Here is a 56,923-nt window from a genome sequence, read left to right as displayed (position 1 = left end):
CAGAGCATCCGGACGGCACTGATTGGCGCCGGTCCCCGGGGTACCAGCGCGCTGGAGCGGTTGCTCGCCAACTGGGCCCCGACCACCCCTGAAGCCTGCCTGCACATCGATGTGATCGACCCTTATCCCGCGGGCCCCGGCCACGTCTGGCAGCCCGGACAGTCCCGTCTTTACCTGATGAACACCCAGTCCTTCTATCCCACGGTGGTCCCGGAGGATCCGGAGCTCGCGGCGCCGCTGGCCGGGGGCACCTTTGACCAGTGGCGGGAACTGCAGCGGAAGGATCCGGACCCGGCACTGTCGGCCGATGAACGCACCGAGTTGTCCGGCCTGGGTTCCGCAGACTTCCCCAGCCGTGCGCTGTACGGCCGCTACCTGAGGTCCACGCTCGAGGAGTTGCTGGAGAAGCTGCCCGCCGGGGTCACCGTGGATTTCCATCAGACCACCGCGACCTCGGTCCGACCGGCCGCGGGCCCCGGGAACGCGGGGTTCGACGTCGCACTCGCCGACGGTACCGAGCTCACCGTCGGGTCCGTGGTGCTGGCGCTCGGCCACCTGGACTCCCGTCTCAACCCGGAGCAGCGTGAGCTCCAGGCAGCGGCGGACGAACTCGGGCTGAAGTACCTGCCGCCGGCCGCCCCGGCCGACGTTGACTGGTCCGGTATTCCCGCCGTCCAGCCGGTGCTGGTGCGGGGCATGGGCCTGAACTTCTTCGACGTGATGGGCCAGCTGACCGAGGGCCGCGGCGGCAAATTCCTGCCCGCACCGGACGGGGCGGGGCTGACGTACCTGCCGTCCGGCCGGGAACCGTCCATCATCGCCGCCTCGCGCCGCGGAACCCCGTACCGGGCGAAGGCGACCCTGGCCGGCTACTACCCGGCAGCGGTGTCGCTGAGGTACTGCACCGAGCATGCGCTCGCCAAGTTCGCCGCCGCCGGTATCCTGCCCGCTTTCGACCACGACCTGTGGCCGCTGCTGCACCGGGATGTCGTGTGGGCCTACTACTCCACCCTGGCGCGCACGCACCCGGACGCCATGGGCGCGGACCCGGCCGGCTTCCTGGCCGGACTGGAGGAGGCGCTCCAGCCGCACGCCCACTCCACCGTGAAGTGGGAAGAGGCCGCCGGCGCGGTGATCGACGCCCACGTCCGCCCTGCCTACCGGCTGGACCTGCTGGGACTTGCCGCGCCGCTGGCGGGCCGCAGCTTCGCGTCCCGGGCGGAACTGGATGCCGCCGTCGTCGACTATCTGCTCGACGACGCGAGGCGCTCCGCGCTCGGTGAGGACGATCCGGTGAAGATGGCGATCGGCGCCCTGCATCACGGCCGGGCAGTGCTGAAGACGGCCGTGGCCGACGGCGGCATCACCGAACAGTCCTGGGTCGCCGGCCTGCGCGGCTGGTTTGAGTCCTTCGTGGAAGGGCTCGCGAGCGGCCCGCCGGCCCTCCGTGCCGAGCAGCTTGCGGCCCTGGCCCGCGCCGGCGTGGTCAGCTTCGTGGGACCGGACCCCAAGTTCGGCGTCGACCGCAAGGCCAGGGCGTTCACGGCCGCCTCCCCATGGGTGGCCGGGCGGGACGGCGGCGGCGGTGAGGCAGTACAGGCCGCGGTGCTGATTGAGGCGCTGGCCCCTGCCAACCGGGTGGCGATCAACGCGTCGCCGCTGCTGGAGCAGTTGCTCGCGGACGGCCTGGTGCGCCCGCGCCTCACGATGAGCGTGGAAGGCACGCCCGTGCAGAGTTCCGGGCTGGAGGTGCTCCCGCATCCCTACCGGCCCGTCGGTGCGAACGGATCGGTCACGGAGGGGATCTACGTGCTGGGCCTGCAGCTCTCCGCCGCGCAATGGGGCACCGCCATCGCCGCGGAGGCGCGGCAGCAGCAGGGGCCGGTCTACCGCAGCGGACAGCGCACGCTGCGCGACGCTGACGAGATTGCCCGGGACATCCTCGCCCGGTAGCGCCCTGGTTCTCGGCGCCGGGGTGGATGCCGCGGGTTTCGGAGCGTTCGTCCGGGTCCGGATCCAGTCCGAGGGATGGTGCCTCATCCGCCACAGCAGCCCCGCCCGGGTTAGTGGAGTGGCCGACCCCAGGGCCAACGAAAAATGAGCATGTCCCCTCCCCGGGCCGGGCGGTGGACACTTGCACAATATGTCCACCGCTCCGGCCGGGGGAGGGGCATGCTCACTGAGGCTGGGCTACGGAACTAGCCCTTCAGGCATTTCCGGTACGCGGCCATTGCCGTGCCGTAGTTGGCCTGACCCACGAGGTCCGCGGGCCGCTTCGGCTTGACCGGCGCGGTGCACTGCGGCGGGACCGGCACGCTGGCCGCGACCAGCACGTCCGCCTTCACCACAGTGCCGGACTCGACGGCGGTGAGCACCAGGGTGCCCGTGCCCGCAACAGCGCCGGCCGGCACCAGCACGCTCACGGTGGCCGCGCCGGCGGAAACCGGCACCGTCCCGAGCGCGGTCACGGTGCCCGCGGCGTCGGCGAACTCGGCCCGCAGCGAGGTGTTGGCCGGGCTGCCGAGCGAGGTGAGGTCCAGCTTGGAGACCGCCAGGGTGATCGGCTCCCCGCTCTTGACCTCGGCCGCGGTGGTGTTCACCACGGCCACGGAACGGCGCGCGAAGTCCGGCGAGACGGGCGTGTGCGTCTGCAGGTACTTGATCCACGCGTCGCGGTCTACCAGCCCTGAGTCCTTGGTGCCGGTGCCGGACTTGAAGATGCGGAAGTTGTCGCCGCCGGTGGCCAGGAAGCTGAACGTGCCGATCCGGTAGGACTTCGCCGGATCGATCAGCGCACCGTTGACCCGGATCGCGGTGATCCGGTCACCCGCGGCGCGGGCTGCGTCGTAGGTGTAGTTGACGTTCTTGGACAGGCCCAGCTGCTGGTAGGCGCGGCTGGGGACCGTGCCGTCCGGGTTGGTCTGCCACTGCTGCTCCAGCAACGTCTTGAACTGCGCGCCCGTGAGCGTGGTGGTCCAAAGGTTGTTCACGAACGGCAGGACCGCGTTGGCCTCGGCGTAGGTGATGGTGCCGTCCGGTGCGTAGTAGAGCTCGTTGCGCAGGCCGCCCGGGTTGACGACGCCGATTTCTGCGGCGCCGAGCTCCGGCGCCTTGAGCGCGTCCACGAGCGAGTCCGCCACGAGGTTGCCCAGCGTGGATTCGCTCGCGCGGTCGTCACGCACGGCGGGGGTTCCGCCGAACGCCGTCGTGATGTCCGCGGTGACCGTGCCGACGGGCTGGTTGCCGATCACGGCGGCGTCGGCGACGGCCTTGTCCACGATGGTCTTGACCGCAGCCACCCGCGGGTACGCGGCGACCAGGTCGGCCGCCGGGTCCGTGGTGCGCTTGACGTTGGCCGCCTTGTAGCCGGTGACGGACATGGTCTTGGTGTCGATGGTGAGCTGGATCTGTCCGATGAACTCGCCGTAGTTGCCGGTCTGGACGATCGGACGGGTCTTGCCCGTGGGCTGCCCGGCAGAATCCAGCACGGGTGCGTCCCAGGCGTACTGCTTGTGGGTGTGGCCGTTGAAGATCGCGGCGACATCCGGGGTGACTTCCTTGACCATCTTGGCGAAGGGGCCGCCCGCGGCGACCTCCTGCTCCAGGGTGGCGCCCTCGGGAGTGCCGGAACCGGCGCCGTCGTGGTTCTCCACGATGATCACGTCGGCGAGCTTGCCCGCCTTGATCTTGGCGGCGACCCGGTTGATGGCATCGACGGGATCGCCGAACTCAAGGTCCGCGATCCCGGCAGGGGTGACCAGGGACGGCACTTCCTGCGTGACGGTGCCGATCACGGCGACCTTGATCCCGTTCATGTCCAGAACGGTGTATTCGGGCAGCGCCGGCTCGGTGGTGCCCTTCTGGTAGACGTTGGCGCCGAGGTACGGGAACTTTGCGTTGCCGCCGCCGGCGATGACCCGGTCGCGCAGGTCGGCCCAGCCGCCGTCGAACTCGTGGTTGCCCACGGCCGAGGTGCGGAGGTCCAGGGCGTTAAGGACATCGATGGTCGGCTGGTCCTTGGCGACGGCCGAGGCGAACAGCGAGGCGCCGATGTTGTCGCCGGCGGAGAGGAACGCGGTGGCGCCGGGGGCCGCGGCGGCCCGGAGCTTCTCGATCGTTCCGGCGAACAGCACCGTGTTGGAATCGATGCGGCCGTGGAAATCGTTGATGCCCAGGAAGTTCAGGTCAACGCTGGCCGGGGTGGTGGGCAGGTCCAGTCCGACGACGACCGGATCGTGGTCGCTGGCGCGGAACTGGTTCGGAGCGTAGTAGTCGGTGACGTTGTTGTTGTGGCGGCTGTATTCCAGCGCCACGGACTCCACCGAGTTGATGTTCCAGATGTCCGCGCCGGTGACGACGGCGTTGGCCGCCGGCGAGGCGAGGATGTGGTCCAGTGAGCCCACCAGGCCGCCGAAGAGGTAGGAGTGCTTGGCGCTGCCGTCGGCGTTCTTGGCCTTTTCGTCCTGGTTGACGTACCCGGCCGCCGTGAGGACGTTGATCGGGTCCTCCTTGGCGTAGGAGTTGAAGTCGCCGATTAGGAAGACCTTGTTGGTGCCCTTGGACTTCTGCAGCTCGTCGGAGAAGGCCAGCAGGGACTGCGCCTGGGCGGTGCGGGCGAGGTTCGAGGCGCCCTGGCCCTTGTCGGTGTCGTCCGGCGTTGCAGCCGAGCCCTTGGACTTGAAGTGGTTGGCGATCGCGATGAACTTCTTGTCATCGGCCGCGCCGACCGGCTTGAAGACCTGGGCCAGCGGCTTGCGGGCACTGGCGAAGGCAGCTGTGTCGTTGTGGATGATGGATTCGCCCAGCGGCTCCGCCGCGGCCTTCTTGTAAATGAAGGCGGTGCGGATCATGTCCTCATCGGCCAGCGGGGGTGCGTTGGCGGGGGTGCGGACGTAGTCCCAGATGCCGGGGGTTGCGACGTTCAGGGCGTCGACCAGCTTCGCCAGGGCGTCGTCCCGGTTCTTGCCGAACTGGGCCGAGTTCTCGACCTCCATCAGGGTGACGACGTCGGCGCCGGACTTGGAGATGGCGGCAACAATCTTGTCCTGCTGGCGCTTGAGGTTTTCGGCGTTCGAGGCGCCGCGGACGTTGCAGCCGCCGCTGACGGTGATGGGGTTGCCCGCCCGGTCCGTGTAGAACTTGCAGCCGGCGACCTGGTCGCCGGTGGTGGGGAAGTAGTTGAGCACGTTGAACGAGGCAAGCTTGAGGTTGCCGCCCACCGCCGTCGGGGCCTCGGCGCGGGTGGCGCCGAAGCCGGCCGGCTGGACCGTGTCCGCGTTGGCGGCGGTCAGCTGGGTCAGCGGCTGGAACTTCCAGGCGCTGTTGGCGTAGCTGAGCACCACGTTGGTCTTGAACGTCACCGGCGCGCCCACCCGGACGTGATCCGCGGTGGTCAGGTACGGCAGCGTCAGTGCCTTGTTGGTGGCGTCCTTGAGGAAGTTGGTGCTGGCGCCGTCGTCGAGCTTGATGCCGCGGGCGGCGTTGGCCGCGACGGTGGCGGTGTATTCGGCGGAGCCGTAGGGGGCGACGGCGGTGGGCTGCTCCAGCGGGGTGGTGCCGCCGGCCAGGCCGATTTCGCCGTACTGGTTCAGCGAGTAGTTGTCCGCAACAGTGACCGGCCCCTGCGGCGTCAGCAGCATGGCCTCGAGGGATTCGCGGAACGCCTCGTCGGCCGGAAGGGCGAAGCCGGTGGCCTTGACCTCGGGGGCGGCGTCCGTCAGCTTAGTGACTCCGGCGGCGCCGGCGACGTTGAGCTGGGTCATGCCGTAGTACTCGGCAACGTCGCCGGTGACCTCGACGTAATCGCCGATCTGCACTCCGGCGACGGCGGACGGCGCGTAGACGAAGATGGCGTCCGACGCCGTGTGGTTGGCCGGGGTCAGATCGCCGCCGGTTCCGGGCGTCTGGATGTAGAAGCCTGCGAAGCCGCCTGTCGGGAAGGTCGCCGTGACCTTTCCGCGGGTGGTGACGGAGGTGCCGGCGAGCGGGCTGGCCGCGCCGGTGCCCTGGATCTCCGCGATGCTCTTGGCCGTCGGGGGAGTGACCGGTCCCGGATCAACCGGGGCGGTTTCACCGTTGGCCGCCTTAGGCGTGATGGCGCCGTTAAGCGTGAAGTCAGCGGCGTTGTTGTTGCTGTCCGCACCGCCGCTGCGGTTCATGCTCTTGACATCGGTGTTGCCCGACGGCGCCGTTGCCGCCTGGGTTTCGAAGGTGTTGGAGCTGCCGTAGCCGAGCAGGTCGGCGACGTTCGTGGGTTCGACGACGGAGCCGGTGGCCAGCGTAGTCAGGGCGGTGGCCTGCTTGGCCAGGACGATCGTTCCGCCGGCGCCGGCCGGGTTGAAGCCGGTGGCGGTGACGTCCGCGGCGGGCAGATCAAGTCCGGCGGTGCCGTTGCTGCCACCCTTTAGCAGGTAGTACCCCTTGGCGGCGACGGTGCCGGACAGGGGCACCGTGGTGCTCGGGGCGGTGGTGCCCGTGGCGGAGCGGTACTGGATGGACCAGCCGTCCAGCGCGACCGGGGCGTCCGAGGTGTTGTACAGCTCCACGAACTTGTTCTTGTAGGCCGCTCCGGCGCTGCCGCCGCTGAGGTAGGCCTCGTTGACGATGACCGGCGAAGTTCCGGCGGCTGCCGGTGAGACCTCCAGTGCGGCGGCGGGCAAAGCGGTCAGCGGCGCTGCGATGAGCCCCGCGGACAGTGCTGTGCCCAGCGCTGTTTTCCAAGGTGTGATTTTCATCCGCTCTAACTCTCATTAGGGTGCCCGGGTAAGGGCTGGGTGCGATGTCCGGGTAGGTGGCCCGCGGACCGGCCGGTCTGCTCCTGGTCAAGCAGATCCCGGCACAGCAAAACAGGGGTGAATGAACACAGGGTGGATTGAGTGTGCATTCGGCGAGACGGCCCCCAGCGGAACGCCTCACAGCCGGCACGGAACCCCAACAAGGTGCCCCAGCGACGGTGTTGGTAGAGCTTTTTTGACTGCCCGGCCGTCCCCCTGGCCCGGGCACTCAAAAGAATACCGGCCAGTAGGCGCTTGGGAAGCGGCTGGCCGGTATTTCTTGTGGCAATTTTTCCAAAGGATTTAGTTGGCGCCCTGGCTCAGGCGTTAGGGGCGGCGGAAAGGCTCCGCCCGGAGCGCCGGTTCAGGCCTGGTTGAAGCGGACCATGTTGCCGGACGGGTCGCGGAAGGCGCAGTCCCGCGGTCCCCACGGTTGCACGATGGGTTCCTGGAGGACTTCCGCGCCGGCGCCGCGGACAGCCTCGAAGGTGGCATCGAGATCGTCCGTGCGGAACACGATCACGGGCAGGACGCCCTTGGTGAGCAGTTGCTGGAGCGCGTCGCCGTCGTCCTTGGAACGGCCGGCGTGCGGGGGAGAGAGCACGATCTCCAGATCAGGCTGTGCGGCGCTGCCGAGGGTGACCCAGCGGTGGCCGTCCGAGCCGACGTCGTTGCGCACCTCCAGGCCCAGCACGTCGCGGTAGAAGGCGAGCGACTCGTCGACGTCGTTGACGGTGATTTGTGCGTACTGCAGTGAAATGTTCATGACTCACACGCTACGACGGCGGGAGCGGGGGCGCTTCTTCAATCCTGCTCGGCTTCCGCGACGGCCGCGTGTGCTGCCGGGCGACGCAGGACGGCATGGCCTTCACCGCACGGTGTTCCCGGTCGCGGTACGCGCTGGGGGCCATCCCGACGATCTCTGTGAACCGGGAACTGAAGGAGCCCAGCGAGGTGCAGCCGACTTCCATGCAGGCGTCGGTCACGCTGGCACCGGCTCGCAGCAGCGCCATGGCGCGTTCGATCCGCCGGGTCATGAGGTAGTTATAGGGCGTCTCGCCGTAGGCCGCCTTGAACTGGCGGGAAAAGTGCGCGGGGGACATGAGGGCGCCGGCGGCCATGGTGGGCACGTCGAGCGGCCGGGCGTAGTCGCGGTCAATCAGGTCCCGGGCCCGGCGCAGGTGGCCCAGGTTGGCCAGATCCTGCGGTGTCATGCCGCCATCTTAGCGCTGGTCAGGACCCGTGCGGGATGCTTCACCCGGCCGGCTATCTGCTCGGCCCCGGTCTTTCACCAGGCCAGAGATTTTGCCTGTCGCGACTTGATTGCCGAAATCTGGCCGCAGTTCGAGCACGTGATCCGGTAGGTCTTGGAGGTGGTGAAGATGGGGATGAAAAACAGCGTGAACTTGGTGGCGCGTTGCTGCAGGTGGTGGTGAACGAACTGGCCGCAGTGCTGGCAGGTGGCCAACCGTCCGGGCAGGTCGTTGAGGACAGTCTTAAGGCCGAAAAGGAGGAACATTGGGTGGCACCTTTCGAAAGCGGTTAGGCCGTGGGCGACAGGCGGGCTGCAAGGCCCGTCAGCAGGATGGTGATGCCTTCGTCCAGCTCGGCCATTCCGTCGTAATCGGCGAGGACCGGCGCCAGGGCCCGGAGTCGGGGAAATTCCTTCGGCGGCAGCCGGTGCAGGCCCAGGCGGAGAAGAGCCTCATTTTCCTCGGGATCCACGATGAATTCCTGCAGTTCATTGAGGATGTGGCCGTACAGGTAGCCGTAGTAGGCGCGATAGACGTGCAGGGCGTCGGCCGGCGCGAAGCCGGCGTCGATCAGCAGCGCGAGAATCTGTTCCAGCGGACGCAGGGTCCCCAGCGGCCGGAGTCCCAAGGGCGTGGAGAGGGGGCGTGTTACGAGCAGCGGCACAACGTTCGGGTGCCGGAGCGCGAGCTCGCGCAGACAGTGCGCGATGCGCCGGAGCTGGGCCTGCCAGTCCGGGTCGTCGGGGACGATTTCGAGTTCGTTGAGGACTAGTTCGGAGACGCCGTCAAGCAGGGCGGCGCGGTTTTCGGCGTAGCGGTACAGGCTCATGGGGTCCCGGCCGAGTTCCTGCCCGAGCCGGCGCATGGTGAGCGCGTCCAGTCCCTCGGAGTCAACCAGCGCCAGGGCCGCGGACAGCACAAGCTCCCGGCTGAGGCGGCTCTTGGGCGCCGGGGCGGGCGCCGGCTTTTCTGCGGGGGACATGGAATCCGATCCTGTCGGGAGGGGCCGGTCCCACAACGGGGCCGTCCCTGGAAATTGATCAACAAGCTTGCTTACAGTGAAGTCTACGCCTATTGTCTACAATGTAGACACAACCTGGATCTTGCCGCACTGCGGCATCCGGACCCGCTTGGCGCCCCGTGCATGGCGTTCAAGTACCAGCTGCTGTAGCCCTCGGCGGCGCCCTGTGCACCCGGCGGAAACGAGCCACCATGGCAGATTCGCAATATGACCAGTTCCTTCAAGAAGCCACCACCTCCGACGCCGCATCCGGTTCCGTCCTCGGACGGGATTGCCTTTACGGGGTCTACACCAGCTGGTGTTTCCTGTCCCGGAGTGCGCCCCGGCCCGAAGATGCCTTCTGGGCGGCCATGAAGGAGAAAAAGATCCGTCCCGGGCATACGCCGCTGCGCATGAAGGGCCCGGCCGCCGCGGATTACATTCTCTCCAGCTTTCCCGGCCTGGTGTGAGTCGGATGGCCGCCAGTTCGGGCACCTACCGGCCGGTCAGCGCCCACCAGCCCCGTGGCCGCCGTCCCTGGTGCGCTGACTGCCGCAGCGACCGGCACCTCCTCGCCGGTTCCGCTGCCGTTCTGGATGCCGGGGACGAAACCCTCGCCCTGGCTGTCACCTGCACGCGCTGCGGTCTTTCCAGGGTGCTGGCGACCACTGCAACATTTGCCGCCGCCATTGCCCGTCGGCGGAACAGGTAAGGCCGGTGGTGGCAATCTTTCGATCGCCGCCACCGGCCTCTGAACCGCGCAAAATCTGCGCTCCCGCGGAAGGTAAGAGATTCGAACTCTTGGTACGGGGTTACCGCACACTGGTTTTCAAGACCAGCTCCATCGGCCGCTCGGACAACCTTCCCTGAAGAGTAGTGTTTCATAGCCGGTAGGCAGCCACAAAAGTGGCGGCGCTCGCAGACGACGCCGGTTTGGCCACCTACTCTGGAAACGGGAGTTGCCCGCGCCGCGTGCGCGGACGCCCCGCCCGCACGAAATCAGTAAGGAATCGGGAGTTCTCCATGAAGGCTGTCTACATCTCAGAGCCCGGCGGTCCGGAGGTCCTGGAGGTCCGCGAGGTCCCGGCACCCGTTCCCGGCCAGGGCGAGGTGCTGATCGATGTGGTTGCTGCCGGGCTCAACCGGGCGGACGTCCAGCAGCGCATGGGGTTCTATCCGCCGCCCCCGGGCGCCTCGGAAATTCCCGGACTCGAAGTCTCCGGGCGAATCGCGGGCTTCGGCCCCGGTGTCACCAAGCCCTTCTCCGTCGGGGACAAAGTCGTCGCGCTGCTGGCCGGCGGGGGCTACGCCGAGCAGGTGGCCGTTCCGGCCGGGCAGGTCCTGAGGATTCCCGACGGCGTGGACCTGGTCACAGCCGCGTCGCTGCCGGAAGTCGCGGCCACGGTCTATTCCAACCTTGTCATGACGGCCCAGCTGCAGGCCGGGGAAACGGTGCTCATCCACGGGGCCACCGGCGGCATCGGCACCATGGCCATCCAGCTGGCGAAGGCCCTCGGCGCTCGCGTGGCGACCACCGCGGGCACCGCGGAGAAAGTCGGCACGGCGAAAGCCTTCCTCGGTGCCGACATTGCCATCAATTACGCCGAGGAGCACTTCCCCGAGAGCCTCCGTGCCCAGAACGGCGGGAAGGGCGCCGACGTCATTCTCGACGTCGTGGGCGCCAAGTACCTCGGACAGAACGTGGACGCCCTGGCGGAATATGGCCGGCTCGTCGTCATCGGGCTGCAGGGCGGCACGAAGGGCGAACTGGACCTCGGACAGCTGCTGCGGAAACGGGCGGCCATCATCGCCACCTCGCTCCGTCCCCGCCCGGTGGAGGAAAAGACGGTCATCATGAACGCGGTCCGCGACGCCGTGTGGCCGCTGCTCGCCGACGGCCGGATCCGGCCGCTCGTGGCGAAGACCTTTCCCCTCGACCAAGTCCAGGCAGCCCACCGGTACTTCGACTCCGGTGAGCACGTGGGCAAGGTCCTGCTCGTCACCTAGCCCCCTGTGACGGACAGCATACGCGGATTGGCATATGCGAAGTGGCTGTCCCGGGTAAACGACGATAATGTAATTCCATACGCGGTATACACGCGTCTTGGGGCGCGTGTATGCTGTCGTCCTGCTACCGTCGGGGGCACCATGTCTATCCGCCACAGCCTTCTCGCGCTGCTGCAGGACCGGCCGCGCTACGGGTATCAGCTCAGGACCGAGTTCGAGGATCGCACCGGCTCCTCCTGGCCCCTCAACATCGGGCAGGTTTACACCACCCTCGACCGCCTCGAACGTGATGGACTCGTTCAAAAAGACGGCGCAGACGGTGAAGGCCACATCGTCTACAGCATTACCCCGGCTGGCCTCGCCGAGGTCCGGGACTGGTTCCACGCTCCCGTGGGCCGTTCCAATCCGCCGCGCAACGAACTGGCCATCAAGCTCGCCCTCGCGCTGACGCTGCCCGCCGTCGACGTCGGCGGACTCATCCAGGCACAGCGCGCCGTCTCCATCCGGGCGCTGCAGGAGTACACCAAGTCCCGGCGCGAGGCCGTGGCGCATCCTCGCCCCGCGGACACGGCCAGGCTGCTGGTCCTCGACTCGCTGATCTTCCAGACCGAGGCGGAGGTCCGCTGGCTGGACCTCTGCGAAGCCCGCCTCATGCAGCTGGCCGGGCCGGCCTGACAAGCACCCCCGTTGTGACGCCGTTCACCGCGGACTCTGCACCGCTTGGCGAGCCGCCGGGCGTCCCGGCCCCGGGTCCATGTCCATTCGGATGCCGCGTTGATAGGGTGCCATGGGGCAGATCTGACTGCTGATCTGTCAGATGGGGTTTCTCAAGGAGGAGACATGGGCACAATGCCAGATGGCGGGCCAAACACCGCACGAGTCGACGACGGCATCACGCCGGTTCCGGGCCTTCCGGCCACGGCCGTCGACGAATCCGTCCGCGAAGCGGAAGAGCGCAAATGGACACCGGCGAAAATCGCGCTCTGGGCGGCGATCGCACTGCTGGGCGGCGTCGCCTGGTTCATGCTCGCGATCGTCCGCGGTGAGACGGTCAACGCGATCTGGTTCGTGTTCGCCTCGGTCTGCACATACCTGATCGGCTACCGCTTCTATTCCAAGGTCATCGAGCGGTACATCACCAAGCCGAACGACCGCCGCGCCACCCCTGCCGAATACAAGGCGGACGGCAAGGACTACGTCCGGACCGACCGCAACGTGCTGTTCGGCCACCACTTCGCCGCCATCGCAGGCGCCGGCCCGCTCGTCGGCCCCGTCATCGCGGCCCAGATGGGCTACCTGCCCGGCACCATCTGGATCATCATCGGCGTCGTCCTCGCCGGCGCCGTCCAGGACTACCTGGTGCTCTTCTTCTCCATGCGCCGCGGCGGACGGTCGCTCGGCCAGATGGCGCGCGAGGAACTCGGCGTAATCGGCGGCACCGCCGCCCTCGTCGCCACCCTGCTGATCATGGTGATCATCGTGGCCATCCTGGCCCTCGTCGTCGTCAACGCCCTCGGCGAAAGCCCCTGGGGTGTGTTCTCCGTCGGCATGACGATCCCGATCGCCCTCTTCATGGGCGTCTACCTGCGCTACCTCCGCCCCGGCAAGGTCATGGAAGTCTCGCTCATCGGCTTCGTGCTGCTGATGGCCGCCATCATCGGCGGCGGCGCCGTGGCCGGCACCGAGTGGGGTGCCGCGTTCTTCCACCTGGACAAGGTCACCATCGCCTGGGGCCTGATCATCTACGGCTTCATCGCCGCGATCCTGCCCGTGTGGCTGCTGCTGGCACCGCGCGACTACCTCTCCACATTCATGAAGATCGGCGTGATCGTGATGCTGGCCCTGGCCATCATCGTGGTGCGGCCCGAAATCACGGTCCCGGCGTTCAGTGAGTTCGCCTCGCGCGACAACGGCCCGGTCTTCTCCGGGGCCGTGTTCCCGTTCCTGTTCGTGACCATCGCCTGCGGCGCCCTCTCCGGCTTCCACGCCCTGATTTCCTCCGGCACGACGCCGAAGCTCATCGAAAAGGAACGCCAGACCCGCCTGATCGGCTACGGCGGCATGCTGATGGAATCCTTCGTCGCCATCATGGCGCTCGTGGCGGCGATCTCGATCGACCGCGGTATCTACTTCGCCATGAACGCCCCGGTCGCCCTGACCGGCGGCACCGTCGAATCGGCCGCGCAGTGGGTCAACAGCCTGGGCCTGGCCGGAGTCAACATGACCCCGGATGTACTCGCCCAGACCGCCAAGGACGTCGGCGAGCAAAGCATCATCTCCCGCTCCGGCGGCGCTCCCACGCTCGCCGTGGGCCTGGCGCACATCATGCAGCAGTTCATCGGCGGCACCGCGATGATGGCCTTCTGGTACCACTTCGCCATCATGTTCGAGGCGCTCTTCATCCTCACGGCGGTCGACGCCGGCACCCGCGTCGCGCGGTTCATGCTGCAGGACTCGATCGGCAACTTCGTGCCGAAGTTCAAGGACCACTCCTGGCGGCCGGGGGCCTGGCTCGCCACTGCGGTGATGGTCGCCGCGTGGGGCCTGGTGCTGCTGATGGGCGTCACCGACCCGCTGGGCGGCATCAACACGCTGTTCCCGCTGTTCGGCATCGCCAACCAGCTGCTGGCGGCCATTGCCCTGTCGGTGGTGCTCGCCATCGTTGCCAAGCGCGGCACCTTCAAGTACCTCTGGATCGTGGCGCTGCCGCTGGCCTTCGCGTCCGTCGTCACCATCACCGCGAGCTTCTACAAGATTTTCTCGCCGGTCCCCGCCGTCGGGTACTTCGCCAACAACGCGGCGTTCGCCAAGGCACTGGCCGACGGAAAGACCTCCTTCGGCACGGCCAAGACGCAGGCCGCCATGGAAGCCGTCGTCCGCAACACGATGATCCAGGGCTGGCTTTCGATCATCTTCGTGGTGCTGAGCATCATCGTCATCATCACGGCCCTGATCGCGACGGCAAAGGCCTTCCGCAATGCCTCCGCCGGCATCGCCAACGTCGAATACGAGGACCCGGCCCAGCCGTCCCGCGTGTTCGCGCCGGCTGGGCTGTTCCCGACCGCGGCCGAGCGGGAGCTGGACGCGGAGTGGAAGAAGCTGCCCGCAGACCAGCGGCTCGAACACGCCGCACGGCACTGACGGTTGCTGCCATGAATGCACTCGTAGCGGGATTCCGGGGCTTTGCTGAGTACTTCAGCGGTGTCCTCGGTGCCGATGCCTACAAGAAGTACCTGGAGCACCATGAGGCCTCCGGCCACGACGGTCCGCCGATGTGTGAACGGGACTTCTGGCGCGACCACACGGACCGCCAGGACAGCAATCCGCAAGGCCGTTGCTGCTGACACCGCTGTCGCAATCCGGAAGGCGCCGTCGGGAACACCCGTTCCCGACGGCGCCTTCCGCCGTTTACGGGATACGACGCCGGGGACTGCGCAGGCGCATAACCGCGCACTGCGTAGGCGCATAACCGCGCACTGCGCGGGCGCTTCGCCGGGGTGCGGCACGGGGCGTCATCCACCCCTGCCCTTCGCTGCCGCGCGTGAGAGTATGAAGCCATGAGCGATCCGATCGACACTCAGTCCGGCGACGACACTCCGGTGGAGGGCATCACCACGTCCGCCCCGCCGCAGGACGCACCCGACACCGAAGCGGCGGCCACGGGCCCGGCTCAGGGCCCCTCGGATTCCCGCGGGCCGGGCGTGCGCAACCGGGCCAGCCACCTGCAGGACCTGGTGGACGAACCCGCCAAGGTCATGCGGATCGGCACCATGTTGAAGCAGCTGCTCGACGAGGTGAAGTCCGCCCCGCTGGACGACGCGGCGCGGATCCGGCTGGCAGAAATCCACGAACGCTCGATCAAGGAACTGGAAGACGGGCTCGCGCCCGAGCTGGTGCAGGAACTCGAGCGGATCCATCTGCCGTTCCCCGAGGACGGCACCCCTTCCGACGCGGAATTGCGCATCGCCCAGGCCCAGCTGGTCGGTTGGCTGGAGGGACTCTTCCACGGCATCCAGACCGCGATCGCGGCCCAGCATGCCGCCCGGGAGCACGCGGCCGCGCAGCTGCAACTCCGCCAGCTGCCGCCCGGCACCATGATCGCGCCCGGCGTCATCATTGGGGAAAACGGCGAACCGCAACGCGCCGCCGAGCCCCAGCCCGGCGCGGATCCCACGCAGCCGGTCCGACCCGCCGACCCGGACCACGGTCCCGGCCAGTACCTCTAGGCCACCGTTGGGTTTCTTTAGCGCGGCACGGCAGGGACGCAAGGACGACGCCGAACTCGGCAAGGGCCTGTGGCGGCGCGCCCACGACCGGTTTGTCCGGGGACTGGACCGGTACCACCAGGTCCTCGAAGGCGTCGAGGATGAGGCCCTCTACGCGGAGCTGGTCGAGATCGCCAACGAACTGTCCGCCCTGGCCGGGCGGGTCCGGCAGATCTGCGTGGAGGCTCAACGCCGCTCGCCCAGCGACGGCCTCGACATCCCTGGAGCCCTGGCCGCCGTGCACCGTTCCCTGTCCACGGCCGGCAACTCGCTGGCCATGACCGCGGAAGCAGCGGCGATGCTGCGCCTCGCCGTCGGGCCGGTCCCGGTCGGTGCGGCGTCCGTGCGCCGCCGCGCGGAGTCCGTCGTGGAACACATCGACGACGCCGAACGGCGGCTCGCGGACGCAGCAACGCAAGGCTGATGTTGCGCCCACATCGCGGCGGGTGACCGGGTCGAAACACCGGGTGCTAAGGATATTCCGGGTTAAGCGCCTAGCTTAGCGGCGTCAAAACACTGGCCTGAGGGGCAGCCGCTTGGCAGGATGGACGAATGACTTCTTCACCCGAACTGACATTCAATGACGGCAACACCATCCCGCAGCTCGGCTACGGCGTGTGGCAAGTTGACGACGACATCGCCGAGAAGGTCGTCGTCCAGGCGTTCGAGGCCGGCTACCGGCACATCGACACCGCCAAGATCTACGGAAATGAAGCCGGGGTAGGCCGCGCGATCCAGCGTTCGGGCCTGAAGCCGGAGGAAATCTTCATCACCACCAAGCTGTGGAACGCGGACCAGGGCTACGAGTCCACCCTGAAGGCGTTCGAGGAATCCATGGAACGCCTTGGCCTCGAGACCCTGGACCTCTACCTCATCCACTGGATGCAGCCCAAGCAGGACAAGTACGTTGACACCTGGAAGGCGCTCATCGAGCTGCAGAAGCAGGGCCGCGTGAAGACCATCGGCGTCTCCAACTTCACGAAGGAGGGGCTGCAGCGCCTGATCGACGAAACAGGCGTGGTTCCGGCGATCCACCAGATCGAGCTGCACCCGTTCTTCAACCAGGCGGAGCTGCGTGAATTCAACGCATCCAAGGGCATTCTCACCGAGGCATGGTCGCCGCTGGGCCAGGGCGGCGAGCTGCTGGAAAGCCCGGTCATCGCCCAGATCGCGGCCAAGCACAACGCCACGCCGGCGCAGGTGGTCATCGCCTGGCACCTCGCGATCGGCAACGTCGTGATCCCCAAGTCCGTCACCGAATCGCGGATCCGCGAGAACTACGCGGCCCTGGACGTCACCCTCGACGAGACGGACGTGCAGGCCATCAACGGTCTGGACCGCTCCGCAGAGGGCGCCGGCCGCATCGGTGCAGACCCGGCGGTCTCCGACTTCGCCTAGCCATCCCGGTAAGTTAGGGGTTCCTCCCAGGAGGTAAGAAGTGAGCGGTCCAGGGCTATTGGCCCTGGACCGCTCTTTTCGTCGGTCTTCTTTGCATCGGCTACAGGTGGTTTTCGCGCAGTCAGGCGCCGGGACTGCAGGGGGCAACGTCGAAGGCCCCGTCCGGAGCGTCGGCGAAGGCGCGGATCTTTGCGATAAGTGCCCGCGTGGCGGAATCCTTTTCAAGCTGGGCGTAGACCGGGGCCGCCGCAGCTTCGAATGCTGCGATCTGCTCGTCCGTGGCTGCGACGATCGTGCCGCCGCTTCGGCAGTAGGCTGCCGCCTCGTCGGCGGTGTGGACCATGGAGCTCGTTACTGCTTCCCGGGTCTTCGCGGCCGCCTCCATCAGGATCCGCCGGTCGTCTGCGGCCAGGTGCGAATAGGTCTTGGTGTTAATGGCCAGCGAGTTGACCTTTACGTACAGCGGCAGATTCCCCGTGGTTGTGCTGGGCCGGGGAAAGGTTCCGGCCCTGGTGAAGGATGACTCGGCGGCCTTAACCGTGCCTTTGTTCAGCGCGTCGGTGAAAAGTTCCCCCGCCAGTGACTGCGGCCTGGCTCCCAAGGCCTTCAGGGTCGCGTATCCCGTGCTGGAACCGGGGGCGCGGACAACTTTTCCGGCCAGGTCCGCCGGTGCCGTTACGGGTCCGTCGAAGGAAAAGAGCATCCGCGGTCGGTCGGGCAGCAGGGCGAGCCCGGTGAGTCCGATCGGCCTCAGCCCTGCCATCATGCTGCCGGCGATCTCCGGCGCGACGATCTTCGCCACCACCTGGTCCGAGGCCCGGAGGAAAGGCGCCGAGAGTGCCGTGAAGGACAGGACACCCTCGGACTCCCAGGTCCGGGTGGGGACCAGCGCCATGTCGAAGTCGCCGCCTTCGGTGGATTGGGCCACGGCCTGGTCCCATGCGCCTGCTTCGTCGGCGGCCGCCCTGAGCACGAGTTCGATCCGGATCGACCCGCCGGAGAGTTCCTTCACCTGGCTGGCGAATTCCCGGACTTGCGCTGCGGAATGACCGTCGGGACCGCCAGCGGTGGCCAGGGTCAGGACCATCGCGTCAGCGGACTGCTGATCAGCCTGGCCAAGTCCGCTGGCCCCGCATCCGGCCGCCGTCAGGACTAGGGCTGCCGCCGCCATGATCGCCGCACCACGCATCCGTGCTTGCATGCTGGCCTCTTTTCGGGTCCAAGGCGAAGCTCCCAACGTAGCTGACACCAGAAGAGGAAGCCTCCACTCCGAAAGTTACTCCTTCGGGACGTCCGCCAACAGGCCATACGGACGGACTTCCGGGCTCCCTGACGAGCCAGGACCTTCGCACGAGGTCCGAGGTTGCCCTCCCGTCTACGCTGCGGCCCGGCCCTGACGCGGCAGCACGGCGTCGATGACCGCCCAGCCGTGTTCGTCCTGGATGCGCCGGCTGGCAAAGTGCTCGGCCGCAGCGGCGTCGTCGAACGCTTCGGTGCGGATCCGGCCGCACTCGGTGTCCAGGTAGGTGACTTCCCAATGCTCTGCCGCGGACGGGGCTGCTGCCTGCCGGGCTGCCGTGAAGTCCTGATGTTGGAAATCCTGGTGCTGTTCCATGAATTAAGTCTGCAACCGCCCTCTGACAGTAAGTGGTCATCCGCCCGGCGTGTTGCCCAGCCGCAGCACCCGTTCCCGGGCCAGGTCCTCCCGGCGGCGGTCTTTCTCCGCCGTCCGGGCTGCCTGCTGCGCGGCAGCCGAGGCCAGTTCGAGCCGCTTTCGGGCCTGCCGCAGCCCGGCCTCGGCACGCGCCAGCTGTTCCCTGAGCCCGGCAGCCTCCCCCGTCAGTGCAGCCGCAGCGTCCATCGCGTCCTCTAGTTCCCCGGATGCGCGTTCTGCTTCGGCGGCGCTGGAAAGGGCGGCGTCGGTGGATTGCCGGAGGGCGGCCTGGGCGCGCTCCCTGGCCGAGGGGGTGGGCGCCGGCCGTTCCTGCCGGACGGCCCGCAGGCGCGGCTGGCCGGTTGCCGGGGGCGTGCCCGGTGCCGGGGGCGCAGCGTTCTCCGGGGGAGCGGCCGGCGGCCTTGCCCCGGTCGCATCCGGGACGGCGACGGCGCCGTCGAGGTCAACGACGTCGACGCCGTCGGCGGAGAGCGTCCGGAGCAGCCGCCCGCTCCGGACGGCGGCAGCGGCGCCCTCGTCAGCCGTGGCCGCACGCAGGGTCTGTTCCACTTCCGCCGCGACGGTGCCGCTGATTTTCCGCCCCTGTTGCTCCGCCACGGCGCGGGCTGCGTCGACCGCGCCGGCCAGCATGGTCCGCCGTTCGCGGGAGAGGCTGCGGAGCGTTGCCGCGTCAAGGGAGGCCTGGGCCCGGCGCATTGCGAGTCCCAGCTCGGCCAGATCACGGAGTGTTTCCGGCCGCCGCCAGGCGAGCATGTTGACGGCCCAGGCGCTCACCGAGGGTTTGGGCAGGGAACGCACCTCCGCCGCGCGGGAGCGTAGCTCCGGCGTCGCGGGCGTTGCGGAGAGCAGTTCCTTGGCCGCGGCATTGCGGCCTGCGACAAAGCCGTCGAACGGCATCCCATAGAGCTGCGCCGCAATGTCCGCGAGCTCACGTTTTGCCATGCAAGAATCATAGAAGCTCCGGCCCCCACGCTGGGGGGCGCGCAGCACACGTCCACCGTAGGAGATTCCACGTGATTGAAATAGGCGGCCTCCCGGCCCACATCCTTCTGGTCCACGCCGTCGTTGTGCTTGGCCCGATCGCCGGCCTCGCCGCCATCGCCTACGCTGCCGTAACCCGCTGGCGGCGGTACCTGGCCTGGCCGCTGGGTGTTCTCTCGCTGGGGCTGGTTCCGGTCGCGCTCATCACCGCGCAGGCGGGGGAGCAGCTGCAGAAGGCCCGTCCGTCGACGGAATTGGTCCGGGAACATGCCGAACAAGGTGACGTGCTGAAGGTGGTGTCGATCATCTTCTTCGTGATCGTCGCGGCGATGATTATCGTGAGCTTCGAACCGATCGGCCGGCGCTTCGCCTTCCTCGGCGGCCTGCGCGAAAACCGGGTCCTGCGGACCGTCTTGCTGGTTGCAGGAGCCTTGGCCGGCGCCTTCTTCCTGTACCAGAGCATCATCACCGGGCACTCCGGCGCCGCGTCCGTGTGGGCACGCTGACGGTGCGCTGACGGTGCACTGACCATTCCGAGGGGCGCGCCCGGGCCTCAGGCCCGGCGCGCCCTTCGCACTGTCATGAGCAGCAGCACCAGGGCAGCCGCCTGCAGCGCGGCGACCGCTGCGATCAGCGCGGGCCACGCCCCGTAGAGGGCGCCATAGAGCGCGCCGCCGGCCAGCGCGCCGGCTCCCTCGAAAGCCGCGAAGACCCCGTACGCCGATCCCTGCCGCGGCTCCGGCACGAGGTCCGCCACGAGCGCCTTGACCGTCGAGTCCTGGATTCCGGTGGCGGCGCCCCAGCTGGCCACGCCAGCCACCACCAGGGCCACGCCGGTGGAGAAGGCCAGTACGGGCACGGCCGCAATCAGCACCGGCAGCGCCAGCAATACGGCCGGGCCCGCGCGGTCGTAGAGGAAGCCGCTCCCCAGCGCGCCGAGTGCCGCCGCGCCCATGGCCGCGGCGTAGAGCAGCGGCACCACGGGCGCCGGAACCGCCACAGCAGCGGTCAAATGGTAGGAAATCACGCCGAAAGCCACCAGACCCGCACTCCAGAAGAAGGCGCACACCGCGAACAGCAGGAAAACGCCGGTGAACAACGACGGCGGTTTGCCCGCCGTTCCAGGCGGCGCCGGAGTGCCGCCGGGCTCCGCGACGCGGCGGCGCAACCAGAGCAGCAGCGCGAGCGCCACCACAGCAGGAACAGCCAGGACCGCAAAGGCGGCCGAGATGGGGCCGGTGGCCGCCAGCACGGCCGCCACGATCAGGGGACCGAGGAGCGCGCCGGTGAGATCCAGGGACTTGTGCACGGCGAAGCCGCGGCCGCGCCCCACCCGCTTGGCCACTGAGGCGAGCAGCACTGTCTTTGCCGGGCTCCGCACGGCCTTGCCGACCCGGTCCCCGATGATCAGCGCCGACGCCAGGACCAGCCCGGCGGCACCCGCGGCCGGGGCGACGGCCAGCAGCGGCACGCAGAGCGCCGTCAGGGCGTAGCCCGCCAGCGTGAAGGTCCAGTACCGGCGGGTGCGGTCCGCCCAGGGCCCAAAGACCAAGCGCAGGCCCTGCGCCGCTGCCTCGGCCCCGCCGGTGACAAGCCCCACGATGAGCGCGGAGGCGCCGAGCTGCGCCAGCAGCGGTCCGGCGAGCGGGCGGGCGCCGTCGGAGACGACGTCGGTCGCCAGGCTGACCAGCCCGAAGCCAACCACCGTGCCCCACGGCCGGCGGCAGCCTGCCCGTGATGCAGTGGGGGACGCAGCCATTGCCGGTCCTGGTGCTGCCCCCTCGGGTCCGGTCGGCGTCGCGGCGGGGTCCGGCCCGGGAGGGGCGGGCACCTCGCGCTCAGGCCGGTCCATTTCCCAAGGGTCGCGGACGGGGGCGTGAATGACAAGAGCAGCCGGGGTCCGGGCCGTGCAGGCCGCGGCCGCAGCCCCGGGCACTATTGGACCAAACGCGGGCCGCCGGCCGCTACGTGCCCGGCGTGTCCGTGTAAAAGTCCCCCCGGACCGCACCCGCAGCCCGGGCCGGACCCGCACCCACATCCCGGGCCGGACCGCGTGGGCGGACCGCGTGGGCGGACAGCAAAGAACCCCTGGAAATCAATGATTTCCAGGGGTTCTTTGCTTCGAACTTCCGAGCTTCCTATCAGAATCGAACTGATGACCTTCTCATTACGAGTGGGAATGCCTAGCCCCCAAAATCAGGGGAAGAGCCGGTTCAAGGTGACGAAGAAGTGACATTTTAGTTCCAGCCGAGTGCGGTGAGCGTGCGGTTCAGCCGGTCTGCACTGTCGTGCAGATCGTCGTCGAAAAGACCGGCGTAAGTGTCCAGCGTCATCGTGGCCGAGGCGTGGCCGGCGATCCTTTGCACCACTTTGACGTTGACTCCGGCACTGATTGCGAGGCTCACGGCGGTATGCCGGAGATCGTGGAAGGTAGCAGGGTTGACCTGAATGAACTGGCGTCCGGCGCTTTCAGCCTTGGCGCGAATCATGTCCAGGAAAAGACCCCAGCCCGCATCGAGTATGGACCGGTTGAGTCCGGACTTTGCGCTCCCTCCGTTGGGTTCATATCCCCCGTTGCCGTCGGGCCGGGGGGCTGGATGTCGCGTCATGCCGCGAACGTTGAGGTCCTCGGCCACGATGACGTCGTAGGTCTGCACGAGGCTGAGTGCCGCCTTGTGCAGGTAGTCGTGCCGCTGGTTGCGGACCTTCCGATGTACGCCGGCACGCCTCTCCCGGGCCTTTCGCCGGCGGTTGGATCCCGGCTTGGTTCTGCAGAGGGCCCGATTGGCGTCAGCTAGGCGGGATAGGGAGGCGTTGCCATAGGCGGGGTTGTCGATCCGCATACCCAGGGACGTATAGGCCAAGCCGTTCGTGCCTGTGGCCAGGTCGATGCCAACGACGGAGCCGGTCTTAGGCAACGGGGTGGGCAGCTCCTGCTCCGAGGACAGGACGACGTACCAGTGACGGCCTTCCCGCTTGACGGCCACAGTCTTGACGCGGCCTATGACGGTGCGGTGCTGCTTGACCTTGACGTCTCCCACGCCCTGAAACCTGACACGGGGCTGGGTCGGATGGGAATCCCACTTGGCCCCGTCCCCGTTTCTGTGGATGACAGTGTCGAAGCAGCCGGCGCCCTTGAACCGCGGGTACCCCGGCGTCTCACCGGTCTTGACCCTCCGGAAGAATGCGGTGAATGCCCGGTCAAGCCTACGGAGCGTTCCCATCTCGGCCGTGAAAGACCATCTCGCGTAGTCCGGATCGTGAGCCCGAATGTCCGACAGCTGGGAGGTCTGCCCGGGGTACTTGATCCCGACCCGGTGACTCTTCCACGCCTCCCGGCGCTCCTGCAGGGCGGCGTTGTAGAGGAACCGGTGGTCATCTAGCATCGCCCGAAACAGGTCCTCCTGCTTTGAAGTCGGGTACATGCGGAACTTGAACGCGCGGATCATGGCGTCCGGTGGCGGGTTTCCATAGTCTGCACCCGACTTTCTCTCGAAAGGATGCAACAAATCACTTGCATGTATCACTAGTAGAGCAGACAAGGCGGACAATGTCAGTTGACATGGAAAGATGCCCACCCGCCCGCACCAGTCCTCCGAGGAGCAGACGCGCCGGTGGGCCGAACGCAGGGCGTCGGTTGGGGCGCGAATAAGGGAACTCCGTCTCGCGCAGTCGCTTTCCCAGGAAGCTTTGGCACTTGAATCCGGATTGAGCCGGAACATGATCATCGGTATCGAGTGGGGCCGGAAGAGCCTGGCTTACGAACGCCTCTGGGATATCGCTGACGTGCTTGGTGTACCAGTTACCCAGCTTCTCCTTTCGCCAGATTCAAGTGCCAAGTCCTCACCGTATAGAGGTGGGCGGCGACCCATGGGCGCGTGACCCGCGGTAGTGTCGTGGAGTTCGCGGTGACATGAGGGTTGGCGGAGCACAAGGTCCGAAGCATTGGAATTGTTGCTAGTGCAGTCGCAAACACCCGGTAGAATCCAATTATTCTTGCCTTTTCGCATTTCTGCGATAAAGTCCAGTCAATTTGGGGGTAAATTGCTGTCTACATTCCGCCTGCTCGTCGCCTTGATAATGTCTGCATGTCTTGCCCTGTCCATCCTGGGCGGGCCAGTTTCGGCTGCGACCCGCGTTGCAACATCCTCTTCGGTCACGGTGTCGTCGGCCTCGGTCGCACCCGGTCAGATTGTGACAGTGCGAGGCACAATCAAGAAGGGTGCGCGGGGCTACTCGGGGGTTCGTGTCGCCTTGCAGCAACGGGCAGCGGGCACGGCCTCATGGGGAACACTCAGATTTGCCACGACAGACAGACTCGGCCAGATTGCCGCGACGGCCAAGCCAATCAGGAACTACGAATATCGGCTTGTCTTCAGCGGAAACGCCGTGACATATGCGTCTAGCAGTTCACTCCGGTCCGTCGGCGTCAGGCAATCGGTCACCATCTCCAAGACGAGCTTCACGTCTATCGATGCGGGTGACACTGTAACCCTGTGGGGAACGACGAGCCCCGCTCTCGCTGGCCGGGTCGCTACCCTTCAGGTTAAGGGGGGCACCACATGGAAAAGTGTATCTTCCAGCAAAGTGTCGGCGGGGCGGGCCTTTGCAGTTTCGGCAAAGTCCTTCGGTCGCGGGGTGCAGTATTACCGTGTCCTCGTTTCCGGGACCACAGGCGTGGCGACAGCCGTATCAGCACTCCGCGCGTTCAAGATCTTCGCATGGTACTCCCTTGAAACGGTAGTCCCGTTTAGCATGGACGGGCTAGTGCCCCAGGCGAATTGGCGCATTGCCGGAAGAATTTACCCCAAGGTCTTGGGCGCCTTCCAAACACAGGACTCGGAGCGAACCGTCACGTATGGGAACCTGTGCCGTACGTTCAAGGCGTCCATCGGCATGATGGATCTTTCCTATGAAGGAACTGAATTCTTCGCCCGCACTAGTAAGGACGGCGATAGTTTGGGCTACATGCAGCCAGGTCAGGCACCGAAATCAGTGTCTATGAATTTGACCGGAAGCGACTTCTTGGAAATCGGCACCTACGGCGGCAGCCGAACCAGTAGCGCGTTCCCTGCCTTCATTGGTGCTCGGATCTCGTGCACTGATGCGCCGGGATATTTCAAGCTCTAGTTCCGCAGACATTGTGAACGGTGTGGCGTGATGCGAAAGGCCGAGGGGCTGTATTAATTCGGTTTACCACCCCCGTTTCCCCTCGGACTGCAGAAGCAGGCTAAACAGGGTCGATCAGGCGTGGACGGTGCCTACATCCCTACGGTTGGCCACGCTGGAAAGCCCGGAGCAATGGGTCGTGTCGCACCGAGGCTGTCCGGTTCATGGGAGCCGGGACATCCATGCAGGGTATGGCAGAAATAGGTCATAGGAAGAAAACTCGGGCAGAATGGAACGGCCCGGGGTCGGGGAATCGAAGACAACGGAGGAATCGTGGCAGTTCTGCAAATGGATTTTGACGCTTATGCTCTTTGGGAAAGCTGCGCCGAGGTGCAAAACCTCATCGAAAAGGCTTTGGAAAGCGTTGATGAGGCGGAGTTCTACTCCCTCCACCGCTTGTCCGAGGCTATCGCCACCATAGCCGATCTTCGCCACGTGCCAGCCTGGCGTTTCCCCGATTCATCCTTTGGTCAGAAGCTCCAGGCGCAGCTGGAATCCGTCAAGACGCCTCTGCGGGCGGTAATCGACGACCCGGAAGTCTCCATTAGGGATGAAGTGGAAGAACATTTGGGTGAGATCTCCGCGGCACTCCTCAGTGCTCCCACGCCGACGACGACGTCCGGTTATGCAACCGAACTTTCTGAGCTGACGGAGAAGTACAAAGAGGGAATAGGCGGCGCGATTCGTCGAGCCCGAAAGGCCTCGCAAGACGCCGAAGATGAGCTTCAGAGACTCATGGATGCGAAGGACGCAGCTCTAGCGACGCTGAGCGAACAGCTTGAGGCCCTCAAGGCAGCCATCGCGAATGAGAAAGCGGACGTTTCGGCGCAGGCAGCCCGTCTGGATACGGCACTCACTACCAACAACACGGCATTCACTACCAAACTGACGGACTGGCAGGCCACTTGGGAAGCCAGCCTGAAGGAGTCGAAACAGACTGTGGACCAAATCGGCAAGGAATTGACTCGCGATGCGGAGAATCGCGTTGGACAACTTGAATTGCTTGAAAAGCAGTCGCGCAGGCTAGTGGAAGCAACCGGCCGAAACAGCATCTCTACTGAGTATGGCGTCCATGCGCGGGAGCAGAATACGGCCGCGACACGGTGGAGTGTGGGCGCAGTTGTGTTGGCCGTGGCCGGACTCGTTGCTTTGTTTGTCATGGTCAACGGCATATCCGGGCTGACCACGTCGGAAGCAATCTGGAAGACGAGCGTATCGGCACTGACCCTTGCTATTGCGACATACATGGGCCGCGAGGCCTCCGGCCATCGCAAGGAAGCTAGAGATGCCAAGCGGACCCAGTTGGATCTCAACGCCTTGGAACCATTCCTCGCAAATATGGACGCGGATACAGCCCAGGATTTGAGAGAACAGTTCGCAAAGCAAATCTTCGGAAGGCCGCTCGCTAATGCGAAGGATCACGGCGGATTCGCGTGGCTCCCCTCAAGGGAAATCTCGGAAACAAACGCCAACAGTAGAGCATCAGCGTAGCTCGGCCTTCTGCCTACCCTGCCCCCAACGCGTCGGCGCGGATGGCAACCAGCATGTACGCTCAGGGATCATATCCTTGAGCGCTTCTCGGGCTTGCTCGTAGGCGTCCCTTGAGCGCTGAGGCAGTCCCAATTGCTGCCCGGGTCATGAATACTCGACACAATGAATGGGCCCTCGCTCAGCCGCACCCATGTTCCCGACCCCGTGTCCGGATTCAGACCGCTCGCGCGGTCATGGCTTCAGGGGTGCGCGCGGACATAGATAAAGCTTTGCTGAATCAGACCCATGCCTTTTACTAAGTCTGCGAGATTTCATTCGGTGGCATTAATCGGTCAAATTTCCGGCAGCCTCGGAGCACCCTCGAGGTACCAGGGTTCGCCAGTCTTAGGTGCCGTTTGTTCCTCTCGTGTGGGAAGCGGAAGGGATGATTCCTCGATTAGGGGCCGTTCCAGAATTCGGGCGAGTAGATCGGCCTGTGCTGGTTCGCTGTCGATAGTCCGGCGAAGCACTGTAATGAGTTCGAGCGCCTCCGTGGTCCAGTCAGGTTCCCAGCTTGTAGGACGAACACGGTCCAGAGGAGTAGCTCGGCCGCTGGCGGCCCGCCCGATGCCCTTTGCCGTACGTTGGCCGAACCACTGCTTCGTGACGGCGAATCCGGAGACAGCGTATTCCCATACCCCGCTTGTGACGCCGGCAAGGATACCGTCGCCAACGGCAAGAGTGGCGCTGGCGGCATCATGGGTGACGTCGCTTTTTGTGGCCGGTATCGTGCTAGGGACACGAGTCCAACTGACATCGGGGAGACGGGGCACGGTGCCGGACGGTCGCAGTGAATTCGCAAATCGTTCGCCGTAGGTGTGAGCCCACAAGAGCTCCTGGCCAATTGACACGGCCTCGGCCCAGAGTTGCGGGTCGGCGGTTATTGGGACGCGGACGCCCGGAGTCTTCAGGCCCTCCGCAAAGGTTTTCTGGAATTTGGGCTGGGCGAGAACAGCGTAGGCGTAGGCCGCAAGATCCTCTGGGCTTATCAACGTCCCGAGGCGTTGGCCGAGTGCCTCAAGAAGCCCTGCGGTGATATTCGGTCGCTGAGATTCAGCGTCACGATAGAGGGGGATGACGTCCTTGCCCCCAAAAGAACCTCGGAAGAAATGCATGTCCGGGACGTCGGAGGAGGCAGCGAGCGCCGGCCCGGACCCAAGCGGAATAGTGTTAAGGGTGGCCAGAAAGAGCTGTTTTCCGGACCGTGCCTGCCACAGTGCTGGCCGGTCCAGTGCCATGAGTCGGGGATCAGCGAAAGTCCACTGACGATCAAAACAGCGGTACCCATATCGCTCGAGCGGTCGATGCGGGGCGGCGGCGGGTTCATCGGCGAGGACGCGTAAGCCTTTGACCTGCGTCGTGATGTTTCGGCCCGTGGGAGGAGTAACGAAGAGCTCCGCACGATCCGACGCCTCACGCGTCGCCATGAGCCCTTCCCAGCGGTGCGTGAGGGTGTCTTTGGACGGGCTGATGGGCCAGGCCCGGTTGACCTTGGTTCCGGGGGTCTGCCAAGGAAACAAGTCAGTCAAACGTGGAAAGGACTTCCATAGCTCGTCGCCGGTTTCAGGAACAAATACATCGCCCATTCCGCGGCTGGGAACCCTAACCCACTGATCAGGCTGGGCGTGGGGAGTGTCCACCTTTTGGAGAGCGTCCAGTTTGACCGCGCGTTTGCCTGTAATGCGCCGGTAGTAGACATCGGCAGGGATCGTCGGTCGAGACTCGCCGGCCCGGTAAATGATGACGATGGCCACGGGAGTCTCGATGGCGAACACGTTGTCGTCATCGTCTTCGTTGGTGCCGCGGTTATCTCCGCCAAGGTCGATGACCCAGATTTCGTCGCCGAGCATTCTTGCCATCTGGCGAAGCCCGAGGAAGCCCGCGCCGCGTATCCAGTTGGAGGCTGTGATGTAGGAGACGACGGCGGGCCGGGATCCGGACTGTTGCATGGCCTTCCACAAGGCCCACCGCCAGAAATAGACGTAGAGATCGTACAGGCTGGCTTGGGCGGAAAAGATGACGCCCGCATCCTTCGCCGGTCTTATGACGTCGTCAAAAAGTGGGCGGGGTTCGGCAGCTCCAGTGTTCGCTTTGCCATGGACAACCCACCCGCCGGCAGCCTCTTGGTCCACTCGGCCGTACGGGGGGTTGCCGATGACGACCGTGATTGGCTCATCCGACTTGATACGCGCAGTGTGCTGACGCTGTTCCGCCAGAATCGCCTGGGCGCCGATCAGACCCTCCTCGGGGTGCTGGCCGGCCTGTGGGTCATCCAAGGTATCAGTGAGGTAGATCCGAGTTGTGGGGTGCGCCAGCACGGCACCTTGCAGTTCGGAGAGGCGCGCACCAATGCGGAGGCTGGCGACGGCGAAGGGGCCAGGCAAGAGCTCGAATGCGATTAGGTTCTTTTCCAGTTGCCCAGCCGCGGGGACTGCTCCTCCCGGGCCAATCCTGCGAACTTCTTCGGCGACGGCGTGGTCGATGATGGCTAGTGGGTAGGTACCAGATCCAGTTGCCGGATCTAGTGTTATGACCGAAGAATTTGCGAAGCCGCCCGCTCTGCCTTTTCGCCCTCCGGTAAGGGGATCTCTATCGCCAACGAGGCTCGTGAGGATGGTCTGAACAAGGCGCACCTGGCAGCCAACGACCTGGGTGGGAGTGTAGTAAACGCCGGCGCGTTTGCGGGCCTCGGGGTCATAGCGACCCAAGAAGTCCTCATAGAACCACAACCAAGCTTCGCCTCGAGAGTCCTTGCTGCGAGAGATAGCGTCGGTGTCGATCTGGGACACGAGCTTTTCAATAGCTCCGACTTCGGGGCCAATCAGTTCAAGAAATCCTGGGGCTTCAAGTACTGGCGCGAGAGTGGCCGACAGGGTGCCATAGCTGGCGCCTAGCGCTTGCCGTGCTTCAGCGAGGCTCACGACTCCGTCGCCATTGATATCTCCCTCGCCGCGCAGTCCGACGATGGCCAGTGAGTAGGCAACGACCTGAGCCACATCGTCGGCGAATTGGGCCTTGTCAACGCCGTCATGCACGATGCGTCGCCACGCCGCCAGAGCATTACGGGCAGCCTGGCGTTGAGCCTCGGAAGCGCCCGGCGCATCGGTAATGACGTGTTTGACCTTGTCTCGGAGCATCGCTGTCAGCGGAGCAAGGCGTTGGGAGAGCTCCCGAACACGCGTCACTGGACGAGGCCGAGATGTGACGAATCTGCGGAGGAGGTTCACTGCTTGCGACGGATCCCAGTCGTCGGGCGCGCCATACGGGAGGGTTGCTTCAACGGGGGTACCATCGACGCCACAGAATGGTTCGCCCTGCTGATACAGGCGCAAGCGGGTGCCATCGGTGACTAGAAGTGCGTCCAAGTTCGACAGCAGTTCCCATTGCGTCCTTTCGCGGCCCTTCCACGCTGCGCCGTCCAGCGTGTGGCCAGGGGCCTTTAGCTCGACCCACCCGCACATGTGCCCGTTCACGAAAGCGGCAAAGTCGGGCCGCACTCCTGCTAGTTGCGCTTCACGCAGCAGGACTAGTGCACCGAGTTCGGCGGTAGTTGCAAGGTTTTCCAGGAGTGATGCAACGGGGCCCGTGAGCTGGGCTTCTGGCTCTGCGGCCAGGCCTCGTGCGACAGCTGCGTGGACGCGCTCGTGATATTCGACGGCAATGCTCATTGCTCGATCATTCCATGTGGTTGTGAAGCCTGATGCACAAGAACACGGTTGTATGCCCATGAGGCAACTGTGAGCAGCCCTGTCAGCTCGTCTTTCGCGGAGGGAAGAGGTCAGCACAGGCTAGAAGCGGATGAGATCCCGGTCGAGCGACTGGCCTCGCGACTGCCGTTCCCGGGGATCCCCCACCGCCGCAGATGACGTCAGTCGTAGTCTGAAGAACGTGAACGATAAAACAGACTCATACCTGCTCAGTCTCCAAGCACTTGAACTGGCCTCGGAACGAGTCCAGTCGGCCTGCCATGGAGACGACATTAAGGCCGCCGCCATAGAGGCGCACTTCGGTCTGCACGCTGTGTACGACCTCCATGAGGCATATTTTCGCCCCCGCAAAATTAGTGGCTACCCGTTGCAGGACCAGGTTCTTGACGCGACTGGTGGTTGGGCTGTGGGAGCGCTGGCGCTTGCTCGTGGACAGCGAACACATCATCTGGTCACCTTTCCTAGGAAGGGCGGGTTTGGGGACCATCCCCACGGTATGGGTCCTTACGGTCCTGGCTGGATATGGAAGCAGCACGCTTGGAGCGCCCCCGAGCAGCAGAAGCGCGCATCTTGGTACAAGTCACGCGTCAGCATGCGCCTTCTCTGGGTACCGCTTGATGAAGCGTGGAAATGGTTCTCCGATCATGCAGACGACGAAGGGGGAGCCGAGCTATTGGAGGCTTTGGGACTAGAACAATCCACCAGCGCGCAAGTTCCGACACTCCGGGGACGGACGTTCACTCACGCAGCATCCAAGAATTGCGATGGGTCTAAGCACTCCTGCGGAGGGGGTTGAGACATTGTTGCGCTGTGGCCCCGGTTGGCTTGGCATGGATGGGTCCGATGGGCCCATGCTATGCATTGCGGATGCGCACTCACAGAGCCCTTCCTAGCACCAGCGGAAAGATTCCAGCGGAGGAACCAGGGGAGCGGGGTCGGCATGTAGGTGGTCGACGGGGCGGGTTCCTGCGAGGTCTCTGGACGGAGTGACCATCCAGAGGGTGAAGTAATTGTGCGGGATGCCAAGTTGCAGGGCTCTCCGAAAAAGCGCTGTGACAGTTGGGTGAAGTTGTCCTCCGGGGAGGAACTGAAATCCCGGGCAGAAGGTGCCATCGTCGATAAATACTTATCCGGACTACTCAGGCGAAATACCCGCCAGCTGGACATCAATCGCCAACGCTGGCATTTTGGCCGGGCAGCGGGCGCGCGCGACGTTTCAGCTCAAACCAGGCGAGGGTTCCCCGATAGAACGAGACGAGTGCGCAAGCGAAAGCCGCAACGGCTACCCAAGTCTTCACCGACATATCCCACTCAAACAACACAATGCTGGAGAGAACGAGGCTTGTACCAATGAGAAACGAGCTCAATCTCAAGGAACTTAACTGAGCCACGGATGACTGGTGCAACTTTTCTCGATCCATGCCTAAAGCTAACAAGATTGCATCAGGAACGATAGGTAACTGTTGATTTGGTCTCTATAGGCTTCTTGCCTCCCTGACTCGTGGGGTCCCGAGTTCGACGGTTCGTAGGTCAGAGGACGGGGCTCGCCCCGCAGCGTGAGCCAAACCGGTTCATCCGGGCCGGCGATGCCTCCTTCGAGCTGATAGAGCCGAAGCCATACGAAAGCATCAGGAGCAGCGGGTAACCATTGCAGCTGGCCGCCTTTGCGGTAAACGCCGATCAGCTGGTCTCCCACGTTGACCCGGTCGCCCGTGATCCCGAGCAGCTCGCTCGCCCGTGCACCGCTGCTGACATAAAACGCCACCAACGCCCGGTCCCTGTTGGACCGCAAACGGCGAAACAGATCGTTGAACTTCCCATCCGGGATTGATCTTGGCACCCGGTGCGCCTCGCGCTGACGCAAGGGCTGGCGCCGCACCGGGGCAAACTCCCGCTGAGGATCATGATGCGCATGGGATCGGCCACGGCGCAGCTCGAAAGGATTCACGATGGGCCCGTCTCCCATCCGAAGCTGGAAAGCGTAGAACTCCTTACACACCGTCGTCGTGTGGTTGATCGTCGAGGGTGCGTAACGCATTCCGAGATGCCTCTTTCCCGTGACAAGGTTCCGGCTCCCCCGCCGCTGAGGGACGTTACGATTCCCGACGAACTTCTCGGTCTGGCGCGCCCACAACACGAAGTCGCGCGCCTCAAGGGACGTTGCCTGCTCCCAACTGACCCCGACGGCCCACAAAAATCGAAGGAACCGAAGCAACGACAAGGCATAGGTTCGTACCGTCTGAGGCGAACGGTCCGTCGCTGCCAGCTCAAGCAGATACTCCGTGGCAGGAGGGAACTCCTCGCCCGTCGCGTCGAGGACCACGAACCCAGGAACACCGGAGCGAGGAATCACCCGCCCGACGTTCGCGACGGTCAGTCCCTCGGCCCGATGCCGATCCGAACTGCGATCCGAGAGATCCATGCCCAAAGCATGACGCTGACGGGCTCGTCCCCGGCCGGCGACACGCGCCGTTAACCATCGACTTAGTCCGGTAAACAGATCGCGGACAAGCTGCTGCCTGACCGGTTCGGGGTCTTCCACAAGCTCGGCGAGCCGGCGTTGGACCTGTTGCAGGGTTGGCAGCGCGAATTCGGTTCGGATGCCTGTCCAGACTTGGTCCGTGATTGGCTGGGCTTTCACTCGTCGGCTGCTGTTTCGTTGGCTTCGCTGATGTTGTCCAGGAGCCAGTGCGCGGACAGCGGGTCACGGCGGAGCGTGGCCGTCCGGAGGGCGGAACGGGCGCCGGCGCGGACCTGAACTTGCCAGTATTCGATGCTGACCAAATCACCACTACCGACGGCCGCTGTGCGGCGGGTGTCCCACCAGGCATCCCGGCCGAACCAGTGCCGGGCGTCGGCGTCGGGGTCGACGAGCCAGATTTGTCCGTCGTGGCGGATGGCGAGGGGTTGGCCGGCAGGGTCGGTCCGGACCTGAAGGTCACGTCGTGCGGGGGCTTCGATGGTGGTGGCCATGGGGGTGCGTACTTTCGTGGTGCGGTCGTGCGGGTGAGTTGAGTCAGGCGGCTTTGACGAGGGGGAGTTTGTCCCAGTGGGTGGTGTACCGGGGGAAAAGCATGTCCCGTTTCATCGTCCAGTCCGGACCGCCGCGTATGCCGCCGTGGCCCAGCCCGATGGAACCGCGCCCATACCGGCGGGTGATGTCTTCCAGGAGGGTTCCGACGTGGCGTTCCTCATGCGGGTTTCGAACAGCGCCAGGGGTGCCTGGTTGCCTGTGGGCCGCAGGTCGGTGACCATGATCCCGGCCCTGGCGTACCGGATGCCCTCGCAGATGCGGGGCAACAGGGCATGGGCGGCCTTGGTCAGCAGCACCGGGTCCGCGGTCGGCATCGGCAGCGGCACACAGACCGAGGGGTAGGAGGTGTCTTTGGGGTTGAAGTGTGAGGTGCCGGCGAACGCGGTGAGGACCTTGGCCTGCAGTCCGTGTTTGACCAGCCGTGCCGAGGCCTGCTGACCGTACACGCTCATGACCTGCCGGATCCCGGCGGCGGTGGTGATCGGGGTCGCGAAGGAGCGGGAGAAGATGAGCTGGTCCCGGCCGATCCGTTCTTCTTCCATCGGGATGCACGGGGTGCCCTGCAGTTCCAGTACGGTACGCATCATCACCACGGAGAAGCGGTTCCGGATCATCACCGGATCGGCCCGGGACAGGTCAAGGATGGAATGGATCCCTAAGGCGTTGAGGCGTTTGGTCAGCCGCGTGGCGACACCCCAGATCTCGATCACGGACAGGCGCCGCATCAGAGCCTCCCTCTCCACGGCGGGCACGGAGTCCCAGTGGCAGACCCCGTCGAAGCCCGGGTTCTTCTTGGCCCATTTGTTCGCCAGTTTCGCCAGGGTCTTCGTGGGCGCGATCTTGACACAGACCGGCACGCCGACGTTCCGCCGCACCGTGGCTTTCATGTCCCGGCCCAGGGCGATGAGTTCCTCCGGGGCGCCTTTGACGCCGAGGAACGCCTCGTCGATGCTGTAGACCTCCAGCCAGGCCGAGTACCGGCCCAACAGTTCCATGACCCGGACGCTAATGTCCCCGTAGAGCTCGTAGTTACTGGAGGGGACAACGAGTCCCCATTCCTTGGCCCGCGGGGCGAGTTTGAACCACGGCTCACCCATGGCGACCCCTAAGGCGTTGGCTTCGGGGGAGCGGGTGACGGCGCAGCCGTCGTTGTTGGAAAGGACGATGACCGGTCGGCCCTCCAGAGACGGGTCGAACGCCCGCTCGGCGGAGGCATAAAAGCAGTTCACATCCACGTGCGCGATCTGCGGCATGAACCGCACCGCCGGCTTAGCCACGGCCGACCCTAAACGACATGGAGGCATCGGGTCGCCACGCCCGCACCACCAGATCGGACAACGACGGAACCCGGATATCGGGGTAGGCAGGGTTCTCTGCCTGCAGCACGACCCCCGGCCTCTTGATCCGGAGCCGTCTGATGGTCAGTTCGCCGTCCAGGACAGCGATGACCACGGACCCCGCTATGGGTTCCAAGGCGCGGTTGACGATCAGCTCGTGCCCGTCACTGATCCCTGCGCCGACCATGGAGTCACCCGACACCCGGACGACGTAGGTGGTCGTGACGTCCTTGATCAGGTGCTCATTCAGGTCGATCCGGCTGTCGAAGTAGTCCTGCGCAGGCGAGAGATACCAGGCTGCAACAGGAACCGGAGAGATCAGCACCGACAGCAACGATGCACCCGCGCCTATCACGGGGGGATCAACAACAACGCCGATAACACACCTTTTATTCGAATATATCTTCGAGTGATAAGTGATAATCCTACCTCTCAGGACTGACAAGAGAACTATCGCCCGGGGAGAGGCCTTTCGGCGGGACGGGTTGGGGGTAAGTGGAGACAGCTGGGAGCTGTTCGGCGGGGCCCTGACCGATGGCAAAACCGGCAGGGGGTGTTTCGGTGACCCCAAGTCTGGTTGCGGGCCTTCAAAGAGGTAAGAGGAAGCCTCCGCGCGAATCCTTCGGACTCAAGCGTGGAGGCTCCCGGCTCTCCACGCTGGGGGGACTGGAGAGCCTTAACGATTCTACGCGCCGGCGGAACATTCATGGGCGAGACTACCGCCACGGCGCCGGACCCGCGCCTATCGCCGGGACGGCCTGCCCCTGGTCCTTCCGGTCTGCCAGCCAGGAACGGTGTCGTCGAGGAGTGTAATTCGGGCATCCTCGAGGTTTCCGCGGCGGTGCTCGTACCGCTGGGTGTGGATCCACACCCCGAGTGTGCGTTCCCGTTCCGAGATGTAGTGGTGGTGCCGGGGCCAGTCGTTGCCTTGAGCGCGGAAGTCGGCGAGCTGGGCGAGCCGGTCATGCCATCTGGCCTCGTCCGCGGCTGCCCGCGCGTTCCCTGTCCACTCTGGGACCGTCCGGAGCCCTTCAAGGTAGGCCGGGTGAAGAGTGCCATCGGCCGCTTCGCGACGACGCTCCGAGAGCCACCGGGCCATGGCCCGTTCTCCTTTGTGCTCGGAGCGGTCACGTGGAAGCCGGCCCTCGGACCTGATCCAGACGATGATCCTTTGCATGCGTGCTAGGCCCGTGGGGGAGAGGCCAGCGTGAGCGCCGGCGGCGGCCTTGTGCGCGGCTTCGAGCTCCGGGTCCTGGCGGCGGGCGATGACTAAGTGGTACCCGACGGTGGCCGGCTCGGCGCGTACGAGTTCCGCGATGCGTTTCCGGCTCAGTCCAAGCCTGTACATCAACACCCATTCCGCGTCCGGAGCGCGCCGCAACCGCCTATCCATAATGGACTCCATAGTGCCACGGCACCTGCCTCTACTCGTTGCGGCGGCACCTTGTCAGGGGGCTCCCGCGTCCTAAAGCGGGAACAAGGGGTTGTAACCGGCAATTGCAGTCAGCGCGGATGCCGTAGAGCGCCGGCTCCTCTGGCCCGTGGGCGTCTCCGATGATTCTCCGGCGGGTCTTGTGCGGCGTGGCTAGTGGGAGGCCGCCACCAAGACGTCCCCAACGTCCTGGATCCAGACGTTCAATTCCGGATCGAGTCTGAAGTGAGTACGCGGCATTCTCGTCGGCCGAACCGCAGGACGGGAGGCTGCGGTCAGCGAGGGTGGTTAGAACTAGCGGCTGCACCACTCCGGGGAGGCTCCCGTGTGAGCACCTGAAAGGTGACGAAAAAGTGACGGGGGTCCGGGGCAACGGGCGAAATCCGAGGGAATGGGGAGGAAAATCCAATTGTCCAGGAAAAAGAGAAAACCCCTGGAATCGTTGGTTTCCAGGGGTTCTTCTCGAGCTTCCTATCAGAATCGAACTGATGACCTTCTCATTACGAGTGAGACGCTCTACCGACTGAGCTAAGGAAGCAACCGCGTGAAACCCCAGCGAACCGGGCGGATCATGCAAGAGACAACTGTAATGGAGTCCCCGCGCCCGGGTCAAAATGAGCCGCGAGGGTGCCGTGGACCGGTCAGCAGACGGTGTTGTCCGCCGGTGTCTTGCCGTCCACGAGGTACCCGTCCACGGCCTTCTCAACGCAGCTGTTGGAACGGCCGTAGGCGGTGTGGCCCTCGCCCTTCCAGGTCAGCAGCGAGGCGGTGCCCAGTTGCTTGCGCAGGGCGACGGCCCATTCGTACGGTGTGGCGGGGTCGCCGGTGGTGCCCACGACCAGGATGTCGGCCGTGCCCTTGTACTGGGCCGGAGCCGGGGTGCGGAGGCTCTTGTAGGGCCAGTCCTTGCAGCTCGTGCCGCCGTACGCAAAGTAGTAGCCCAGAGTGGGGGAGAGTTGGCGGAGCCGCTTCTCCTCGGTCCGCATCGCCGCCGTGCCGGTTTCCATCGAGTAGTCGAGGCAGTTGATGGCATTGAAGGCGAACGCGGAGTTTGCCGAGTAGGTGCCGTTCGGCTCGCGGTCCGCGCCGAAGTCGGACAGCCGGAGCATCGGGGACAGATCGCCCTTCATCGCGCTGTCCAGGGCCTGGGTCAGCACGGGCCAGTTGTCGTCGTTGTAGAACGGCAGGATGAAGCCGCTGACGAACATGGACGCGTTGACCAGCCGGCCGTCCTTGGCGGGCTGCGGGTTGGCTTCCACGGCCGCGATGAGGTCCTGGATCTGCCGGACGGCCTCGTCCGGGGTTCCGCTCAACGGGCAGCCGCTGTTTTGGAGGCAACTGGTCGCATAGGCGTGGATGGCCTTCTCGAAAGCCTTCGCCTGGCCTGCGGTCAGCTCCTCATTGCTCAGGGAGGGGTCCAGGGCGCCGTCCAGGACCATCCGGCCCACGTTGTCCGGGAAAAGCGAGGCGTAGGTCGAGCCGAGGAAGGTGCCGTACGAGTAGCCCAGGTAGTTCAGCTTGGTGTCGTTCAGGACGCCGCGGAGGACGTCGAGGTCCTTGGCGGCGCTGACGGTGTCGACGTGGCCCAGGACCGGCCCGGTCTTCTCGGCACACTTGGCGGCGATGGCTTTGTTGTCCGCGAAGGCTTCGGCCAGTCCTGCGTCGGTGTCCAGCTTGTAGATCTTGGCGCGGTTGGCGTCGCGTTCCCGGTCGGTGAGGCAGGTGACCGGAGCGGAGCGCTTCACCCCGCGCGGATCGAAGCCGACGACGTCGTAATTCGAGCGCACCTTCTCGGAAATGTTCGTAGAGCCGGCGTCCCTGACGAAGTCGTAGCCGGAACCGCCGGGACCGCCCGGGTTAACCAGCAGGCTGCCCTTCTTGTTGCCGCCCTTCGATGCAAGTTTGATGACGGCAAGTTCGATCGTGTCGCCGTCGGGCTTGCTGTAGTCCAGCGGAACCTTGACCTTGGCGCACTGGAAGTCCCCCTCGCAGGCCGACCATTTGAGCTGCTGGGAGTAGAAGCTCCGCAGCTCGGCCGGGGCGGCTGCGGCGATCGAAGGGTCGGCCGTTGCGGAGGAGCTCTTTGGGCCGCCGTCGCCGGAGCCGAAAAGCGTGCAGGAAGACAGCACCAGGGACAGCACCAGGCCCAGCGCCAAGGCGCCGGCAGCCCGCACCCCGAGCCCCAAGGTTCGGCTGCCTGCCGGGGGTGGTGGTGCTGACGTCATGCGGTTCTCCTTGGGGATGTGGAACTGGGCGGATCGAAGCGGGTGGAGCGTTGCTGACGGGTCAGATCAGGCTGGCGGCCATGGACTCGATGGCCAGCAGCGGGGCCACATTGGTCGTCGTGATCCGTTTGCGGGCCTTGTTGATGGCATCCATCCGGGCAAGTGTCACCTCGGCCGTTGAGCGCCCGGCGAATTCCTGCAGCTCGCTCCTCAGCTCAACGTTGACCAGTTCCACGGCGTTCCCCATCTGGATGATCAGCACATCCCGGTAAAAGGACAGCAGGTCGGTCAGGGTACGGTCAAGCGAGTCGGTGACGGAGCGCTTGGCACGCCGCTTCTGGTCGTCCTCGAGTTGCTTGACCTGCCCGCGCATGGCCGGCGGGAGCGGCCCGCTTTCGGGTGCCCCCAGCGTGGCGAGCAGCGCTGCCTTTTCGGCGGCGTCGCGCTCGTCGTTGGAGCTGTTGGCTTCCTCCGTGGCGATCTTGACGAGCTTGTCCGCCATCATCACGGCCGCGGTGATGCCCCGCAGGTGCAGCGGGAACCGCACGGTCTCCAGTCGGCGTTCGCGGGCCTCTGGGTCCCTCGCCAGCCTGCGGGCGATTCCCACGTGGCTTTGCGCGGCGCGGGCGGCGCGTTCGGCAACCTCCGGTTCGACGCCGTCGCGCTTGACCAGGAGGGCCGCGACGTCGACCGCCGGCGGGAGCCGCAGCGCCACCGGGCGACAACGGGAACGGATGGTCACGAGCACATCCGCGGGAGACGGCGCGCACAGCATCCAGATGGTGCGCGGGGTGGGCTCCTCGATGGCCTTGAGCAGCACGTTGGTGGTGCGCTCCGCCATCCGGTCCGCGTCTTCGACGACGATGATGCGCCAGCGGGCGGAGGAGGGACGGTTGCCCGCGGTCGAGACCAGTTCGCGGGCCTCGTCGATCGTGATGGTGACCTTCTCGGTGCGCACGAACGTGACATCGGAGTGCGTCTCGCCAACGATGGTCTGGCACGCAGGGCATTCGCCGCAGCCGCGCTTCGTGATGTCTTCCTGGTCGCAGTTCAGTGCCGCGGCAAAGGCCTTCGCGGCGTTGGACCGGCCGGATCCCGGCGGGCCGGTGAACAGCCAGGCGTGCGTGAGACCGTCGCCCTCCGCGGCCTGGCGCAGTTGGGCGACGACGGCCGGCTGGCCCTGGAGGTCGTCCCAGACGCTCATGCCGAGCTGCTTTGACGGAGCGAGAGCAGCGTCTCGACCCGTTCGAGGATCCGGGCAGCCAGCTCCGACACGGGCAGGTGCGCCGCGAGAACCAGGTATTTTTCCGGCCGGGCCGCCGCCAGCGCCAGGAAAGCGGCGCGGATCCTGGCGTGGAAGTCGTCGGCCTCGGATTCGAGCCGGTCCTCCGCGGCGTCGCCGGCGGTCCGGCGCCGGCGCCCGTCGGCAGGGTCGACGTCAAGCAACACCGTCAGGTCCGGCTGCAGGCCGGAGGTGGCCCAGTCATTGATCTCACGCACCGCATCCGTGCCGAGGTGCCGGCCCGCGCCCTGGTAGGCGACCGAGGAGTCGATGTACCGGTCGGTGAGGACCACCTCGCCCCGCTCCAGCGCCGGACGGATGACCTGCGCGGCGTGCGCGGCGCGGGACGCTGCAAAGATCAGGGCCTCGGTGTGGGCGTCGATGTGCCCGTGGCCATGATCCAGCACCAGGGACCGAAGCTTCTCGCCGATCGGCGTGCCGCCCGGTTCCCGCGTCCGCAGCACCGTCAGCCCGCGGGACTCGAGTGCTCCGGCGAGCTCCGCGGCCTGGGTGGACTTGCCGGCACCGTCGCCGCCCTCAAAGGCAATGAACAGTCCGGGGAAAGGTCCGGGAGTCTGGGTAGTCACTGCTCTAGCCTACCGACAATCACCGACACCATGGCGGCCAGCGCGTAACGCCTTACGGGCCCGGCACGGCTCCGAAGTACCCTGTCACCATGAGTCTCTCCGAAGAACAGGCAGCCTCGCTCTCGGCCGAAACCGTGGTGGTGGCCGCAGGCCGTCCTCCGCGCGAACGCGACGCCCCGGTCAACCCGCCGATCGTGCTGTCCTCGACCTATTTCGGCACCGGTCCCTTGGGCCCCGGCGACCGCGGCTACGGCCGGTATTCCAACCCCAGCTGGGACCCCTTCGAACAGGCCCTGGCGCAGCTGGAAGGCGCCACGCTGCCGGGCCTGCTGTACGCCTCCGGCCTCGCCGCCGTAAGTTCCGCGCTGTCCCTGGTTCCGGCGCAGGGGGTGCTGGTAATGCCGTCCCACAGTTACGCCGGTTCGCTCGTGATGGCGACGGAACTGGCGCAGAAGGGTGCGCTGGAGCTGCGCACCGTGGACATTGCGGACACCGACGCCGTGCTGGAACAGCTGGCGCCCGCCGGCGGAACGCCTGCCAGCATGCTGTGGCTGGAGAGCCCCACCAACCCGATGCTCGGCGTCGCGGACATCCGTGCGCTCACCGCTGCAGCGCACGCGGCCGGCGCCCTCGTCGTCACCGACAACACCTTCTCCACCCCGCTCGTGCAGCAGCCGCTCAGCCTCGGCTCCGACGTCGTCCTGCACTCGGTCACCAAGTACCTCTCCGGCCATTCCGACGTCGTGCTGGGCGCCCTCGTGACCTCCGACGCCGAGCTCCACGCCAGGCTGCTGCACCACCGAACCATCCACGGCGGCATCGCCGGGCCGTTCGAGGCATGGCTGGCGCTGCGGGGGCTGCGCACCCTGGCCCTGCGGATTGAGCGCTCGCAGGCCTCCGCGGCGGTGCTCGCGGAGCGGCTGAGCCGGCACCCGCAGGTCGGCAGCATCCGGTACCCGGGCCTGCCCTCGGACCCCGGCCACGAACGGGCCAAGGCGCAGATGAAGGGCTTCGGTTCCGTGCTGTGCATCGAAATGGCCCCGGGGGACGGCCCCGACGGCGGGTTCAGCGGCGCGGAGGCGGCCGACCGGATGATCCGGGCCCTGCAGTTGTGGCTGCCGGCCACCTCGCTGGGCGGGGTGGAATCCCTGATCGAGCGCCGCCGCCGGCACACGGCGGAACCGGAGAGCGTACCGGAGAACCTGGTCCGGCTGAGTGTCGGAATTGAAAACGTCGAGGACCTGTGGGCCGATTTGCAGCAGGCTTTGGCAACACTGGACGGCTAGGCTGGGGGCATGGACGGAAGAACGCTGATTGAAATTGCCGATAGAGGGATCTACTTCCTGCTGGCGCTCGTAGCCCTGGGGCTTGAGGTGTGGGCGTTCTTCGATTGCCTGCGGCACAAGGCCAACGCCTTCGAGGCGGTGTCCAAGCGGACCAAGACGTTCTGGCTCGCCCTGACCGGGGGTGCCCTCTTCATCGGCCTGCTGTCCATTGTCGGCGGCGGCGGCGGGTTCTTCGGCCCGCTGGGGCTCTTCGGCCTCGCGGCCGTGACGGCCGCATCCGTCTACCTCGCCGATGTCCGTCCCGCGGTGAAGGATGCCGGCCGCGGCGGCAGCCGCAACATGGGGCCCTACGGCCCCTGGTGACCTGCCTGCTGTAGTCCGTCAGGCGCCACGGCTTCCCAGTCCACGGTCAGCTCACCCAGGCGCCACCGCGCCGGGCCGTCCTGCACTGGCCAGCCGCCGTCGCGCAGTGCACGGCACATTGCCGTCCAGCGCTGCCGGTTCCCAAACGAGGCCAGCGGCGCCGCCTCAAGCCAGGCCTTGTCCAGCGCCTGCAGGTAGGAATGGATTTTCTCGCCGGGCACGTTCCGGTGGATAAGCGCTTTCGGCAGCCGTTCGGCGATATCCGAGGGCAGCTCGAAGCCGCCGAAGCGCATGGACAGCCCCAGGCTCAGCGGCCGCACGTCGTCGAGCGCCACCCAGGTAACCCGGCGTCCGATCTCGTCACAAGTGCCGTCGATGAGCAGGCCGCCGGGGGCCAGCCGGTCCTGCACCAGCCGCCAGATGGCGGGCACATCCGCCTCCTCGTACTGCCGCAGGACATTGAAGGCCCGCACCAGCACCGGTCGGCCCGGAACCGGGAGTTCGAAGCCGCCCAGCTGGAAGCTGAGCCCGGGACGCTCCAGCGCCCTGGCCTGCCGGACCCGCTCCGGCTCAATCTCAATTCCGACTACGCGCACGTCGGCGCGGATGGCGGAGAGGCGTTCAAAGAGTTCGACGGCGGTGGCCGGGGACGCGCCGTAGCCGAGGTCGACGACGAGCGGATCGTTCGCGCCGCGCAAGCGCCAGGCCTGCGGCCCGGTGAGCCAGCGGTCGACCCGCCGCATCCGGTTCGGGTTGGTGGTTCCGCGGGTCACGTTGCCCACGGGCCGGCCAGACCGGGTGCCGCCACCCGTCCCGCCCCGGGTCCCGGGTGACACCACCCGCTCAGCTTTCTGCACCACACGCCAACCCTATCGTCCAACGCGGGGTCAGATACGGTCCATGCCGGGCCCGGGGATGGGCCGTAGCTGACCCCGCGTCGCGGTAGCAGCCGTGGGTGTAACGCTCGGCACGGCCCGGGACCGCTCGGCTAGGATGAAAAGCATGACTTACAAGCTGATTCTGCTGCGCCACGGCCACAGCGAATGGAACGCCAAGAACCTGTTCACCGGCTGGGTGGACGTCGACCTGAACGACCAGGGCCGTGCCGAGGCGGTACGCGGCGGCGAGCTGCTGGTGGAGAACAACATCCTCCCGGACATCCTCTACACCTCGCGCCTGAAGCGGGCCATCAACACCGCAAACCTCGCGCTGGAGAAGGCGGACCGCGGCTGGATCGACGTCAAGCGCGACTGGCGCCTCAACGAGCGCCACTACGGCGCGCTGCAGGGCAAGGACAAGGCCCAGACCCTGGCCGAATACGGCGAGGAGCAGTTCATGACCTGGCGCCGTTCCTACGACACCCCGCCGCCGCCTCTCGCGGACGACTCGGAGTTCTCCCAGGTGGGGGATCCGCGCTACAAGGATCTCGGCGACGCGGTGCCGCGGACCGAATGCCTCAAGGACGTCCTGGTCCGGCTGCTGCCCTACTGGGAATCGGACATCAAGGAAGACCTCAAGGCCGGCAAGACCGTGCTGGTCACCGCCCACGGCAACTCCCTGCGCGCGCTGGTCAAGCACCTTGACGGCATCAGCGACGAGGACATCGCCGGGCTGAACATCCCCACCGGCATCCCGCTCGTCTACGAACTGGACGAGAACTTCAAGCCGCTGAATCCGGGCGGCACCTACCTCGACCCCGAGGCCGCCGCCGAATCCATCAAGGCAGTGGCAAACCAGGGCAAGAAGTAACGCCTTTCGCACCCCGGATACGACGACGGCGGCCGGTCACCTCCAAGGTGACCGGCCGCCGTCGTACCCGCTGCTTTGGGGACGGCTGGGCCGTCAGCTGTGCTCGATGCTGTTCGGGTGCCACGCGCCGGTGACCAGGTAGGTGACCTTCTGCGCGACGGAAACGCCGTGGTCCGCGAAGCGCTCGAAGTAGCGACTGGCCAGGGCGACGTCCACGGTGGTGGCCGCGGATTCCGCCCAGTCGCTGCGCGCAATCGCCTTGAAGACGCTCAGGTGCAGGTCGTTGACGGCGCTGTTGGCCTTGAGGATGTCACGGGCCACCTCGAGGTCGCGGGTCTCCAGCAGCACGGTGAGCTTCTGCGCGATTTCCAGGTCGTGCTTGGCGAAGCTCTTGAAAGTCTCCTGCAGCTGCTGCGGGACCACGTTCGCCGGGTAGCGGAGCCGGGCGAGCTGGGCGATGTGCCGGGCGAGGTCGCCCATCCGCTCCAGCGAGGCGCTCATCCGGAGCGAACCCACGATCATGCGCAGGTCGCTGGCCACCGGGCCTTGCAGGGCGAGGATGTCGATGGCACGCTCGTCGAGGCTGTTCTGCAGGAAATCGATCCGGGCGTCGGCCGCGATGACGTCCTCGGCGAGGTCGATGTCGGCGCCCTCGAAGGCTGTTGTGGCCTTCTCAAAGGCCTCGCTGACGAGCTTCGAAATTTCGACGAGCTGCTCACCGACCTGGGCGAGCTCTTCCTGAAAAACCTTACGCACGGGTGCGTCCTTTCCTCGGAAACATTGCCGGGCACCTCGGCGCCCGGCCGTTTCGTTTCACCGTAGCGGCGTTCAACCTGCCACCCTTCCAGCCTCCGGTGAACTGTTACGCCTCAATAGGTGAACGTTAGCTGAACCAGCGCCGCAATCGCACAAGTTTTCGATTTCCGGCGGGCCGCAGCGCATAAGCTGGAGCCGTGGATCCAATGCTCATCGGTGTGATCGCGGGCCTGGTCGGCCTGTCGCTCGGTATATTTGGCGTGCTCGCCTTCCGGATCAGTGAGCAGCAGCGCAAAATCAGCGACGTCGAGACCGGCGATCCCTCGCTCCCGGAGGGCGCCGCCGAGGTGCTGGCCGTCGTGGGGCGCGCCTTCGTGGTGGTGGACGCGATCGACGGCGTTGTGCGCGCCAGCCCGGCCGCCTACGCCTACGGCCTGGTGCGGGGGCATACCGTGGTGCACCAGCAGCTGCTCGAAATGACCGGCAAGGTCCGGCGCGACGGTGTGATCCTCGAGAAACAGCTGGAGCTGCCGCGCGGCCCGCTGGGCCAGGGAACCATAGTGGTGCAGGTCCGCGCAGCCATGCTCGGCGAGGAATATATCCTGCTGCTCGCGGACGACCGCACCGAGATCACCCGCACCGAAGAGATCCGCAACGACTTCGTCGCCAACGTCTCGCACGAGCTGAAGACCCCCGTCGGCGCCATCTCGCTGCTGGCCGAAGCGTTGGATGCCTCGCCCGATGACGAGGAGGCCGTCCGCCGGTTTGCCAAGCGCATGCACAAGGAATCCACCCGGCTGGCCGCCCTCGTTCAGGACATCATCGAACTTTCCCGGCTGCAGGGGGCGAACGTGGCCCAGCAGGCCCACCCCGTGGACATCAACAAGGTGGTCGCCGAGGCCGTGGACCGGTCCCAGCTTCCCGCCGAAAGCAAGAACATCGAGATCGTGGTCGGCGGCCGGACCGACGCGATGGTCTACGGCGACCAGGACCTGCTCGTGACCGCGCTGCGCAACCTGATCGACAACGCGATCCGATACTCGCCGGAGAACACCCGGGTGGGCGTCGGCGTGCGCGCCCGGGACGGCCTGGTAGCCGTCTCCGTGACCGACCAGGGCGAGGGACTCAGCCCCGAGGACCAGGAACGCGTCTTTGAACGCTTCTACCGCGTGGACTCCGCCCGCTCCCGCCACACCGGCGGCACCGGCCTTGGCCTGAGCATCGTCAAGCATGTGATGGCCAACCACGGCGGGGAGGTGACGCTCTGGTCCCAGCCCGGGCAGGGTTCCACCTTCACCATCCGCCTCCCGGAGATGGAGGGACAGGACGACCCCGCCGCGGATCCCCGCCGATCCGCGCCAAATGCACGACACGACCGACGCGACGCCGCCGGCGTCCATGAACAAGGAGCTAGCGCTTGAGCCGGATTCTTATTGTCGAGGACGAGGAATCGTTCAGCGACCCCCTCTCCTACCTGCTGGGCAAGGAAGGATTCGAGGTGGAGGTCGTGGACAACGGACTCGACGCCATCACTGAGTTCGACCGCAACGGCGCCGACCTGGTCCTCTTGGACCTGCAGCTGCCCGGCCAGTCCGGGACCGAGGTTTGCCGCCAGCTGCGCCAACGATCCTCCGTGCCGGTGATCATGCTGACAGCCAAAGACGCTGAGATCGACAAAGTGGTGGGCCTTGAACTGGGTGCCGACGACTACGTCACGAAGCCCTATTCTTCCCGGGAGCTGGTGGCCCGGGTCCGGGCCGTGCTGCGCCGCCACGGCGAGCCCGAGGAACTGGTCTCCAGCACCGTCCAGGCCGGGCCGGTGCGGATGGACATCGAGCGGCACGTGGTCAGCGTGAATGGCGAACAGGTGTCACTGCCGCTCAAGGAATTCGAGCTGCTCGAGATGCTGCTGCGCAACTCCGGCCGGGTTCTCACCCGCGGACAGCTCATCGACCGGGTCTGGGGCTCTGACTATGTCGGCGACACCAAGACCCTGGACGTGCACATCAAGCGGCTGCGCAGCAAGATCGAACCGGACCCCTCGGCCCCGCGGTACCTGATCACGGTCCGCGGGCTGGGCTACAAGTTCGAACCCTAGGCGCCAGGCGCCCGGGCGCCGTCAGGGCTGCGGAACGAAAGCCACAGGAACGCAAAAGGAGGGGCACCCGGTGCGGGTGCCCCTCCTTTTGCGTACTGGAGTGCTACGGAGTCGGAGTGGCCGACGGAGTCTCCGTGGGGGTTTCCGACGGAGTCGACGACGGCGACGGCGTGGCCGTACCCGAGGCGGTGCTGGAGCTGGTGGGCTCGGCGGTGGGCAGGTACTTCTTGTAGTCCGTGATCGTGGCGTCCAGGACGGGCATCTTGAACTTGGCGTCCAAGTTGGTGCCGTCTTCGCGGATCGTGACCTCGACCAGGGAGCCGGGCTTGCCGCCGGAGGTGCTCAGGATCGCCGGGTCGGCGGAATCGTTGAGCAGGACGTAGGAGTTCTTCTTGACCGGAACCTGGGTCTGGGATCCGCCGGCACCGTTGATGGTCAGCTTCACATCATTGGCGGAGGTGTTGTACACGGCACCGATGACGCGGCCCGGCTTGTCCTCGCCGTCGGAGATGATCATCATGTTGCGGAGCTGGAGCGGTCCGAGGTCGGTCCGGGTCCCGTCCGACGCCGAGTACTGCTCAGTGGTCTGCTGGGCATTGATATAGCCGCAGCCGGTCACCGACAGCAGGCCAATGCCAAGTGCAGCCGTTGCCATTGCCAGCTTGCCGCGCCGGCCCCGGGTCATCGCAGTGAAACGCACGTCACGCACTCCTTGAGAGTCTTGAAACATTATTCAGCCATAGCCTATCCGCAATGGAGCGCAAACGCGGATTCGGGGGAGTACACAAAGGCGCCCGCAGGGGAGCGGGACCGGCTGCCGGTCCGGCTGCCAGCCCGGCTGTGGAACCGGCTGCCGCCCCGCCCAGGGGCCGTCCGGCGTCGAACTGCGAGGCTCTTGGCAGCGGGTGCCCAATGCACTATTATCCGCATCCGTCAAGGGTTTTAAGGAGCCGATTCGGGCCATTTTCCGCGGATTTACGCGGTTTCGGGGCACGATCCATGGCAGTTGTATGCCTTAATCGTGATAAACTGGTCTGCGGGAAAGGGGAATGTCCACATGGTTTTTGAGGTCGGCGAGACAGTAGTTTACCCTCACCACGGTGCAGCCAAAATTGAAGAAATCAAGATGCGCACTGTCAAGGGCGAAGAGAAGATGTATCTCAAGCTCAAGGTGGCTCAGGGTGATCTGACCATTGAAGTTCCAGCAGAAAACGTTGACCTTGTTGGGGTCCGGGACGTAGTGGGCAAGGAAGGCTTGGAGCACGTATTCGACGTGCTGCGGGCCGAGTTCACTGAAGAGCCCACCAACTGGTCGCGTCGTTACAAGGCAAACCTGGAGAAGCTTGCTTCCGGTGACGTCATCAAGGTGGCAGAGGTCGTCCGCGACCTGTGGCGCCGTGACCACGACCGGGGTCTCTCCGCAGGGGAGAAGCGCATGCTGGCCAAGGCCCGCCAGATTCTGATCTCAGAACTGGCACTGGCTGAGAAGACTGATGAAGAGAAGGCCGCAAGCGTTCTCGATGAAGTCCTGGCTTCCTAACTAAGAATCGAACCCCGGTGGCGTTACGGCCGCCGGGGCTTCTTTTTGCCCAAAACCGGCCCAACTGACTCGCAGTTGTTGTCCTTTTGGGCCCTGAAAACGACAACAACTGCCAGCTAGTTGGGCTGGGGCGCGGCGTCGGGACGTAGTCTTGTCCGCATGAACACTGCATCGACAGCTCACGTCACAGCGGTCATCCTCGTCGCCGCCGGATCCGGCCAGCGCCTGGGCTACGGCATGCCGAAGGCCAAGGTGCCGCTGGGCGGTGACAGCATCCTCATGCACGCCCTGCGGGGCGTCGCCGCGGCCGGCATCGCCCGGCAGATCTGCGTCGCGATCCCGCCGGGGGACACTGAACTGCGGGCCCAGTGCGAAACCTTCACCGCGGAACTGCATGCCGAACACCGCCGCACCGCCGCGCCTGGAGCAGCCGTGCAGCTCCCCGACGTGACCATTGTCGACGGCGGGGCCAGCCGCGCCGAGTCCGTGCGCGCCGCACTGTCCGCGCTCTCGCCGGGCACGCAGTCCGTCCTCGTCCACGATGCCGCCCGGGCGCTCACCCCGGAAGCCGTCTTCCACCGCGTGGCCGCCGCCCTCACCGCCGGCGCCGTCGCCGTCATCCCCGTGATCCCGGTCGTCGACACCATCAAGACGGTGGACCCAACCTTCGGCGACGACACCGACGTCGCCCCTGAAGTGGTCACCGGCACCGCCCCCCGGGAAATGCTGCGCGCTGTCCAGACGCCGCAGGGCTTCGACCTGGCCACCCTGCTGGGCGCTCACGAAGCAGCCGCTGGATTCGACGCGGCCCAAGCCGCTGCCGTCACGGACGATGCGATGCTGGTGGAACTGCTCGGCGTCCCCGTGTACGCCGTGCGGGGCGCCAGCCAGTCGCTGAAGATCACCACGCCGCTGGACCTGATCCTCGCCGAGGGCCTCCTCGAAGGTCCCCTGGGCGCGCGCTGGGTGGAGGGCTAAGGATGGACGGGAACCGGCCGCAGCAGCCCGGAGTGCCGATCCCGCGGACCGGGATCGGCATCGACGTCCACGCCTACGCCCCCGAGGACGCGCCACAGCCGCTCTGGCTCGGCGGCCTGCTCTGGGAGGGCGAACGGGGCCTGGCCGGCCATTCCGACGGAGACCCCGTGGCCCATGCCGCCGCGGACGCGCTGTTCTCCGCCTGCGGGATCGGGGACCTCGGCACGCACTTCGGTACTGACCGGCCCGAATACGCTGGCGCCTCCGGCGTGACGTTGCTGGCCGAGGCGGCCCGGATCGTCCGCGCCGGCGGCTTTGAGATCGGCAACATTGCCGTGCAGTTCGTGGCGAACAAGCCCAAGTTCGGTCCCCGGCGGGAGGAATCCCAGCGAGTCCTCAGTGAGGCCGCCGACGCGCCTGTGAGTGTGTCGGCCACTACCAGCGACGGCCTTGGCTTCACCGGCCGCGGCGAAGGGATCGCCGCCACAGCCACTGCCCTGGTCTACCCGGCCGTCTGAGGACGGCCGGGCCGGGCGGGGCAATCGGGCCTACGCTTAAGGGACAACCCCTCCGCACCTCTCAGGAGACCTCCCGTGAAAAAGCTGCTTCCCGTCGTCGCCCTTCTAGCCGGAACGCTGCTGTCCGGGTGCGCCGGCGCCGCGACGCCGCCCGCTACCACCACGCCCCGGATGAGCGTTGAGGAAAGCTGCAAGTTCCTCACCACCGACACCTTCGTGCCCAAGGGGAGCGACAAGGAAAAGGCCACCCAGATCGGCCAGCACTACCAGGAGGTCGCGGACAAGGTGGCCCCGGAAGTCTCCGAACCGATCCAGAAGATGGCCGACATCATGAAGCAGGTTGGAGCCAGCCCCACCGGCAGGCAGACCTCCGAGCAGCTGACGCAGCTGCGGCAACAGATGGACCAGATCGGCGTGCACTGCAAGTAGCCCGCCGGGCCGGTTCCCGGGCATCGGCTAATCTGGAGCGGTGACCCTGCGCTTTTACGACACTGCTTCCGCCGAAGTCCGCGACTTCGTCCCCCTGGTTCCCGGCAATGTGAGCCTGTACTACTGCGGTGCCACGGTGCAGGGCATGCCGCACGTTGGGCACATCCGTTCCGCGATCGCCTTTGACCAGCTCACCCGCTGGCTGCAGTACCGCGGGTTCCGGGTCACGGTGGTCCGCAACGTTACCGACATTGACGACAAGATCCTGGCGAAGTCGGCCGAATCGTTTGCCCCTGAATTCGAGGGCGAGCCGGGCGCTGTCCGCGAGGAGGAATGGTGGGCCTTGGCCTACCGGTACGAGCAGGAATTCCTCAAGGCCTACGACACCCTGGGCGTCTCCCGTCCCACCTACGAGCCGCGCGCCACCGGCCACATCCCCGAGATGCACGCCCTGATCCAGCAGCTGATCGACCGCGGACACGCCTACCCGGCGCTCGACGATTCCGGCGACGTGTATTTCGATGTGCGCTCCTGGGCAAAGTACGGGTCATTGACCCGGCAGAAGCTCGATGACATGCAGGGAGCTCCCGACGCCGACCCCCGGGGGAAGCGGGATCCGCGCGACTTCGCGCTCTGGAAGGGCCACAAGGAAGGCGAGCCGGCGACGGCGGCCTGGGCTTCGCCGTGGGGCGCCGGACGGCCGGGCTGGCATCTGGAGTGCTCCGCAATGGTCACCAAGTACCTCGGCACCGAGTTCGACATCCACGGCGGCGGGCTGGACCTGCGCTTCCCGCACCACGAAAACGAGATGGCCCAGTCCCAGGCCGCGGGCCACGGCTTCGCGAACTTCTGGATGCACAACGGCATGGTCACCTACGCCGGCGAAAAGATGTCCAAGTCCATCGGCAACACGGTCAGCCCGGCCGACATGCTGGAACTCGCCTCGCCGCGGGTGGTCCGGTACTACCTCGGCCAGGCGCAGTACCGCTCGGTGCTGGACTACCAGCCCACCTCATTGAGCGAGGCCGCCGCCGCGATGGAGCGGATCGACGGCTTCATCAGCCGCGCCGTCCGGACCCTTGGCGGCGCCGACGGCGGGGCCCCGGCCAGTTTCGGCTCCTTCAGCTACGGCGTCGTCCCGGACGCCTTTGCCGCGGCGATGGATGATGACCTCAACGTCCCCCAGGCCCTCGCCGTCCTGCACGACACCGTCCGGGCTGGCAACACGGCGCTCACCGCCGGCGAGCTGGACGACGCCCGGCAGGCACTGGCCAGTGTCACGGACATGACGCGTGTCCTTGGTCTCAACGACACGGCAGCCCCGGCAGTCGACGAGCAGGCCAACACTGCCCTCGGGGTCCTGGTCGAGGCCCAGCTCGCGGCCCGCGCCCAGGCCCGCGCCGGCAAGGACTGGGCCGCCTCGGACGCCATCCGGGACACCCTCGCGGCGGCCGGCGTCGTTGTCGAGGACGGCGCGGACGGCGCCAGCTGGAGCCTCAAGCGCGGCTGAACCCGTCCCCGCCCGGCGGGTCGAAGCGGGCCGCCGGAGGAGCCCCCGGTCGAGGATTTAACGCGAGTCAGTAGACTGGAGTTCAGACTTATCAACGAATCGCGTAGTTAAAAGGGTGAAACTCATGGCCAACAACGGTCGCCGCTCGGTCAAAATGAAGAAGGGCCCCACCGTCGGGACCGGCGGTCACGGCCGTAAAGCCCTCGAGGGTAAGGGCCCCACTCCCAAGGCGGAGGACCGTCCCTACCACAAGGCCCACAAGAGCAAGCAGCTCGCGGAACGCTCCGCAGCCAAGCGCGGCACGGGCACCCGCAACCCCGGCGCCCGCTCGGGCCCGAAGGGACGCGCCACCGAGGAAGTCGTCACCGGACGCAACTCCGTCGTCGAAGCCCTCCGCGCCGGCATCCCCGCCAAGGCCCTGCACGTCGCCATCCGGATCGAAATGGATGACCGCGTCAAGGAATCGCTCAAGCTCGCGGCCGAACGCGGCATTCCGCTGCTGGAGACCGGCAAGCCCGAACTGGACCGGATGACGGACGACGCCATCCACCAGGGCCTCGTGCTGCAGATCCCGCCGTACGAATACCAGGACGCCTACGAGCTGGCCGAAGAGACCCTTGAGAGCTGGAAGAAGGGCCACGTCGCCAACGCGCCGCTCTTCGTCGCCCTCGACGGCATCACCGACCCCCGCAACCTGGGCGCGATCATCCGCTCGGTCTCGGCCTTCAGCGGCCACGGCGTCATTGTGCCGGAACGCCGCTCCGTCGGCGTCACCGCCTCGGCCTGGAAGACCAGCGCCGGCGCCGCCGTCCGCGTCCCGGTGGCCCGCGCCGCCAACCTGAACAGCACGCTCAAGGCCTTCAAGAACATGGGCATCTACGTGCTGGGCCTGGACGGCGACGGCGACGTCTCGCTGCCGGACCTTGCCCTGGCCACCGAGCCGGTCTGCATCGTCGTCGGGTCCGAAGGCAAGGGCTTGAGCCGCCTGGTCCGCGAAAACTGCGACCAGATCGTCTCCATCCCGATCGACTCCGCCATGGAATCGCTCAACGCCTCGATGGCCGTCGGCATCTCGCTCTACGAGATCTCCCGCCAGCGCGCCGCCAAGTAAGTAAAACGCGGGGTCACTTCTGGCCCATCGGGGTGCCCCGGATGGGCCAGAAGTGACCCCGCGTTGCTAGAACTTGTGGCGGTTGGCGAGGACCGGGAGCTTGGCGCGGGCGTCCTCGACGACGGCGGGGTCCAGGTCGGCGAAGAGCAGGCCGGGGGCGCCGTCGAGCTCCTGGAGGACCTCCCCGAAGGGCGAGACGACGGCCGAGTGCCCGACGCCGGTGGGGGCGGACCCGGCGGGCTCGGTGCCAACGCTGGCCGGGTCGCCCTGGCCGCACGCCAGGACGAACGTCGTTGAGTCCGCGGCGCGGGCCCGGGACAACAGCTTCCACTGCTCGACCTTGCCCGGCCCGGCACCCCAGGAGGCGCAAACAATGTTGACCTGCGCCCCGCGCTCCGCGTTCTCCGTGAACAGGTCCGGGAACCGCACGTCGTAGCAGGTGGCCAGGCCAAAGGTGATGCCGCCGGCGTCGAAGGTGACGGGTCGGGTGCCGCCGTCCACAGTGTCCGACTCGGCGAAGCCGAAGGCGTCGTAAAGGTGGATCTTGTCGTAGCTGGCGTCTACGCCCGGGCCGGTGACCAGGAGTGTGTTGCGGACCTTGCGGGTGCCGGCGGCAGACGATCCGGGGGTGAACATGCCGGCCACGATTACGATGCCGAGCTCGGCCGCGATGCCGCGGACCTCTGCGGCCCACGGCCCCTCCAGGGGTTCGGCGACGTCCAGCAGGGAGTTGCCGAAGGCGCGCATCGTCGCTTCGGGAAAGACCACCAGTTCCGCCCCGCCAGCCTTGGCCCGGCGGGCGTAGTCCCGCACGAGGTCCAGGTTCCGTTCCGTTTCGCGGCCGGTGATGATTTGAGCCAGTGCTATTCGCACAATTACCTCCAGTTCGGCGCCTACTCCCAGTATGCGGGTCGCTTTGTGAACGGTCTTTGACGTCCCGCCGCGAAAACCAGGGTCATTTGTTATCCCCAGCTAAGCTTTAAGCGATGGTCAAGTCCTATGTAGATCCAGCTACCACCGTAGACGCCTCGCGGCCGTTTCCGCTCGGTGTCAGCGTCCCGCGCACGGGTTCCGCGGCGACGGACGACCCTCGGGGTGCCTTCGCCAATGTGGCCGTCTACGCGCCGGGGGTGGCTAACCTGGACATCGCCTACCAGGCCCCGGGGGGCAGCTGGCAGCTGAAGACCCTGCCCAACATCACGGACGGCGTCCACCACGGCATCGTCGAGGGACTGCCGGCCGGCTCGCGCTACGGCCTGCGCGCCTCGCCGGAGCCGGAGGCCCTGCCGCTCTCCGTGCCGACGTTGGACTTCGACGCCGACGGCGCGCAGCCGCTGCTGCTGGACCCGTACGGCCGCGGCGTAGACGAACGCGAAGACTTCATCACCAGCGTCCGGATGGCCGGCGACTTCGACTGGGGCATGGACCACGGGCCGCGCACACCCTGGCGCAACACGATCATCTACGAGGCCCACGTCCGCGGCCAGACCATGCTGCACCCGGACATCCCGGAGAACCTCCAGGGCACGTACGCGGGAATGGCGCACCCGGCCATGGTCGAGCACCTGATCTCGCTGGGCGTCACGGCCGTGCAGCTCCTGCCCGTCCACTTCCACATCGACGAGCCGCACCTGCAGAACCTTGGACTGCCCAACTACTGGGGCTACAACACGGCCGCGTTCTTCGCGCCGCATCCCGGCTACGCCACCCAGGCGGCCCAGGACGCCGGGCCCCACGCGGTGCAGGACGAGTTCAAGGGCATGGTCAAACTGCTGCACGCCGCCGGCCTCGAGGTGATCCTCGACGTCGTCTACAACCACACTGCGGAAGGCGGTCCGGATGGGCCGACGTTGAGTTTCCGCGGTCTGGGCGAGCTGGAGTACTACCGTCATGACGGCCACGGCAAATACGTGGACACCACCGGCTGCGGCAACACCCTGAACTTTGGCGAGCCCCGGGTGGTGCAGCTGGTTCTGGATTCCCTGCGGTACTGGGTGAACGAGTTCCACATCGACGGCTTCCGGTTCGACCTCGCCGTCACGCTGTGCCGCAACGCCAACAACGAGTTCGATCCGCGCCACCCGTTCCTGGTCGCGATCGCCGCGGATCCGGTGCTGTCTGAAACGAAGCTCATCGCCGAGCCCTGGGACGTCGGTTACGGCGGCTGGCAGACAGGCCGGTTCCCCGCGGGCTGGGTGGACTGGAACGACCATTTCCGCGACGCCGTCCGCACCTTCTGGCTGGCGGACCGCGCCGCGATCGACGCCGGCGGGCAGGGCGGCTCGGTGGCGCGGCTCGCCGATGCGCTGTCCGGTTCCGCGGGCCTGTTCGCGGCCTCGGGCCGCAGCCGGCTGGCCTCGGTCAACCTCATCACCGCGCATGACGGCTTCACCCTGGCCGATCTGGTCTCCTACGACCGCAAGCACAACGAGGCGAACGGCGAGCAGAACCGCGACGGCCACGGCGACAACCGCAGCTACAACCACGGCTTCGAGGGGCGCACCGAGGACGAGGAAGTCCTCGCGCGGCGTGCCCAGACCAGCCGTAACCTGATGGCCTCGCTGATGATTTCCCAGGGCGTGCCCATGATCACCGCCGGCGACGAGATCGGCCGCAGCCAGCAGGGAAACAACAACGCCTACTGCCAGGACAACCCCATCACCTGGATCGACTGGACCAGCACCCCGGAATCGCACGCGATGCTGCGCAGCACCAAACGCGTGATCCGGCTGCGCAAGGAGTTCCTCGCCGGCCAGCCGCACGACTACCCGGCACGGGACCAGCAGTCCTATTTCCACTGGTTCGATGTCCACGGCGAACCGATGTCCGGCGACCGCTGGCAGGATCCCGGCCACCGGGTCGTCCAGCTCCTGCTGGGGTCCGATGACGGCCGCGTGGACGGCCTCGTGGTGGTCAACGGCAGCGCCCAGGACGTCAAGGTCACCCTTCCCGTCATCCCCGCGGACGACGGCGGCGGCCACCGGCTCTATGAACTCCGGCTGACCACCTCGGAACTCCACGACCGCCGCCAGGGCGTTCGGATCTCCTCCGGCGAGCGGGACGTGGTCCAGGCCAACACCATCAATATCTACCGCGTCTAGGGTGTCCACACGCCAGGCATGGGGGAATCACGAATGAACGTCCGGCGGCTCACCGCCCTGCTCGCCGTTCTGCTGGGACTTGTGGTGCTGGCCTTCGTGCTGGCCGGCCTTCCTCAGACCGGCACCGTCCCGCCGGACGCCGGCCGGAGCGGCCCCGCCCCCAAGGCGACCGTCTCCCAAACCCCGACGCCGGGCAGGGCCCCGGCGGCCGGCGTCGCCAATCCCTCCCGGCTGCCGGAGATCAAGGCGTCGGACCTTCCGGCCGAGGCGCGGCAGACCCTTGCCCTGATCGCCAGGGGCGGTCCCTACCCGTATTCGCGCGACAATGTCCCGTTCGGGAACTTCGAAAGGATTCTCCCGCGGAAAGCCTCCGGGTATTACCGGGAATTCACCGTGCGGACTCCCGGGGAGTCGGACCGGGGCGCGCGCCGGATCGTGGCGGGTGCGGCCGGCGAAAAATACTACACCGCAGACCATTACGAAACGTTCAAATTTATTGCCGAAGGCAAGTAGGGAAACCATGAAGATTTTCTCCGCCGACACTTGGACCCTCGAGGAATTGCAGGCGCAAGTCCACGACGCCGGCCGCCGGGCGCTCGTGATCCCCGCCGCGGACTCCAAGAAGGCGGTGCTGCGGACCTTCGGTGAGGCGCTGGACTTCCCCGAGCACTACGGCGTGAACCTTGACGCCCTCAACGACTCGCTGCACGACTTCGCCGACGCTGTCAGCGACGACGGGCAGCGGCCGGTCACCCTGATCTGGCAGGTCCCGGCCGCCTTCCGCGGCGACCGCACCTTCGGCGTCATCTGCGAAATCCTGCAAGACGCCGAACGCTACGCGGGCAAGGACCTGACCGTCATCGCCGTCTGCCTCTAACCCCCGCAAGACCCCTCAGCGCCCTAGAAGGCGAGCTGATCCGAAAGCGCGAGAACAACCGAGCAAATCCGCTAACCGGCTATGCGTTCACGATCAGGCCCAGCTCGGCCTTGGACGCCAGTCCCTCGTGCTTGGGCAGCACCCGGACGGTGTAGCCGAAGGAGCCGGACCGGTCGATCACCAGTGTCCCGCTGAACAGGTACCGGCCCTTGCCCAGGTCTTCCACGGACTGCAGCTCCGCCACGGTGACATCGGTCAGCTCATCGCTGTCCTCGGCCCGGCCGAAGGCCACCTCCACCGCGACATCCTCCGGCCGCAGGGTGTGGAGCGCCACGTAGGCGTTCACCTGCAGGTCGTCGCCGATCTGCGGGTCCTCGGAGACGCCCACCGAGTCCACATGTTCAACCTGGATCTGGGGCCAGGCGGCGCGGAGCTGCGAGGACCAGGCGGCGAGCTCCTTCGCTGCGGCAAAGTTGTCCGCCGACGCCTTCCGCCCGGCCACCGCGGCCGGCCGGTAGAGGACGTTGACGTAATCCTGCAGCATCCGGTCCGCGGACACGGCCGGACCGAGGTGGGACATGGTGTGCTTGATCATCGAGACCCAGTGCGTGGGCACCTTCTGCGCCACGGACTGGGAGGGGCCGGCGGCGCCCGCCTCGTCGGAGACGGTGAGCCCGTAGAACTTCGGCGCCACCTGGCTTTCGAGGAGCTCGTACAGGGCCGAGGCTTCAATGTCGTCGCGTTCCTCCGGGGACGCGTCGTTGTTCGCCGTCGGGATCGCCCAGCCGTTCTCGCCGTCGTACATTTCATCCCACCAGCCATCCAGCACGGAGAGGTTGAGCGAGCCGTTCAGGGCGGCCTTCATCCCCGAGGTGCCGCATGCCTCGAGTGGGCGGAGCGGGTTGTTCAGCCACACATCGCAGCCGGGGAAGAGGGTCCTGGCCATGGCGAT

Annotated in this window: 49 protein-coding genes, 2 tRNA genes and 2 pseudogenes (2 of these 53 cut by a window edge); 27 read left to right on the top strand and 26 right to left on the bottom strand. The window is 66.3% G+C overall.

All coding sequences use genetic code 11. The annotated features are described in order from the left end of the window. Nucleotides 1–1,953, top strand: partial view of an FAD/NAD(P)-binding protein gene (locus AC1DB8_RS09035; RefSeq protein WP_476892809.1) — the 3' portion only. 12 nt of this gene lie to the left of the window's left edge; 1,953 of the gene's 1,965 nt are visible here — the last part of the coding sequence; the start codon falls outside the window, past its left edge; it ends in the stop codon at nucleotides 1,951–1,953. 245 nt (nucleotides 1,954–2,198) lie between these two features. Here the strand turns inward: AC1DB8_RS09035 and AC1DB8_RS09030 are convergent, their stop codons facing one another. The 5 genes from AC1DB8_RS09030 to AC1DB8_RS09010 all read right to left on the bottom strand — a co-directional run bounded on the left by AC1DB8_RS09030 (nucleotide 2,199) and on the right by AC1DB8_RS09010 (nucleotide 9,008). Next, nucleotides 2,199–6,734, bottom strand: coding sequence for an ExeM/NucH family extracellular endonuclease (locus AC1DB8_RS09030; RefSeq protein ID WP_441419019.1), 4,536 nt, complete (start codon nucleotides 6,732–6,734; stop codon nucleotides 2,199–2,201). Between the two features lie 403 nt (nucleotides 6,735–7,137). Next, entirely contained in the window at nucleotides 7,138–7,539 is a 402-nt protein-coding gene (locus AC1DB8_RS09025; protein WP_441419020.1) for a VOC family protein, read from the bottom strand. Nucleotides 7,540–7,549: 10 nt separating this feature from the next. Then, a complete protein-coding gene (locus tag AC1DB8_RS09020) occupies nucleotides 7,550–7,987 on the bottom strand; it encodes a helix-turn-helix transcriptional regulator (protein ID WP_476892808.1) in 438 nt (145 codons plus the stop codon). A gap of 74 nt (nucleotides 7,988–8,061) precedes the next feature. Continuing rightward, a complete protein-coding gene (locus tag AC1DB8_RS09015; RefSeq protein WP_441419022.1) occupies nucleotides 8,062–8,292 on the bottom strand; it encodes a zinc-ribbon domain-containing protein in 231 nt (76 codons plus the stop codon). Nucleotides 8,293–8,315: 23 nt separating this feature from the next. Continuing rightward, entirely contained in the window at nucleotides 8,316–9,008 is a 693-nt protein-coding gene (locus tag AC1DB8_RS09010; protein ID WP_476892807.1) for a TetR/AcrR family transcriptional regulator C-terminal domain-containing protein, read from the bottom strand. Between the two features lie 230 nt (nucleotides 9,009–9,238). Between AC1DB8_RS09010 and AC1DB8_RS09005 the strand changes: the two genes are divergently transcribed. Beyond that, on the top strand, nucleotides 9,239–9,496 hold the full coding sequence (locus AC1DB8_RS09005) for a hypothetical protein (protein ID WP_441419024.1): 258 nt from the start codon (nucleotides 9,239–9,241) through the stop codon (nucleotides 9,494–9,496). 308 nt (nucleotides 9,497–9,804) lie between these two features. On the opposite strand, the gene AC1DB8_RS09000 is transcribed toward AC1DB8_RS09005, so the two are convergent. Further along, nucleotides 9,805–9,892, bottom strand: a tRNA-Ser gene (locus tag AC1DB8_RS09000). Nucleotides 9,893–10,049: 157 nt separating this feature from the next. Between AC1DB8_RS09000 and AC1DB8_RS08995 the strand changes: the two genes are divergently transcribed. From AC1DB8_RS08995 to AC1DB8_RS08965, 7 genes are all read left to right on the top strand, one after another. After that, entirely contained in the window at nucleotides 10,050–11,033 is a 984-nt protein-coding gene (locus tag AC1DB8_RS08995; protein WP_476892806.1) for an NAD(P)H-quinone oxidoreductase, read from the top strand. 141 nt (nucleotides 11,034–11,174) lie between these two features. Continuing rightward, nucleotides 11,175–11,708 (top strand): PadR family transcriptional regulator, encoded by a 534-nt coding sequence (locus tag AC1DB8_RS08990; RefSeq protein ID WP_476892805.1) that lies wholly within the window; start codon nucleotides 11,175–11,177, stop codon nucleotides 11,706–11,708. 174 nt (nucleotides 11,709–11,882) lie between these two features. Continuing rightward, entirely contained in the window at nucleotides 11,883–14,174 is a 2,292-nt protein-coding gene (locus AC1DB8_RS08985; protein ID WP_476893029.1) for a carbon starvation CstA family protein, read from the top strand. A gap of 11 nt (nucleotides 14,175–14,185) precedes the next feature. Further along, complete coding sequence (locus AC1DB8_RS08980; protein ID WP_175323765.1) at nucleotides 14,186–14,377, top strand: YbdD/YjiX family protein; 192 nt, start codon at nucleotides 14,186–14,188, stop codon at nucleotides 14,375–14,377. Nucleotides 14,378–14,590: 213 nt separating this feature from the next. After that, entirely contained in the window at nucleotides 14,591–15,259 is a 669-nt protein-coding gene (locus AC1DB8_RS08975; RefSeq protein WP_441419028.1) for a bacterial proteasome activator family protein, read from the top strand. A gap of 7 nt (nucleotides 15,260–15,266) precedes the next feature. Continuing rightward, nucleotides 15,267–15,722: a hypothetical protein gene (locus AC1DB8_RS08970; protein ID WP_476892804.1), complete on the top strand. Its 456-nt coding sequence runs from the start codon at nucleotides 15,267–15,269 to the stop codon at nucleotides 15,720–15,722. Nucleotides 15,723–15,850: 128 nt separating this feature from the next. Then, nucleotides 15,851–16,696: an aldo/keto reductase gene (locus AC1DB8_RS08965; protein ID WP_476892803.1), complete on the top strand. Its 846-nt coding sequence runs from the start codon at nucleotides 15,851–15,853 to the stop codon at nucleotides 16,694–16,696. Between the two features lie 121 nt (nucleotides 16,697–16,817). Here AC1DB8_RS08965 and AC1DB8_RS08960 read toward each other — a convergent pair whose 3' ends face one another. The 3 genes from AC1DB8_RS08960 to AC1DB8_RS08950 all read right to left on the bottom strand — a co-directional run bounded on the left by AC1DB8_RS08960 (nucleotide 16,818) and on the right by AC1DB8_RS08950 (nucleotide 19,313). Beyond that, the gene (locus tag AC1DB8_RS08960) at nucleotides 16,818–17,897 is read right to left on the bottom strand and encodes a TRAP transporter substrate-binding protein (protein WP_476892802.1); all 1,080 of its coding nucleotides are present in this window, start codon (nucleotides 17,895–17,897) and stop codon (nucleotides 16,818–16,820) included. A gap of 174 nt (nucleotides 17,898–18,071) precedes the next feature. Beyond that, nucleotides 18,072–18,311 carry a hypothetical protein gene (locus tag AC1DB8_RS08955; protein WP_476892801.1) on the bottom strand — a complete coding sequence of 80 codons (240 nt, stop codon included), beginning with the start codon at nucleotides 18,309–18,311 and terminating at the stop codon, nucleotides 18,072–18,074. A gap of 36 nt (nucleotides 18,312–18,347) precedes the next feature. Further along, nucleotides 18,348–19,313: a hypothetical protein gene (locus AC1DB8_RS08950; protein ID WP_476892800.1), complete on the bottom strand. Its 966-nt coding sequence runs from the start codon at nucleotides 19,311–19,313 to the stop codon at nucleotides 18,348–18,350. A 71-nt stretch (nucleotides 19,314–19,384) separates the two neighbouring features. On the opposite strand from AC1DB8_RS08950, the gene AC1DB8_RS08945 reads away from it, so the two are divergent. Beyond that, nucleotides 19,385–19,858, top strand: coding sequence for a hypothetical protein (locus AC1DB8_RS08945; protein WP_441419034.1), 474 nt, complete (start codon nucleotides 19,385–19,387; stop codon nucleotides 19,856–19,858). Between the two features lie 47 nt (nucleotides 19,859–19,905). Here the strand turns inward: AC1DB8_RS08945 and AC1DB8_RS08940 are convergent, their stop codons facing one another. After that, nucleotides 19,906–21,111, bottom strand: coding sequence for an MFS transporter (locus AC1DB8_RS08940; RefSeq protein WP_476892799.1), 1,206 nt, complete (start codon nucleotides 21,109–21,111; stop codon nucleotides 19,906–19,908). Between the two features lie 478 nt (nucleotides 21,112–21,589). After that, a complete protein-coding gene (locus AC1DB8_RS08935; RefSeq protein ID WP_476892798.1) occupies nucleotides 21,590–22,894 on the bottom strand; it encodes an RNA-guided endonuclease InsQ/TnpB family protein in 1,305 nt (434 codons plus the stop codon). Nucleotides 22,895–22,922: 28 nt separating this feature from the next. On the opposite strand from AC1DB8_RS08935, the gene AC1DB8_RS08930 reads away from it, so the two are divergent. The 3 genes from AC1DB8_RS08930 (at nucleotide 22,923) to AC1DB8_RS08920 (ending at nucleotide 26,012) form a co-directional block, all read left to right on the top strand. Beyond that, a complete protein-coding gene (locus tag AC1DB8_RS08930; RefSeq protein WP_476892797.1) occupies nucleotides 22,923–23,234 on the top strand; it encodes a helix-turn-helix domain-containing protein in 312 nt (103 codons plus the stop codon). A gap of 885 nt (nucleotides 23,235–24,119) precedes the next feature. Further along, a complete protein-coding gene (locus AC1DB8_RS08925; protein WP_476892796.1) occupies nucleotides 24,120–24,482 on the top strand; it encodes a hypothetical protein in 363 nt (120 codons plus the stop codon). A gap of 312 nt (nucleotides 24,483–24,794) precedes the next feature. Next, complete coding sequence (locus AC1DB8_RS08920) at nucleotides 24,795–26,012, top strand: hypothetical protein (RefSeq protein ID WP_476892795.1); 1,218 nt, start codon at nucleotides 24,795–24,797, stop codon at nucleotides 26,010–26,012. Between the two features lie 332 nt (nucleotides 26,013–26,344). Here the strand turns inward: AC1DB8_RS08920 and AC1DB8_RS08915 are convergent, their stop codons facing one another. The 10 genes and pseudogenes from AC1DB8_RS08915 to tmk form a co-directional block, all read right to left on the bottom strand. Next, complete coding sequence (locus AC1DB8_RS08915; protein ID WP_476892794.1) at nucleotides 26,345–29,719, bottom strand: type ISP restriction/modification enzyme; 3,375 nt, start codon at nucleotides 29,717–29,719, stop codon at nucleotides 26,345–26,347. 1,468 nt (nucleotides 29,720–31,187) lie between these two features. Then, nucleotides 31,188–32,399, bottom strand: coding sequence for a site-specific integrase (locus tag AC1DB8_RS08910; protein ID WP_476892793.1), 1,212 nt, complete (start codon nucleotides 32,397–32,399; stop codon nucleotides 31,188–31,190). Next, nucleotides 32,396–32,731, bottom strand: coding sequence for a hypothetical protein (locus AC1DB8_RS08905; protein WP_476892792.1), 336 nt, complete (start codon nucleotides 32,729–32,731; stop codon nucleotides 32,396–32,398). Before AC1DB8_RS08905 ends, AC1DB8_RS08910 begins: the two co-directional genes overlap by 4 nt. A 43-nt stretch (nucleotides 32,732–32,774) precedes the next feature. Further along, nucleotides 32,775–34,045, bottom strand: a pseudogene (locus tag AC1DB8_RS08900) (Y-family DNA polymerase). A 32-nt stretch (nucleotides 34,046–34,077) separates the two neighbouring features. Next, a pseudogene (locus AC1DB8_RS08895) lies at nucleotides 34,078–34,508 on the bottom strand (LexA family protein). A gap of 363 nt (nucleotides 34,509–34,871) precedes the next feature. Beyond that, nucleotides 34,872–35,477 (bottom strand): helicase associated domain-containing protein, encoded by a 606-nt coding sequence (locus tag AC1DB8_RS08890; protein WP_476892791.1) that lies wholly within the window; start codon nucleotides 35,475–35,477, stop codon nucleotides 34,872–34,874. Nucleotides 35,478–36,026: 549 nt separating this feature from the next. Further along, nucleotides 36,027–36,099 (bottom strand) — tRNA-Thr (locus AC1DB8_RS08885). Nucleotides 36,100–36,202: 103 nt separating this feature from the next. Further along, nucleotides 36,203–37,786, bottom strand: coding sequence for an alpha/beta hydrolase (locus AC1DB8_RS08880; protein WP_441419036.1), 1,584 nt, complete (start codon nucleotides 37,784–37,786; stop codon nucleotides 36,203–36,205). Between the two features lie 61 nt (nucleotides 37,787–37,847). Next, nucleotides 37,848–38,990: a DNA polymerase III subunit delta' gene (locus AC1DB8_RS08875; RefSeq protein WP_476892790.1), complete on the bottom strand. Its 1,143-nt coding sequence runs from the start codon at nucleotides 38,988–38,990 to the stop codon at nucleotides 37,848–37,850. After that, the gene (tmk, locus tag AC1DB8_RS08870) at nucleotides 38,987–39,655 is read right to left on the bottom strand and encodes a dTMP kinase (RefSeq protein ID WP_441419038.1); all 669 of its coding nucleotides are present in this window, start codon (nucleotides 39,653–39,655) and stop codon (nucleotides 38,987–38,989) included. Before tmk ends, AC1DB8_RS08875 begins: the two co-directional genes overlap by 4 nt. An 89-nt stretch (nucleotides 39,656–39,744) precedes the next feature. Between tmk and AC1DB8_RS08865 the strand changes: the two genes are divergently transcribed. Both AC1DB8_RS08865 and AC1DB8_RS08860 read left to right on the top strand, forming a co-directional pair. Beyond that, nucleotides 39,745–40,941 carry a trans-sulfuration enzyme family protein gene (locus AC1DB8_RS08865; RefSeq protein WP_441419039.1) on the top strand — a complete coding sequence of 399 codons (1,197 nt, stop codon included), beginning with the start codon at nucleotides 39,745–39,747 and terminating at the stop codon, nucleotides 40,939–40,941. Nucleotides 40,942–40,950: 9 nt separating this feature from the next. Further along, the gene (locus AC1DB8_RS08860) at nucleotides 40,951–41,304 is read left to right on the top strand and encodes a DUF2516 family protein (RefSeq protein ID WP_441419040.1); all 354 of its coding nucleotides are present in this window, start codon (nucleotides 40,951–40,953) and stop codon (nucleotides 41,302–41,304) included. Here the strand turns inward: AC1DB8_RS08860 and AC1DB8_RS08855 are convergent. Further along, on the bottom strand, nucleotides 41,289–42,164 hold the full coding sequence (locus AC1DB8_RS08855; RefSeq protein WP_476892789.1) for a class I SAM-dependent methyltransferase: 876 nt from the start codon (nucleotides 42,162–42,164) through the stop codon (nucleotides 41,289–41,291). The two genes, AC1DB8_RS08860 and AC1DB8_RS08855, sit on opposite strands and share 16 nt — an antisense overlap. Before the next feature lie 142 nt (nucleotides 42,165–42,306). On the opposite strand from AC1DB8_RS08855, the gene AC1DB8_RS08850 reads away from it, so the two are divergent. Then, nucleotides 42,307–43,053, top strand: coding sequence for a phosphoglyceromutase (locus AC1DB8_RS08850; RefSeq protein WP_175324031.1), 747 nt, complete (start codon nucleotides 42,307–42,309; stop codon nucleotides 43,051–43,053). 93 nt (nucleotides 43,054–43,146) lie between these two features. Here the strand turns inward: AC1DB8_RS08850 and phoU are convergent, their stop codons facing one another. Further along, a complete protein-coding gene (gene phoU / locus AC1DB8_RS08845) occupies nucleotides 43,147–43,809 on the bottom strand; it encodes a phosphate signaling complex protein PhoU (protein WP_441419042.1) in 663 nt (220 codons plus the stop codon). A 206-nt stretch (nucleotides 43,810–44,015) separates the two neighbouring features. On the opposite strand from phoU, the gene AC1DB8_RS08840 reads away from it, so the two are divergent. Together AC1DB8_RS08840 and AC1DB8_RS08835 are read left to right on the top strand one after the other, a co-directional pair. Next, a complete protein-coding gene (locus tag AC1DB8_RS08840; protein ID WP_476893028.1) occupies nucleotides 44,016–45,230 on the top strand; it encodes a sensor histidine kinase in 1,215 nt (404 codons plus the stop codon). Then, complete coding sequence (locus AC1DB8_RS08835; protein ID WP_175324033.1) at nucleotides 45,227–45,907, top strand: response regulator transcription factor; 681 nt, start codon at nucleotides 45,227–45,229, stop codon at nucleotides 45,905–45,907. Before AC1DB8_RS08840 ends, AC1DB8_RS08835 begins: the two co-directional genes overlap by 4 nt. 103 nt (nucleotides 45,908–46,010) lie before the next feature. Here the strand turns inward: AC1DB8_RS08835 and AC1DB8_RS08830 are convergent, their stop codons facing one another. After that, complete coding sequence (locus AC1DB8_RS08830) at nucleotides 46,011–46,592, bottom strand: hypothetical protein (RefSeq protein WP_476893027.1); 582 nt, start codon at nucleotides 46,590–46,592, stop codon at nucleotides 46,011–46,013. Nucleotides 46,593–46,964: 372 nt separating this feature from the next. On the opposite strand from AC1DB8_RS08830, the gene AC1DB8_RS08825 reads away from it, so the two are divergent. The 6 genes from AC1DB8_RS08825 to rlmB all read left to right on the top strand — a co-directional run bounded on the left by AC1DB8_RS08825 (nucleotide 46,965) and on the right by rlmB (nucleotide 51,993). After that, nucleotides 46,965–47,447, top strand: coding sequence for a CarD family transcriptional regulator (locus AC1DB8_RS08825; RefSeq protein ID WP_026266570.1), 483 nt, complete (start codon nucleotides 46,965–46,967; stop codon nucleotides 47,445–47,447). Nucleotides 47,448–47,606: 159 nt separating this feature from the next. Further along, nucleotides 47,607–48,425 (top strand): 2-C-methyl-D-erythritol 4-phosphate cytidylyltransferase, encoded by an 819-nt coding sequence (gene ispD / locus AC1DB8_RS08820; RefSeq protein ID WP_476892788.1) that lies wholly within the window; start codon nucleotides 47,607–47,609, stop codon nucleotides 48,423–48,425. Nucleotides 48,426–48,427: 2 nt separating this feature from the next. After that, nucleotides 48,428–48,943 (top strand): 2-C-methyl-D-erythritol 2,4-cyclodiphosphate synthase, encoded by a 516-nt coding sequence (ispF, locus tag AC1DB8_RS08815; RefSeq protein ID WP_441419044.1) that lies wholly within the window; start codon nucleotides 48,428–48,430, stop codon nucleotides 48,941–48,943. 75 nt (nucleotides 48,944–49,018) lie between these two features. Continuing rightward, a complete protein-coding gene (locus AC1DB8_RS08810) occupies nucleotides 49,019–49,372 on the top strand; it encodes a hypothetical protein (RefSeq protein ID WP_476892787.1) in 354 nt (117 codons plus the stop codon). A gap of 40 nt (nucleotides 49,373–49,412) precedes the next feature. Continuing rightward, entirely contained in the window at nucleotides 49,413–50,882 is a 1,470-nt protein-coding gene (gene cysS / locus AC1DB8_RS08805; protein WP_441419046.1) for a cysteine--tRNA ligase, read from the top strand. Nucleotides 50,883–51,006: 124 nt separating this feature from the next. Further along, nucleotides 51,007–51,993: a 23S rRNA (guanosine(2251)-2'-O)-methyltransferase RlmB gene (rlmB, locus tag AC1DB8_RS08800; RefSeq protein ID WP_441419047.1), complete on the top strand. Its 987-nt coding sequence runs from the start codon at nucleotides 51,007–51,009 to the stop codon at nucleotides 51,991–51,993. Between the two features lie 66 nt (nucleotides 51,994–52,059). On the opposite strand, the gene AC1DB8_RS08795 is transcribed toward rlmB, so the two are convergent. Beyond that, nucleotides 52,060–52,866: a carbon-nitrogen hydrolase family protein gene (locus AC1DB8_RS08795; RefSeq protein ID WP_441419048.1), complete on the bottom strand. Its 807-nt coding sequence runs from the start codon at nucleotides 52,864–52,866 to the stop codon at nucleotides 52,060–52,062. 113 nt (nucleotides 52,867–52,979) lie between these two features. Here AC1DB8_RS08795 and glgX point away from each other — a divergent pair, with 113 nt between their 5' ends. From glgX to AC1DB8_RS08780, 3 genes are read left to right on the top strand one after another with little or no spacing between them, the layout of a single operon-like run. After that, entirely contained in the window at nucleotides 52,980–55,094 is a 2,115-nt protein-coding gene (gene glgX / locus AC1DB8_RS08790; protein ID WP_441419049.1) for a glycogen debranching protein GlgX, read from the top strand. An 18-nt stretch (nucleotides 55,095–55,112) separates the two neighbouring features. Further along, nucleotides 55,113–55,607, top strand: coding sequence for a guanyl-specific ribonuclease (locus AC1DB8_RS08785; protein ID WP_476892786.1), 495 nt, complete (start codon nucleotides 55,113–55,115; stop codon nucleotides 55,605–55,607). A gap of 7 nt (nucleotides 55,608–55,614) precedes the next feature. Next, entirely contained in the window at nucleotides 55,615–55,971 is a 357-nt protein-coding gene (locus AC1DB8_RS08780; protein ID WP_441419051.1) for a barstar family protein, read from the top strand. A gap of 79 nt (nucleotides 55,972–56,050) precedes the next feature. Here AC1DB8_RS08780 and glgP read toward each other — a convergent pair whose 3' ends face one another. Continuing rightward, nucleotides 56,051–56,923, bottom strand: the end of a protein-coding gene (gene glgP, locus AC1DB8_RS08775) for an alpha-glucan family phosphorylase (RefSeq protein WP_476892785.1). The gene runs 1,746 nt beyond the window's last position; only the last 873 of its 2,619 coding nucleotides appear in the window; the start codon falls outside the window, past its right edge; its stop codon occupies nucleotides 56,051–56,053.

This window comes from Arthrobacter sp. 10N410 (assembly GCF_056394945.1).
Note: the sequence above shows the minus strand (reverse complement) of the source record. Positions and strands in the feature narration are given on the sequence as shown.

Excerpts from the sequence above, each read along its gene's own strand:
- AC1DB8_RS09015 (WP_441419022.1), bottom strand. The coding sequence starts at position 8,292 with ATGTTCCTCCTTTTCGGCCTTAAGACTGTCCTCAACGACCTGCCCGGA.
- AC1DB8_RS08875 (WP_476892790.1), bottom strand. The coding sequence starts at position 38,990 with ATGAGCGTCTGGGACGACCTCCAGGGCCAGCCGGCCGTCGTCGCCCAA.
- AC1DB8_RS08980 (WP_175323765.1), top strand. The coding sequence starts at position 14,186 with ATGAATGCACTCGTAGCGGGATTCCGGGGCTTTGCTGAGTACTTCAGC.
- AC1DB8_RS08985 (WP_476893029.1), top strand. The coding sequence starts at position 11,883 with ATGCCAGATGGCGGGCCAAACACCGCACGAGTCGACGACGGCATCACG.
- AC1DB8_RS08955 (WP_476892801.1), bottom strand. The coding sequence starts at position 18,311 with ATGGAACAGCACCAGGATTTCCAACATCAGGACTTCACGGCAGCCCGG.
- AC1DB8_RS09020 (WP_476892808.1), bottom strand. The coding sequence starts at position 7,987 with ATGACACCGCAGGATCTGGCCAACCTGGGCCACCTGCGCCGGGCCCGG.
- AC1DB8_RS08940 (WP_476892799.1), bottom strand. The coding sequence starts at position 21,111 with ATGGCTGCGTCCCCCACTGCATCACGGGCAGGCTGCCGCCGGCCGTGG.
- AC1DB8_RS08840 (WP_476893028.1), top strand. The coding sequence starts at position 44,016 with ATGCTCATCGGTGTGATCGCGGGCCTGGTCGGCCTGTCGCTCGGTATA.
- AC1DB8_RS08890 (WP_476892791.1), bottom strand. The coding sequence starts at position 35,477 with ATGTACAGGCTTGGACTGAGCCGGAAACGCATCGCGGAACTCGTACGC.
- AC1DB8_RS08860 (WP_441419040.1), top strand. The coding sequence starts at position 40,951 with ATGGACGGAAGAACGCTGATTGAAATTGCCGATAGAGGGATCTACTTC.
- AC1DB8_RS08865 (WP_441419039.1), top strand. The coding sequence starts at position 39,745 with ATGAGTCTCTCCGAAGAACAGGCAGCCTCGCTCTCGGCCGAAACCGTG.
- rlmB (WP_441419047.1), top strand. The coding sequence starts at position 51,007 with ATGGCCAACAACGGTCGCCGCTCGGTCAAAATGAAGAAGGGCCCCACC.
- ispD (WP_476892788.1), top strand. The coding sequence starts at position 47,607 with ATGAACACTGCATCGACAGCTCACGTCACAGCGGTCATCCTCGTCGCC.
- AC1DB8_RS08880 (WP_441419036.1), bottom strand. The coding sequence starts at position 37,786 with ATGACGTCAGCACCACCACCCCCGGCAGGCAGCCGAACCTTGGGGCTC.
- glgX (WP_441419049.1), top strand. The coding sequence starts at position 52,980 with ATGGTCAAGTCCTATGTAGATCCAGCTACCACCGTAGACGCCTCGCGG.
- AC1DB8_RS08950 (WP_476892800.1), bottom strand. The coding sequence starts at position 19,313 with ATGGCAAAACGTGAGCTCGCGGACATTGCGGCGCAGCTCTATGGGATG.
- AC1DB8_RS08995 (WP_476892806.1), top strand. The coding sequence starts at position 10,050 with ATGAAGGCTGTCTACATCTCAGAGCCCGGCGGTCCGGAGGTCCTGGAG.
- AC1DB8_RS09030 (WP_441419019.1), bottom strand. The coding sequence starts at position 6,734 with ATGAAAATCACACCTTGGAAAACAGCGCTGGGCACAGCACTGTCCGCG.
- AC1DB8_RS08850 (WP_175324031.1), top strand. The coding sequence starts at position 42,307 with ATGACTTACAAGCTGATTCTGCTGCGCCACGGCCACAGCGAATGGAAC.
- AC1DB8_RS08975 (WP_441419028.1), top strand. The coding sequence starts at position 14,591 with ATGAGCGATCCGATCGACACTCAGTCCGGCGACGACACTCCGGTGGAG.
- AC1DB8_RS09005 (WP_441419024.1), top strand. The coding sequence starts at position 9,239 with ATGGCAGATTCGCAATATGACCAGTTCCTTCAAGAAGCCACCACCTCC.
- AC1DB8_RS08915 (WP_476892794.1), bottom strand. The coding sequence starts at position 29,719 with ATGAGCATTGCCGTCGAATATCACGAGCGCGTCCACGCAGCTGTCGCA.
- AC1DB8_RS08960 (WP_476892802.1), bottom strand. The coding sequence starts at position 17,897 with ATGCAAGCACGGATGCGTGGTGCGGCGATCATGGCGGCGGCAGCCCTA.
- AC1DB8_RS08990 (WP_476892805.1), top strand. The coding sequence starts at position 11,175 with ATGTCTATCCGCCACAGCCTTCTCGCGCTGCTGCAGGACCGGCCGCGC.
- AC1DB8_RS08785 (WP_476892786.1), top strand. The coding sequence starts at position 55,113 with ATGGGGGAATCACGAATGAACGTCCGGCGGCTCACCGCCCTGCTCGCC.
- AC1DB8_RS08830 (WP_476893027.1), bottom strand. The coding sequence starts at position 46,592 with ATGACCCGGGGCCGGCGCGGCAAGCTGGCAATGGCAACGGCTGCACTT.
- AC1DB8_RS08825 (WP_026266570.1), top strand. The coding sequence starts at position 46,965 with ATGGTTTTTGAGGTCGGCGAGACAGTAGTTTACCCTCACCACGGTGCA.
- AC1DB8_RS08905 (WP_476892792.1), bottom strand. The coding sequence starts at position 32,731 with ATGGCCACCACCATCGAAGCCCCCGCACGACGTGACCTTCAGGTCCGG.
- AC1DB8_RS08930 (WP_476892797.1), top strand. The coding sequence starts at position 22,923 with ATGCCCACCCGCCCGCACCAGTCCTCCGAGGAGCAGACGCGCCGGTGG.
- AC1DB8_RS08965 (WP_476892803.1), top strand. The coding sequence starts at position 15,851 with ATGACTTCTTCACCCGAACTGACATTCAATGACGGCAACACCATCCCG.
- AC1DB8_RS09010 (WP_476892807.1), bottom strand. The coding sequence starts at position 9,008 with ATGTCCCCCGCAGAAAAGCCGGCGCCCGCCCCGGCGCCCAAGAGCCGC.
- ispF (WP_441419044.1), top strand. The coding sequence starts at position 48,428 with ATGGACGGGAACCGGCCGCAGCAGCCCGGAGTGCCGATCCCGCGGACC.
- AC1DB8_RS09025 (WP_441419020.1), bottom strand. The coding sequence starts at position 7,539 with ATGAACATTTCACTGCAGTACGCACAAATCACCGTCAACGACGTCGAC.
- AC1DB8_RS08780 (WP_441419051.1), top strand. The coding sequence starts at position 55,615 with ATGAAGATTTTCTCCGCCGACACTTGGACCCTCGAGGAATTGCAGGCG.